54 protein-coding genes (2 of these 54 cut by a window edge) are annotated in these 57671 nt (G+C 55.2%); 27 read left to right on the forward strand and 27 right to left on the reverse strand.

The window, feature by feature from the left end; genetic code table 11:
* Both rfbB and KF784_11880 read right to left on the reverse strand, forming a co-directional pair.
* A protein-coding gene (gene rfbB / locus KF784_11875) for a dTDP-glucose 4,6-dehydratase (protein MBX3119757.1) crosses the window boundary here: on the reverse strand, window positions 1-240 show its beginning. Its footprint begins 783 nt before the window's first position; only the first 240 of its 1023 coding nucleotides appear in the window; it begins with the start codon at window positions 238-240; its stop codon lies beyond the left edge, outside the window.
* Window positions 237-704, reverse strand: coding sequence for a dTDP-4-dehydrorhamnose 3,5-epimerase family protein (locus KF784_11880; protein ID MBX3119758.1), 468 nt, complete (start codon window positions 702-704; stop codon window positions 237-239). Before KF784_11880 ends, rfbB begins: the two co-directional genes overlap by 4 nt.
* A gap of 62 nt (window positions 705-766) precedes the next feature.
* Here KF784_11880 and KF784_11885 point away from each other — a divergent pair, with 62 nt between their 5' ends.
* Window positions 767-1351, forward strand: coding sequence for an SIS domain-containing protein (locus tag KF784_11885; protein ID MBX3119759.1), 585 nt, complete (start codon window positions 767-769; stop codon window positions 1349-1351).
* Window positions 1352-1375: 24 nt separating this feature from the next.
* On the opposite strand, the gene KF784_11890 is transcribed toward KF784_11885, so the two are convergent.
* From KF784_11890 to KF784_11900, 3 genes are read right to left on the reverse strand one after another with little or no spacing between them, the layout of a single operon-like run.
* Window positions 1376-2026 carry a lysophospholipid acyltransferase family protein gene (locus KF784_11890; protein MBX3119760.1) on the reverse strand — a complete coding sequence of 217 codons (651 nt, stop codon included), beginning with the start codon at window positions 2024-2026 and terminating at the stop codon, window positions 1376-1378.
* Window positions 2023-3117: a rhomboid family intramembrane serine protease gene (locus tag KF784_11895; protein ID MBX3119761.1), complete on the reverse strand. Its 1095-nt coding sequence runs from the start codon at window positions 3115-3117 to the stop codon at window positions 2023-2025. Before KF784_11895 ends, KF784_11890 begins: the two co-directional genes overlap by 4 nt.
* Window positions 3114-3860 (reverse strand): YebC/PmpR family DNA-binding transcriptional regulator, encoded by a 747-nt coding sequence (locus KF784_11900; GenBank protein MBX3119762.1) that lies wholly within the window; start codon window positions 3858-3860, stop codon window positions 3114-3116. The genes KF784_11895 and KF784_11900 overlap by 4 nt, the downstream gene beginning before the upstream one ends.
* A gap of 239 nt (window positions 3861-4099) precedes the next feature.
* Between KF784_11900 and KF784_11905 the strand changes: the two genes are divergently transcribed.
* Genes KF784_11905 through polA form a run of 3 tightly spaced genes read left to right on the forward strand, consistent with a single transcriptional unit; the run spans window position 4100 to window position 8233 of the window.
* Window positions 4100-4972 (forward strand): site-specific DNA-methyltransferase, encoded by an 873-nt coding sequence (locus KF784_11905; protein MBX3119763.1) that lies wholly within the window; start codon window positions 4100-4102, stop codon window positions 4970-4972.
* Window positions 4972-5583, forward strand: coding sequence for a hypothetical protein (locus KF784_11910; GenBank protein ID MBX3119764.1), 612 nt, complete (start codon window positions 4972-4974; stop codon window positions 5581-5583). The genes KF784_11905 and KF784_11910 overlap by 1 nt, the downstream gene beginning before the upstream one ends.
* A 34-nt stretch (window positions 5584-5617) precedes the next feature.
* On the forward strand, window positions 5618-8233 hold the full coding sequence (polA, locus tag KF784_11915; protein ID MBX3119765.1) for a DNA polymerase I: 2616 nt from the start codon (window positions 5618-5620) through the stop codon (window positions 8231-8233).
* 146 nt (window positions 8234-8379) lie between these two features.
* Here the strand turns inward: polA and KF784_11920 are convergent, their stop codons facing one another.
* Both KF784_11920 and KF784_11925 read right to left on the reverse strand, forming a co-directional pair.
* Complete coding sequence (locus KF784_11920; protein MBX3119766.1) at window positions 8380-11544, reverse strand: PD40 domain-containing protein; 3165 nt, start codon at window positions 11542-11544, stop codon at window positions 8380-8382.
* Between the two features lie 47 nt (window positions 11545-11591).
* Window positions 11592-12521 carry a hypothetical protein gene (locus tag KF784_11925; GenBank protein ID MBX3119767.1) on the reverse strand — a complete coding sequence of 310 codons (930 nt, stop codon included), beginning with the start codon at window positions 12519-12521 and terminating at the stop codon, window positions 11592-11594.
* 71 nt (window positions 12522-12592) lie between these two features.
* Here KF784_11925 and rfbA point away from each other — a divergent pair, with 71 nt between their 5' ends.
* Both rfbA and pheS read left to right on the forward strand, forming a co-directional pair.
* Window positions 12593-13471, forward strand: a complete 879-nt coding sequence (gene rfbA / locus KF784_11930) for a glucose-1-phosphate thymidylyltransferase RfbA (protein ID MBX3119768.1) — start codon at window positions 12593-12595, stop codon at window positions 13469-13471.
* Between the two features lie 62 nt (window positions 13472-13533).
* Window positions 13534-14532 (forward strand): phenylalanine--tRNA ligase subunit alpha, encoded by a 999-nt coding sequence (gene pheS / locus KF784_11935; protein MBX3119769.1) that lies wholly within the window; start codon window positions 13534-13536, stop codon window positions 14530-14532.
* Window positions 14533-14572: 40 nt separating this feature from the next.
* Here the strand turns inward: pheS and KF784_11940 are convergent, their stop codons facing one another.
* A complete protein-coding gene (locus tag KF784_11940) occupies window positions 14573-15583 on the reverse strand; it encodes a D-cysteine desulfhydrase family protein (protein MBX3119770.1) in 1011 nt (336 codons plus the stop codon).
* Window positions 15584-15672: 89 nt separating this feature from the next.
* Here KF784_11940 and KF784_11945 point away from each other — a divergent pair, with 89 nt between their 5' ends.
* From KF784_11945 to KF784_11955, 3 genes are all read left to right on the forward strand, one after another.
* Window positions 15673-16206, forward strand: coding sequence for a hypothetical protein (locus KF784_11945; GenBank protein MBX3119771.1), 534 nt, complete (start codon window positions 15673-15675; stop codon window positions 16204-16206).
* Complete coding sequence (locus KF784_11950) at window positions 16203-16613, forward strand: hypothetical protein (GenBank protein ID MBX3119772.1); 411 nt, start codon at window positions 16203-16205, stop codon at window positions 16611-16613. The genes KF784_11945 and KF784_11950 overlap by 4 nt, the downstream gene beginning before the upstream one ends.
* A 62-nt stretch (window positions 16614-16675) precedes the next feature.
* A complete protein-coding gene (locus KF784_11955) occupies window positions 16676-18643 on the forward strand; it encodes a hypothetical protein (GenBank protein MBX3119773.1) in 1968 nt (655 codons plus the stop codon).
* 84 nt (window positions 18644-18727) lie between these two features.
* Here KF784_11955 and KF784_11960 read toward each other — a convergent pair whose 3' ends face one another.
* From KF784_11960 to pyrR, 5 genes are all read right to left on the reverse strand, one after another.
* Window positions 18728-20230 carry an AAA family ATPase gene (locus tag KF784_11960; GenBank protein ID MBX3119774.1) on the reverse strand — a complete coding sequence of 501 codons (1503 nt, stop codon included), beginning with the start codon at window positions 20228-20230 and terminating at the stop codon, window positions 18728-18730.
* A 74-nt stretch (window positions 20231-20304) separates the two neighbouring features.
* Window positions 20305-21069, reverse strand: a complete 765-nt coding sequence (locus KF784_11965) for a hypothetical protein (GenBank protein ID MBX3119775.1) — start codon at window positions 21067-21069, stop codon at window positions 20305-20307.
* Entirely contained in the window at window positions 21069-22391 is a 1323-nt protein-coding gene (locus tag KF784_11970) for a dihydroorotase (protein MBX3119776.1), read from the reverse strand. The genes KF784_11965 and KF784_11970 overlap by 1 nt, the downstream gene beginning before the upstream one ends.
* Window positions 22388-23386: an aspartate carbamoyltransferase catalytic subunit gene (locus tag KF784_11975; protein MBX3119777.1), complete on the reverse strand. Its 999-nt coding sequence runs from the start codon at window positions 23384-23386 to the stop codon at window positions 22388-22390. The genes KF784_11970 and KF784_11975 overlap by 4 nt, the downstream gene beginning before the upstream one ends.
* On the reverse strand, window positions 23383-23919 hold the full coding sequence (gene pyrR / locus KF784_11980) for a bifunctional pyr operon transcriptional regulator/uracil phosphoribosyltransferase PyrR (GenBank protein ID MBX3119778.1): 537 nt from the start codon (window positions 23917-23919) through the stop codon (window positions 23383-23385). Before pyrR ends, KF784_11975 begins: the two co-directional genes overlap by 4 nt.
* A gap of 287 nt (window positions 23920-24206) precedes the next feature.
* Here pyrR and KF784_11985 point away from each other — a divergent pair, with 287 nt between their 5' ends.
* From KF784_11985 to KF784_12015, 7 genes are read left to right on the forward strand one after another with little or no spacing between them, the layout of a single operon-like run.
* Window positions 24207-25028, forward strand: a complete 822-nt coding sequence (locus KF784_11985) for an AAA family ATPase (protein ID MBX3119779.1) — start codon at window positions 24207-24209, stop codon at window positions 25026-25028.
* Window positions 25025-25531 carry a helix-turn-helix domain-containing protein gene (locus tag KF784_11990; protein ID MBX3119780.1) on the forward strand — a complete coding sequence of 169 codons (507 nt, stop codon included), beginning with the start codon at window positions 25025-25027 and terminating at the stop codon, window positions 25529-25531. Before KF784_11985 ends, KF784_11990 begins: the two co-directional genes overlap by 4 nt.
* Window positions 25521-26621, forward strand: a complete 1101-nt coding sequence (gene pilM / locus KF784_11995; protein MBX3119781.1) for a type IV pilus assembly protein PilM — start codon at window positions 25521-25523, stop codon at window positions 26619-26621. The genes KF784_11990 and pilM overlap by 11 nt, the downstream gene beginning before the upstream one ends.
* A gap of 11 nt (window positions 26622-26632) precedes the next feature.
* A complete protein-coding gene (locus tag KF784_12000; GenBank protein ID MBX3119782.1) occupies window positions 26633-27235 on the forward strand; it encodes a hypothetical protein in 603 nt (200 codons plus the stop codon).
* On the forward strand, window positions 27235-27855 hold the full coding sequence (gene pilO, locus KF784_12005) for a type 4a pilus biogenesis protein PilO (protein ID MBX3119783.1): 621 nt from the start codon (window positions 27235-27237) through the stop codon (window positions 27853-27855). Before KF784_12000 ends, pilO begins: the two co-directional genes overlap by 1 nt.
* 12 nt (window positions 27856-27867) lie before the next feature.
* Complete coding sequence (locus KF784_12010) at window positions 27868-28632, forward strand: hypothetical protein (GenBank protein ID MBX3119784.1); 765 nt, start codon at window positions 27868-27870, stop codon at window positions 28630-28632.
* On the forward strand, window positions 28622-31153 hold the full coding sequence (locus KF784_12015) for a hypothetical protein (protein MBX3119785.1): 2532 nt from the start codon (window positions 28622-28624) through the stop codon (window positions 31151-31153). The genes KF784_12010 and KF784_12015 overlap by 11 nt, the downstream gene beginning before the upstream one ends.
* Before the next feature lie 55 nt (window positions 31154-31208).
* Here KF784_12015 and KF784_12020 read toward each other — a convergent pair whose 3' ends face one another.
* Entirely contained in the window at window positions 31209-31730 is a 522-nt protein-coding gene (locus tag KF784_12020; GenBank protein MBX3119786.1) for a hypothetical protein, read from the reverse strand.
* Between the two features lie 125 nt (window positions 31731-31855).
* On the opposite strand from KF784_12020, the gene hisI reads away from it, so the two are divergent.
* Window positions 31856-32227, forward strand: a complete 372-nt coding sequence (hisI, locus tag KF784_12025; protein MBX3119787.1) for a phosphoribosyl-AMP cyclohydrolase — start codon at window positions 31856-31858, stop codon at window positions 32225-32227.
* A 34-nt stretch (window positions 32228-32261) separates the two neighbouring features.
* Here the strand turns inward: hisI and prfA are convergent, their stop codons facing one another.
* From prfA to fabZ, 6 genes are all read right to left on the reverse strand, one after another.
* Window positions 32262-33335 (reverse strand): peptide chain release factor 1, encoded by a 1074-nt coding sequence (prfA, locus tag KF784_12030; GenBank protein ID MBX3119788.1) that lies wholly within the window; start codon window positions 33333-33335, stop codon window positions 32262-32264.
* Window positions 33336-33393: 58 nt separating this feature from the next.
* Complete coding sequence (locus tag KF784_12035) at window positions 33394-33741, reverse strand: type II toxin-antitoxin system RelE/ParE family toxin (GenBank protein MBX3119789.1); 348 nt, start codon at window positions 33739-33741, stop codon at window positions 33394-33396.
* Window positions 33714-33893, reverse strand: coding sequence for a hypothetical protein (locus KF784_12040; protein ID MBX3119790.1), 180 nt, complete (start codon window positions 33891-33893; stop codon window positions 33714-33716). Before KF784_12040 ends, KF784_12035 begins: the two co-directional genes overlap by 28 nt.
* A 63-nt stretch (window positions 33894-33956) precedes the next feature.
* Window positions 33957-35369, reverse strand: a complete 1413-nt coding sequence (locus tag KF784_12045) for a hypothetical protein (GenBank protein ID MBX3119791.1) — start codon at window positions 35367-35369, stop codon at window positions 33957-33959.
* A complete protein-coding gene (gene lpxA / locus KF784_12050; protein ID MBX3119792.1) occupies window positions 35366-36154 on the reverse strand; it encodes an acyl-ACP--UDP-N-acetylglucosamine O-acyltransferase in 789 nt (262 codons plus the stop codon). The genes KF784_12045 and lpxA overlap by 4 nt, the downstream gene beginning before the upstream one ends.
* On the reverse strand, window positions 36155-36700 hold the full coding sequence (gene fabZ, locus KF784_12055; protein MBX3119793.1) for a 3-hydroxyacyl-ACP dehydratase FabZ: 546 nt from the start codon (window positions 36698-36700) through the stop codon (window positions 36155-36157). It abuts the gene before it with no gap.
* Window positions 36701-36730: 30 nt separating this feature from the next.
* On the opposite strand from fabZ, the gene KF784_12060 reads away from it, so the two are divergent.
* Together KF784_12060 and KF784_12065 are read left to right on the forward strand one after the other, a co-directional pair.
* Window positions 36731-39154 (forward strand): extracellular solute-binding protein, encoded by a 2424-nt coding sequence (locus KF784_12060; protein ID MBX3119794.1) that lies wholly within the window; start codon window positions 36731-36733, stop codon window positions 39152-39154.
* 117 nt (window positions 39155-39271) lie between these two features.
* A complete protein-coding gene (locus tag KF784_12065; GenBank protein MBX3119795.1) occupies window positions 39272-40648 on the forward strand; it encodes a hypothetical protein in 1377 nt (458 codons plus the stop codon).
* On the opposite strand, the gene pheT is transcribed toward KF784_12065, so the two are convergent.
* The 5 genes from pheT to KF784_12090 form a co-directional block, all read right to left on the reverse strand.
* Entirely contained in the window at window positions 40572-42629 is a 2058-nt protein-coding gene (gene pheT / locus KF784_12070; GenBank protein ID MBX3119796.1) for a phenylalanine--tRNA ligase subunit beta, read from the reverse strand. The genes KF784_12065 and pheT overlap by 77 nt on opposite strands.
* Window positions 42630-42745: 116 nt before the next feature.
* Complete coding sequence (locus KF784_12075) at window positions 42746-43924, reverse strand: diguanylate cyclase (protein MBX3119797.1); 1179 nt, start codon at window positions 43922-43924, stop codon at window positions 42746-42748.
* 259 nt (window positions 43925-44183) lie between these two features.
* Window positions 44184-45191, reverse strand: coding sequence for a hypothetical protein (locus KF784_12080; GenBank protein ID MBX3119798.1), 1008 nt, complete (start codon window positions 45189-45191; stop codon window positions 44184-44186).
* Between the two features lie 218 nt (window positions 45192-45409).
* Window positions 45410-46654 carry a cytochrome c family protein gene (locus tag KF784_12085; GenBank protein ID MBX3119799.1) on the reverse strand — a complete coding sequence of 415 codons (1245 nt, stop codon included), beginning with the start codon at window positions 46652-46654 and terminating at the stop codon, window positions 45410-45412.
* 11 nt (window positions 46655-46665) lie between these two features.
* Window positions 46666-48267: a DUF1573 domain-containing protein gene (locus KF784_12090; GenBank protein ID MBX3119800.1), complete on the reverse strand. Its 1602-nt coding sequence runs from the start codon at window positions 48265-48267 to the stop codon at window positions 46666-46668.
* Between the two features lie 59 nt (window positions 48268-48326).
* On the opposite strand from KF784_12090, the gene KF784_12095 reads away from it, so the two are divergent.
* Entirely contained in the window at window positions 48327-48746 is a 420-nt protein-coding gene (locus KF784_12095; GenBank protein ID MBX3119801.1) for a hypothetical protein, read from the forward strand.
* A gap of 53 nt (window positions 48747-48799) precedes the next feature.
* Here KF784_12095 and KF784_12100 read toward each other — a convergent pair whose 3' ends face one another.
* Window positions 48800-49501, reverse strand: a complete 702-nt coding sequence (locus KF784_12100; protein MBX3119802.1) for a PEP-CTERM sorting domain-containing protein — start codon at window positions 49499-49501, stop codon at window positions 48800-48802.
* A 293-nt stretch (window positions 49502-49794) separates the two neighbouring features.
* Between KF784_12100 and rpsF the strand changes: the two genes are divergently transcribed.
* The 5 genes from rpsF (at window position 49795) to KF784_12125 (ending at window position 54596) form a co-directional block, all read left to right on the forward strand.
* Complete coding sequence (gene rpsF / locus KF784_12105) at window positions 49795-50088, forward strand: 30S ribosomal protein S6 (protein ID MBX3119803.1); 294 nt, start codon at window positions 49795-49797, stop codon at window positions 50086-50088.
* Between the two features lie 17 nt (window positions 50089-50105).
* Window positions 50106-50534: a single-stranded DNA-binding protein gene (locus tag KF784_12110; GenBank protein ID MBX3119804.1), complete on the forward strand. Its 429-nt coding sequence runs from the start codon at window positions 50106-50108 to the stop codon at window positions 50532-50534.
* A complete protein-coding gene (locus tag KF784_12115) occupies window positions 50534-51601 on the forward strand; it encodes a bifunctional phosphoglucose/phosphomannose isomerase (protein ID MBX3119805.1) in 1068 nt (355 codons plus the stop codon). The genes KF784_12110 and KF784_12115 overlap by 1 nt, the downstream gene beginning before the upstream one ends.
* A 46-nt stretch (window positions 51602-51647) precedes the next feature.
* The gene (gene hslU / locus KF784_12120; GenBank protein MBX3119806.1) at window positions 51648-53105 is read left to right on the forward strand and encodes an ATP-dependent protease ATPase subunit HslU; all 1458 of its coding nucleotides are present in this window, start codon (window positions 51648-51650) and stop codon (window positions 53103-53105) included.
* Between the two features lie 84 nt (window positions 53106-53189).
* The gene (locus tag KF784_12125) at window positions 53190-54596 is read left to right on the forward strand and encodes a hypothetical protein (GenBank protein ID MBX3119807.1); all 1407 of its coding nucleotides are present in this window, start codon (window positions 53190-53192) and stop codon (window positions 54594-54596) included.
* On the opposite strand, the gene KF784_12130 is transcribed toward KF784_12125, so the two are convergent.
* Entirely contained in the window at window positions 54549-55226 is a 678-nt protein-coding gene (locus tag KF784_12130; protein ID MBX3119808.1) for a DNA-3-methyladenine glycosylase, read from the reverse strand. The genes KF784_12125 and KF784_12130 overlap by 48 nt on opposite strands.
* A 50-nt stretch (window positions 55227-55276) precedes the next feature.
* Between KF784_12130 and asnS the strand changes: the two genes are divergently transcribed.
* Both asnS and KF784_12140 read left to right on the forward strand, forming a co-directional pair.
* Window positions 55277-56683: an asparagine--tRNA ligase gene (gene asnS / locus KF784_12135; GenBank protein ID MBX3119809.1), complete on the forward strand. Its 1407-nt coding sequence runs from the start codon at window positions 55277-55279 to the stop codon at window positions 56681-56683.
* A 160-nt stretch (window positions 56684-56843) separates the two neighbouring features.
* Window positions 56844-57671, forward strand: the 5' portion of a protein-coding gene (locus tag KF784_12140; GenBank protein MBX3119810.1) for an ABC transporter ATP-binding protein. The gene runs 1065 nt beyond the window's last position; the window shows 828 of its 1893 coding nt (coding positions 1-828); the start codon lies at window positions 56844-56846; its stop codon lies off the right edge, out of view.

Below are 57671 nucleotides of genomic sequence, written 5' to 3' on the forward strand. Positions count from 1 at the left end.
GGCGAAGTTGACGATGTGGGTGATGCTTTCGGCCTTGATTATCCCTTCAACTACGGTCGGGTCTTGAATCTTGCCGGGATAGAACGCGATCTTGTCGCGGACATCGGCAAGTGTGCTCAGGTTTCCGGCGTAGGTGAGCGCGTCAATCACAACGAGCTTTGCGTCAGGCAAACGTTGCAAGGCGAGGCGAACAAAATTCGAACCAATAAATCCGGCTGCGCCGGTAACCAATATCCTCATGGCAATCTAAATCTGGACTCCGTTTCTTCTTCGTGACGGATTTCATCCACCGGCTCTTTCTTTCCTCGTCCGGCGTAGAGCTGATTTGGAAAGTTCAGAACGAAGGCCTCCCCAGTTCCAACATTTCGATAGGCATGAACCACTCCCGGCGGGACTAAAACCAGCAATGGATTCTCTTCTCCAACCGCTAATGTAAGCATCTGATCTGGCTTGCCTTCCCGATTCTCCCAAAGGTAGAGCTCATAAGCGCCTGATATGAACGCAAAGCCGTCGGTCTGATCCACATGTTCGTGGGGGCCGCGGGCGATCCCAGGATGTGTGACGCTCAAGTAGCACATCGCGGGCTTGAACCACTCAGGCAATTCGTCTTCGCGGAAGAGTTCGGTCAACCAGCCGCGCTGATCGACGTACTTGCTGAGTTCGTTGACCCAAACGCCGGGAATAGTGAGCTCTTGGAACGGCATCGGCGTGAAGGGTACCTCAGGCCCTGTGGACCTGCCCGCCCTGGGTCATGCAGAATACAGATATGTCTGCAGACATGAAGTCGTCGATCATCTCCGCCGCGTTTGAAACCCATTTGATCGTTGCCCAAAAAATGCACACGATCGCTCAAGACGTTGAACGCGCGGGTGAGATCATTTCCGAGTGCCTCAATAAGCATGGTGGGGCCGTGCTTGTGTGTGGAAACGGTGGCTCGGCAGCCGATGCTCAGCACATTGCTGGTGAACTCACGGGCCGTTTTCTGCGAGAGCGCAGGGCCATGCCTGCACTGGCTCTCAATACGAACTCCACGACGATCACGGCTATCGGCAACGACTATGGCTACGATTTTATTTTTTCGCGTCAAGTGGAGGCGCACGGAAGGCCCGAAAGTGTCTTAATCGCGATCACGACCAGTGGCAACTCCGGGAACGTCGTTCAAGCAGCGAAGGCGGCAAAAGCAAGCGGGATGAAGGTTATCGGCATGACGGGGTCGAACGCGGGAATGCTGGGGCAATACTGCGATGTCTGCATTAAAGCGCCGTCTTCGGAGACGCCAAGAATTCAAGAGATGCACATCCTGATCGGGCACATTTTGTGTGAGATCGCAGAATCGGAGATAGGAGAGTAGGAACGGGGGTCTTGAGGCTATACGCTATAACCCCACGGCTTCATCCGCGATCCTTTCGACTTCTTTGATCGCTTCTTCCAGCTTCACACGGCATGCCTCGACCTCTTCTTCGGTCGGTCCCTCATGCAGATAGATCGGCTCCCCGAAAACGATAGCGGCTTTTGAGAAAAGCCAAGGGATCATATAACGGTCCCACGAACCCACCCGTAGGCACGGCTTTGCCGAGGAGCCGACAGGGATCAGCGCGGCTCCAGACTTGTGCGCCATCAAGAGGACTCCTCCTTGAACCACCTCGGAGGGACCGCGCGGTCCGTCGGGAGTCACCGCCATCTTGGCCCCGGTCTTGAGGACTTTGATTGCTTCCAGCGCAGCCCGTACGCCTCCCCTGCCTGTTGATCCGCGAATGGTCTCGAACCCGAATCTCCTAAAAATGCGCGTTTGCATTTCACCATCGTTCGAGAGACTGAAGAGCGCCCATACGCCCTGTCCCTTGAAGAAGTTGGCAGGGATCATGGACTTCCCGTGCCAGCCCGTAAAGATCATTCCGCAAGTGAGACTTTCGTAGTTCTCCTTGCCAATAACCTTGAGGCGCAAGCTCCTCGCGAATGTTCTCGCGATGGCGTAGATGAGAGAGCCAAGCAGGGCAGGACGAACTCTTCGCCACCACTTTTTCATGGGAGCAGACCTCGTGCCTTTGCAAGCTCGGTTGCAGGATGAAGCTCGAAGCGCTCCGTCAACTCTTTAATGAGGCTCTCGAACGGTTCTTCTCGAGTTCGCCTAATCTCGGCAAGGGCCAACAGGGCCTCTGGCCGCTGTGGGTCTTGGGGGTCGCCTTCAAGGACCGTTGATAAGATGAGCTCAGCAGTTTCAGGATGAGAGTTCTTGAGTCTGTCAGCGAGCAACGTCCGGCGAAGACTCGGGACGTTCTTCATTTCGTCCAGTTCGGTCAGTCTATTTAGGAGGGGCGCTTGTTCCGACTCTGGTGTACGCTCAAGCAGCTTCCACAAACCCTCGGCTTCTTTTGCATGGTCGGAAAGGTCGCGGGCAGCTTCAATGACCTTTTCAAGGGCAACCGTATCTTCGGGATGCTCTCGCAGGTGGCTTTCCGCTGCTGCCAGCGCTGCCGCTGGGCCACGTTCGTTCATCTGGTCGAGCACTTGATGACCGAACTGCATGTTCGCCTCTTTGCCTGCCCGGAAGAGACCTGCCCAAACAAGACCTGCCGCGAAGCCTCCGATATGTGCCCACCAGGCAATTCCACCCTCGAACTCCCCACCAAGTTTGATCACGGCTCCAAGCACTTGGAGAAACACCCAGATACCGGTAATGGCAGGCACGGGGACAGCGATTTTTGGGGCGATGGGGACGCGTACCCGAAAGAATCGGATTGTGAAGAACGCAGCGCAGGCCGAGATAGCGCCGCTCGCACCGATCAGCGGTGGCTCGCCGACAGCTTTCGCGGCAAGAAGCCAATGCAGGCCAACCCCCGCCAAACCTCCTGTCAAGTAGATGAACAGGAAGCGCCATGTCTTAGCCGCAAACTCAACGGCAGGCCCGACAGCAGCCAAGAAAAGCATATTGCCAAGGAGATGAAACAGATTGACATGCAGGAACAGACACGTCACGGCGGCGAAGACGCTTGGGCGGTCGATACTAAAGCCAAAATCGCCTAGCAGGTCAGGCTGCCAGACTAAAGCGAACGCGGCCCCTATGTTGGCCGCGATCAAAAGAAGCGTTGCTATCGGGACGCGTTGTTTGGGGCTCAATCTTCGCTCATCATCTCTTCAGGGATGTCCACATTGATATACGTCTCTTTGACGTCGTCAAGCTCGTCTAACATGTCCAGCAGCTTCAGCAGTTTAGGCCAATCGTCATCGGCAGGTGTTGCTTTGTTTGTTGCGATGTAGGTTAGCCCAACTTCGTTGGTCTTAATGCCTGCATTTTCAAGCGCATCGTTGGTGGAGTGCAGATTCTCAATGGCAGTGCGGACCAGAAAATTGCCTTCGTCGTCCTTTTCAACGTCGTCGGCTCCCGCATCGATGGCGGTCAGAGTGAACTCCTCTTCATCCAATCCTTCTGCGGCTACGCTGATTTCGCCGACGTGGTTAAACTGCCAACTCACCGACCCATTCTCAGCCAGGTTTCCACCGTGTTTGCTAAATGCGTGGCGCAGTTCGGGGACGGTGCGGTTCTTGTTTTCGGTATAGCATTCGATCATGATTGCTACGCCGCCGGGCCCATAGCCCTCATATGTCATCTCTTCGTAGTTCTCGCCCTCGACCGCACCGGTGCCCTTGTCGATCGCCCGTTGAATGTTGTCATTGGGGACTGCGTTCTCTCGTGCCTTTTGGATCGCGACTCGGAGTCGGGGATTCGTGCCCGGGTCACCTCCGCCCATTCGTGCAGCAACAATGATCTCTCGCCCCAGCTTCGTGAACATCTTGCCGCGAATTGCGTCCTGCTTGCCCTTGCGAAGTCGGATGTTTTTCCATTTGGAATGTCCGGCCATGCGGCTATTTTGGCATGAAGAAGTTCAATGAGAGGCATCGAAGGCATGTTGGACTCACAGCAAACTCTTGAACTTCAAATCTTAGGCCATGGGGATTATTTGGGGGAAACTGAATCATACTTAATATGTTGTCATGTGTATACTAAATCCAAATCCATTTCTGGTTCGTCAGTAAGTTCATGCAGGTCAGCCCATTTTTCGATTCCGAAGCATCCGTCTCCCTATTCAAGGGTGATTGTTTGGACCTGCTGAAAGACATTCCTGACGAGGCTGCCCAGCTCATTGTCACCTCTCCTCCTTACAACCTGGGCAAGCCTTATGAAAGCCGCCTTGATTTGTCGGAATATGTGAGTCAACAGAAGAAGGTGATTACAGAGTGCGTTCGCACGCTGCATCGTTCGGGGAGTATCTGCTGGCAAGTGGGGAATTACGTTGACAAAGGCGAAATCGTTCCACTCGACATTGCCCTGTATCCTGTTTTTGAATCACTTGGGCTCCAGCTTCGCAACAGGATTGTCTGGCATTTTGGGCATGGGTTGCATGCAACAAAACGCTTTTCAGGCCGTTATGAGGTCATTCTTTGGTTCACACGCAGCCCAGACTACTACTTCGATCTGGATCCTATCCGTGTGCCCCAGAAGTATCCAAACAAGAAGGCGTTCAAAGGTGACAAAGCTGGACAATTATCCTGCAATCCTCTTGGTAAGAATCCATCAGATGTTTGGGATGTTCCCAATGTAAAGTCGAACCATATTGAAAAGACGATCCACCCTTGTCAGTTTCCAGTTGAGTTGATTGAGCGACTGGTTCTATCCATGACTCGCCCTGGCGATCTCGTCATCGATCCGTTCATGGGCGTGGCATCAACAGCTATTGCTGCGTTGATTCACGGTAGGCGTGCTGCAGGAGCAGAGATCATGGATGACTATTACCAAGAGGCGCTGGATAGGCTAAAACAAGCTCATAACGGACTCCTGAAAATTCGCCCCATGGAACGCCCGGTTCATAACCCTAATGGAACGACTAGCTATGTCCCACCGAAGCTTGTCCAGATTGCAGATAGTCCACAGTCTCGATTGTTTGAACGTGTTAAACCGTATGGGGTTGACTGATGCGCGTCGTTCAATACTATTCGCATCTGAATGGGTATGAGCACATAGTTGTTCACAAGCCGCATCTCTGGGAGGAGATTGAGAGAGTCATTTCTCTTGTTGATGCTCATTCATTACGGACGAAGATAAGCAACGAAAAAGGAATGGTTGGCAAGGCTCTTTTTGACCCTAAGGCAATGAATTCTGAATTCAAGAGGTTGCTTGTCGAACGTCAGTGGCGTGAGTCTAGGACTAGCTATTTTGTGACGTCCGATCATGTTCTGATTCGGCAGACAATGACGATGTCAAAAGAAGAACAGAAGCGGGAGATTGAGAGAGCCGGCCTTAATCCAATCTATTCATACAATCAGACTGACTTCGTGAAAGAGCGTGTTGAGATTGAGGTTCAGTTTGGAAAGTATTTTTCGGTTGCCTATGACCTCTTTGTAAAGCACATGGCGTTTTTCATTGGAGACGTGATTGATGTTGGCGTAGAAATTGTCCCAATGAAAGAGTTGCAAGTCGAGATGTCTTCTGGTGTTCCCTATTACGAGGGCGAGCTTTACAACCTCCTACGGCAAGGACGATCCACGCCAGCCGTCCCTCTGGTCATGATCGGCATTGCCCCGTGACGGTGCTTGTGCGATACGTGGTACCTTCACTCGCATGAGCCGACACAGGCTGATCATCATCGACGGCTATAGCCTGCTCTTCCGGGCGTTCTATTCCACCCGTTTCATGAGCACGACCGACGGGCGCCCCACAAACGCGCTCTACGGCTTCACGGGAATGATCTTTTCGATCCTGGAGCGCGAGAAGCCCGACGCGCTTGTTCTTGCGTTGGACGGCCCTGGAAAGACATTCCGGCACGCCGAATACGCCGAGTACAAAGGCACCCGCAAAGAGCCCGAACCCGAGCTTGTGCAGCAATTTCCGTGGGCACGTGATCTGTTGGACGCCCTTGGCATACCCGCGATCGAAGTCCCGGGCTACGAGGCGGATGACATCGTCGGCACGATAAGCAAAGAGGCCGAATCGAAGGGTTACGACACATACATCGTGACGGGCGACAACGATCAACTGCAGCTTGTGGATGAATATGTAAACGTGCTCACGACGAAGGTGGGTGTCTCCGACCTGCTCGTTTACACGCCGGAGAAGGTCCTCGAAAAGTTTGGCGTTCCCCCGATCAATGTGCCCGACTGGAAGGCGATTGTGGGTGACAGCTCCGACAACATCCCAGGCGTTCCAGGAATTGGCGAGAAGGGCGCGACCTACCTATTGCAAAAGTATCAGACCATCGAGAACCTGCTCGAAAATCTCGATGAGGTCGAAGAGAAATACCGCAAGAAGATTTTGCCTGTGATTGAGCAAGTGCCAAAGTCGAAATGGCTTGCGACGATCTGCCGAGAGGTTCCGCTAGAGTATGACTTTGAGCCGTTCCGAGTGTCTGCCGAGCAGCTTGAAACCGCGAAGTCGATGCTGGAATCGTTTGAGTTCAAGTCGCATCATAAGCGATTGCCAGCGGTGATGTCGCGTTACATGGAGGGGGGGCAGGCGATGGATGCTCCGGTGGTGGAGGTTGCACAAGAGTCGCTTGCTGTCACCTCTTCGGAGATTCAAGACCCCGACGCGCTGATTGCGTTCGTTGGCAACTCTCCCTTTGCCGTTCTGCTCGACTCCGGTCCTGCGCAGATGAGCATGTTCGACGAATCTGGCCGTGCTGCCTATGTCGCCGTCGGCTCGAAGGTTGCCAAGACTACCGACAAGGCCGTTCTGAACCTCGTCCACAAGGACCCCTCCAAGCTGATCGGGCATGACGTCAAGCCACTTTTCAAGGCGATCCCCGCGACACAAACTGCGCCTCGATTTGATACGATGCTCGCGGCGTATGTGCTTTATCCAGGCCGTTCCAGCTATTCCCTTCGAGATCAAGTTTCGGCGTATTTGGATATCGCCATGCCGGAGACCCAAGAGGGGATGGCCTCGGCGATTTTCCTTTTGGACGCAGCGATGAGCGAGCGGTTGGAGAAGGAGGGGCAGACGAAGGTCATGCGGGAGATCGAACTCCCACTCCTGCCCGTGCTTGCCGAGATGGAGAATTACGGCATCAAAACCAGCGCCGATTACCTTCGTGAATTCTCGAAGTCGCTCGATGTGACCATTCAAGAAACTCAGAAGAAGGTTTATGAAATGGCGGGGCAGGAGTTCAATATAGGTTCTCCTAAGCAGCTTGGTGAAGTGCTCTTCGACAAGATGGGCATTCCCGGCGAGAAGAAGACGAAAACGGGTTACGCTACGGGTGCAGAGATTCTGCAAGTGCTCGCTCCCGAGCATCCCATCGCCACTGAGGTCTTGAACTGGCGCGAGTTAACCAAGCTCAAATCGACTTACGCCGATGCCCTGCCGCGCATGATCCGGGAAGACGGACGCATCCACACAACGTATGCCCAAGCTGTTGCCGCAACCGGACGCCTCAGCTCGAACGATCCGAACCTGCAAAATATCCCCACACGCACAGAGTTGGGTCGGCAAATTCGTAAGGCGTTCACCGCCGATGAGGGCTTCATACTCGCCTCATTTGACTACTCTCAGATTGAGCTGCGGCTGCTGGCGCACATGTGCAAGGACCAAGCGCTGGTGGACGCTTTCGCCAATCACGAGGACGTTCACAAGGCGACGGCTGTGCTTATGTTTGGGGCGGCGGGTGATGACGTCACGAAGGAGCAGCGTGGGTTTGCGAAGCTGCTGAACTTCGCCGTCTTGTACGGGGTCACTGACTTTGGTCTTGCGAACCAGCTCGGCGGCAACTTCTCGGTGTCTGAGGCAAAAGCGCTGATCACCCAATACTACGAGCGATTCCCGAAGGTGAAGGGCTTTACCGACTCGGTGATCGCCGATGCCAAGGCGAAGGGCTTTACGACGACGCTCTACGGCAGGCGAAGATACTTCCCCGACATTCATGCCCAAAACCGAAATGAACGCCTGTACGCAGAACGTCAGGCGATGAACGCACCGATCCAGGGTTCCGCCGCCGACATGATCAAGCTCGCGATGCTTGAAGTTCGCAAAAAGCTGGACGGAAAGAAGACACGAATGTTGCTGCAAGTTCACGACGAGCTTGTGTTTGAGCTTGCGAAGGGTGAAGAAACCGGGCTGATAGAGCCGATCCGCAAAGCGATGGAAGAGGCCATGCCGCTTGATGTCCCCATCGAAGTGGATTCAAAGTTCGGCCCCAACTGGAATGAGATGGGGCCGCTGGAAGCTTTGGCAAAGGGGTAAGGATTGTCAGAGTGGTAAAGAGGTAAGGAGGTAAAGGGGGGGAGGCGGAAAATCGGGAAAAAGCGCAACTTCCTGGACCACAGCAAAGTGGCTCGTTCCCAATCTCGACGTCCTTACACCTGACTCGTTACCTCCTTACCAACCGCTCAATCCATCTTCCCGAGAAGGATCTCAATCGCCTTATCGAGCTGAGGATCACGTCCCGCGAGATAGTCCTCGTAGGTGAGTGGGACGTTAACGTCCGGCATCTGTCCGAGGTTCTCCATTGGCGAGCCGTCCATCCGGTACGAGCCCGAGTTTGGCATTCGTGCGCTGGTTCCGTCGATCAATCGCAAGCCGTACGTCCAGATCACGTATCCCGGCGTTTGGACGCCAACCAGCGTGGCCAGCTTCCTTGCCTTCATTGCGGCGGGGAACATCTCGGCATTTGAGAAGCTAGTCTCGGCATGCATCACGACCGTTGGGATGTTCCAACTATTCGCGGGAGCAAGGCCTGCTTCCTGATCTCGAGCTTGATAGTAGCTATGGGGCACTCGCTCGAGCATGTCCACAAGCGAGTCGGCGATATTGCCGCCTCCGTTGTTGCGAACGTCGATGATGGCGGCCTTCTTGCCGTCGATAAACTCCCAAGCCTCGCGGTTGAAGGTCGTGAAGTTGTTTCCACCCATGCCGGAGATGTGGAAGTAAGCGATCCTTCCGCCTGACTTCTCCTCGACATACTTTTGCCGATCTTCGATACGGTTGCGATATTGGATGCCGTTCCAGGCTCCACCAGACAGCGCACGGTACTTCACCTCACGCGCGCCCGATTTGGTGGGGGTCTTGTTCACGAGGAGCGTAATGTCTCGTCCATCTTGGGCGTTGAGCACGTCTCGGAACAGCGCTTCGTTTGCTGAAACGTCGGTTCCATTGATCGCCATCACATACTCCCCTGCGCCGAGCTTTGTCTTCGCGTAGCTTCCAGGAGCGTAGCGGGGGACCTCGGCAATCTTGATTCCGGGGCCACTGTAGGAGTAGTCAATCGTGAACCCTGGGTGCGCCGAATTCTCCCCTTGAGGGTTGCCCGGCGCGGGACCGACTTCAGAGTGCGAAGATTCTAGTTCGCCGACCATCATGTTCAGGACCGTCGCGAACTCATTTCGGTGTCCCACCGAGGACAGCATCGGTTCGTACCGCTTACGTAAAGCCATCCAATCGCGCCCGTGCATGTTCGGGTCGTAGAATCGGCTGTTGAAGTTGCGCCAGAACTGCGAGAATGCGGCTTGGCGCTCTTTGCGTACGTCGCGAGACCAGTCGGCACGAAACTCGACCTGTGACACTTGGAACTGCGGCGGCTTTGGGTTCAACAAAGAGATGTTTCCACCCTTGACCAGCAGGAACTGCGAGTAGTCCGCATTGGGCTCGAAAGATTGAAGCCCTCCGCCCTGGCTGATGCGTCGAACTTCACTGCCATCGTAGCTTGCCATCCACACATCGCCCTCACTTCGGAAGTAGAGAGTTCCGTTCTCCGGGTTCATTCGCAGGTTGCCCTGGGGTGATTGCGAAATCACTCGACGCATACGGCGATGGATGTCATCAAAGTCGATGTCCACCTTGACGGCTTCCTTCGGCTTTTCATATTTGAGCTCCAGTTCGGTCTCACGAGCATCTTCGGCTTTGAGTGGAAGCGCGTAAATCGCGGACCCTCCGTCTCGATTTGAACTGAAGAAGAGGTATCGACCATCGGGCGACCAAAGAGGATCGCCGTGTTGGGCGTTGAGCCGAGTTACGTTGATCTCTTTTCCAGTCGTGCTGTCAAAAATCCAGATGTTGACGGGCGGCGCCATGTTAATGACGGTTCCGCCTGTTTGCCGCGAGTACGCAAGATAGCGTCCATCGGGCGACCAAGCGTAAGGTGTTCCGACGCTCGATTGACTTCCGGTGATCTTCTTGGGGGCTCCGCCAGCGACAAGCGCTCCGTAAAGGCCGCCATTCGTGCCGGTTTGCCACCAATAGACCGATTTCTTGTCGGGCGAGAGTGTGACCACGGATACGTCAGAGCCAGGAGCGCTCACAGCGGTGACGGCCTTGGTCGCGACGTCCATTCGATAAAGTCGGTCGCTGTCCTCTCTGTCTGAAGTGAAGAAAATGCTCTTACCATCGGGAGTCCAGAGGGGCTCTTGATCGGAGCCTGCCCAGTCCGTAAGCTGGGTCGCATCATTGGCGTTTGGCCCCTTGCCCTTCTTCACGGGGACGGTCCAAATCTCTCCCCGCACCGTAAACGCGACTTTGTCGCTGGCTGGGTTCAGTGCGGCGTCGGAGACGCCATCGGTGAGGATCAATCGCTCTTGGTAGTTGACCTTATCGTCGGTCGAGGCGATGATATCAATTTTCTTGGGCTCACCACCTGGCGTCATTGTATACACGTAGCCCTCGTATTCGAAGGCAGCAGTTCCGGCGTTGCGGGCGACACTGAGATAGCGCACTCCCCCGCCAACGAAGTTTGTCATGCGTACCGTGCGTCCGTTAAGGTCGATCTTGTAAACGTTCGGTGTTCGGTTGACGTTATCGACGTTCTTCGGAATCGGCTTGTCCAGGAAGCTAGCGCTGGGCGTCTTCTCGCTGACCGTAACTGTCATGAGAGACTTGCCGTCGGGGTTGAAACCAGCCCAAAGATGTTGAAACTGATTGTCGCGGAGGGCCCTTGCCTTTTTGCTCGTCGTATCAAAGAGCCAGAGCGCTGAAGCTCCTGTTCCTTGGTAGCGCGCTCGGTACCAGGGGAAACCGTTTCGGTTATAAGCGACCATCGTGCCGTCATTTGACATGATGGGGTTACGCACCGTCGTCTGGTCGATCAGGAACCTTGCAAAGGCTCCCGTTCGCACATCTAAAGAGAAGAGGCCGTTGTCTTGAGCATCACGAGTGGAGCGGAAAAGCAACTGCTTTCCGTCTGGAGTCCAATCGCTGGCGACATCGCTTCCCGCAAACCAGGTGAGGCGTCGGCTCTCGCCACCATCTGCTGGCACCACGTAGATATCGTCTGCGCCGTTGCGGTTCGTTGAAAACGCGATCCACTTGCCATCCGGCGACCAGATAGGGTTGTCGTCCATCTCGATATGGGTGGTTACGGGGACCGCTCTGCCGCCTTCGCTTGAAACGACCCACACGTCGCCGAGGTAGGAGAATGCAACGCGTGTGCCGTCGGGGCTGATCGAGATCGACCGTGCGCCAAGAATATTTTTCGGCTTGGGATCGCCAAGCTGTCGTGCATCACTCGACGCCGATAGGGCAAGTGCGGGCACGAGGATAAGGCTTAAATACTTCGGTTTCATAGGCTGACCGCCGCTATATACGGAGATGAGCCTGTAGATTACTTCATCTATTTGGCGATGCGGATCGAGTTCAAAACCCAGTCGGCGATATTCGCACCCGCCGCATCGGCCTTCTTTCGCGCGATGAGGACGCGCCAAGTCTCATCGCCTCTAACCAAAAGCAGAGCCGAGAAAGCGCCTTCGCTAGAGGCGAGACGAAACTCGTAGTCGATGCGGACTCCATCAATTCCAGACATTTTGACTGGCTGAATCGCTTTTCGGAAGATGTCGGCATCTGTAGGGATTCCCAAATCGGCATCGACGCCCGCGATCTGCTTGGCCAAGTCCGGGCCTTGACCCTTCACGGTCTCAATTTCGGTGACTGTGACAATGGCAGCATCGGTGACGGATGTGAATGTCGACAAGCGATAGGCGTTCGGAACGCTTCCAAACGAGATGTCGGGTTCGTTGGGTAGGGATACGGTTACTTTCGAGTTCTTGAGCTGTTGGCTACGCCAGCTTGCAGGAGAAGTAAGCGCGACTGTGGCAGAGTCCAAGATCGCATCGCGGGCCTTTGCCGCGGTCAAGGCCTTTACTCGGGCAAGGATGCGCCAGGATTTTTCGCCTGCCTGAATGTAAAGACCCGAAGCAAGCTGCCCCCGAGAAAACCGTCGTGCTTGGAGTCCGCTCACGCTCACAGGTCTGAACGTCGGTTTAAGGTCAGCCGCGCCCGGAAGAAGGTCGGCAGCGGCCCGCGATGAAAACTCGATATCGGTAAGAACGCCTGCCGGAGCTTCGCGGTAAGTGACAATCACGTCCACCCCTTGAACCGAGAAGTTGTAAGTTTGGTTGTTATCGGAAGAGCCTTCTGCAAGTTTAAGCTCAACCGTGGGCAGGCTCAGCGTGAGTCCAGTCGTTCCGACCTTCTTCGCGCTCATCGCGGTTCCTGCCTGACCCATGCCAAGCACAACCGTTGCAACCATCCAAGAAACAGCCATAGTCGTATTTTATTGACGTTCGAGACCCCTAAGTGTTCGGGATCGGGACTTTGCGAGCCAAAATGATGCTCATGGCTGCAAACAGAAAGGGGATCATTCTTGCCGGTGGATCGGGCACGAGGCTGTATCCGCTCACGATGGGGGTGAGCAAGCAGCTCATGCCGATTTACAACAAGCCGATGATCTACTTTCCGCTGACAACGCTCATGCTGGCGGGCTTGCGAGAGGTTCTGATCATCACGACACCGCACGATCAGGCCGCTTTTCAAGCCGTTTTGGGCGACGGCTCGCAGTGGGGAATCCAGATTGAATATGCCGTCCAGCCCAACCCAGGAGGCTTGGCTCAAGCCTTCTTGATTGGAAAGGAGTTCGTTGGAGATGGCTCCGCGACGTTGATTCTTGGAGACAATATCTTTTATGGGCATGGGTTGGTGGAGATGGTTCAGCGGGCCAACGCACAACCTTCGGGGGCAACTGTCTTTGCTTATTGGGTAAACAATCCGTCCGAGTATGGAGTGGTTGCGTTCGACGAGTCGATGAAGGCGACGAGTATTGAGGAGAAGCCTGCCGAGCCGAAGTCGAACTATGCGGTGACGGGGCTCTATTTCTATGATAATTCCGTGCTCGACGTCGCCGCTAACTTAAGACCGTCGCCGCGTGGTGAGCTTGAAATCACCGACGTCAACCGTGAGTTTCTGACGCGCGGGCAGCTTCAGGTTGAGATCATGGGCCGGGGGTTTGCCTGGCTCGATACGGGCACCCACGAGTCGCTCCTTGAGGCCGCAAACTTCGTGCAGACGATCGAGAAGCGTCAGGGGTTGATGATGGCCTGCCCTGAGGAGATTGCCTATCGGCAAGGCTACATTTCGCTTGACGACGTAGCTAAGCTCGCAGAACCGATGCGCAAAAATCCTTACGGGCAGTATTTGATGGGCTTGATCAAGCGTTGATGCGCAGGTTGTGGGACCCGGTTGCAATCTGACCCTTCAGTGGGCTTAAACTTAGCCCGCGCATGCAATCGATTGAATCCCTCGAAAAGGAAGCAGCCTCTGCAATAGAGGCGGCAACGACGACCTCTGAACTCCGCGATGCGGAGATCAAATATCTCGGCAAGAGCGGTCTGCTGACCGGCTTGATGCGCAACATTGGCCAATTGCCACCCGAGGAAAAGCCGCTGTTTGGCAAGAAGGTCAACGAGGCTAAAGCACGCCTTGAGGAGATTTTGGAAGGCCGGATGTCGGCGCTCAAACGAGCTGAGCAGAGTCAAGCGTTTGAGTCGGAGAGAATCGACATCACCATGCCGAGCCGCAAAGCAAATGGGGGCATGGAGCACATTCTTCGGCGGACCGAAGAGCGCATTCGCGAGGTTTTTGTTGGGCTTGGGTTCGAGTGTTACGACGGTCCTGAGCTTGAGGAGTTTCGATACAACTTCGACGCGCTGAACTATCCGCCCGATCATCCAGCGATGGATGAGCAGGACACCTTTTATGTGACCGATCGTAAGGTTCTCCGCACCCAATGCACCGCCATTCAGGGTCGCGTCTTCGAGAAGAAGAAGCCGCCACTCCGCTACTTCACGGTAGGCCGCACCTATCGGAACGAAGCGGTAGACCGCACACATTCACACACCTTCCACCAAGTTGACGCATTTATGGTTGACGAGGGGATTTCCATGGCGCACCTCAAGGGCACGCTTGGGGCATTTGCGCGGGCGATGTTTGGCGACGATGTGAACATCCGCTTTCGGCCCGACTTTTTCCCGTTCGTGGAGCCGGGCGTGGATTATGCGATCTCAACTCCCAAGCTTTTTAACGGCCGATGGGTCGAGCTTGGCGGCGCGGGCTTGATCCATCCGAACATCCTTGAGGCTTACGGGATCGACTCTGAGAAGTACAGTGGGTTTGCTTTTGGGCTTGGCGTTGAGCGCATCCCGATGATGCAGTACGGGATCGACGATCTGCGGCACTTTATGGAGAACGATCTGCGGTTCTTGGAGCAGTTTCAAGCGTGAGGGCCGAGGTCCGTGATCCGTAATCAGTGATCGGCGATCATCAATCTACAATCAACAGATTCTTGGGTGTGGCGAACAGCGTCACGGCCCCGCCGGTATGCCAAAAGAGCACACGCCCCTTCAATTCGCCCTTGCCAACCATATCCATGAGCCCGGCAAAGGCTTTGCCGCTATAGGTCGGGTCCAACAAAATTCCTTCTGATCTCGCCACTTTCAGGATCGCCCGATTGCCTTCGGGGCTTGGGATCGAATATCCCTCGCCGAAGTAGTCCATGCGGAGGTCAAGGTCTTCGTAGCGGAGATTCTTGGGCTGTCCAGTGAGTTCGCCTAGCCCGATGGTAAGTTCGTGGACGTCGTGCTGGAGAACTTCATCGGGGTCGGGGTCGGCAGAGATGCCGATGACCTTCGTTGAGGAACCGGCAAAGGCAAAGGCGAGGCCCGCGTGGGTGCTTCCACTGCTGCTAGCAGTGACGATGGTATCGAACGGCTCTGCGCTTTGGGCCATGACCTCCTGAGCGGCAAGATAGAACGAGTAGGCCCCGAGAACGGAGCTGCCGCCGATCGGGATCTCAAATGTCTTCAACCCTATAGCTTGGTACTCGTGAGCGATGGCTTCCGCATAAGCTTCGAGCTGATCCCAGTCGCCATCGGGGAAGAGGCGCACATCCATGCCAAAAATCTCATCGGCAAGCACGTTGCCGCCAGAGGAGTCGGGTACGTAGTCAATGGCAGGTCGACCAGCCGCTGCATAGTAAGGCAGCCCCATTACAGCGGCTGCGGAGCGAAGTCCGTATTTGGCGCATGCGGCGGCAAGCTGGCGAAGGAAGTTCGACTGTGATGCTCCCATCCCGACCACGACCTCCGCGCCTTGTCGAAGAGCTTCGGCGATCAAGAATTCGAGCTTGCGCCCTTTATTGCCGCCAAGTGCAAACCCGGTGAGATCATCGCGCTTGATCCACAGATCGATCCCCAGCTCTTTCGAAAGATTGGGAAGTGCGTGCAAAGGCGTTGGGGTGACGATCAGATCGACTTTTTCAGGGACCGTTGGCACATCTTGATTATGACTTTCAGCCTGGGTGCTTGTGGGGGGACGGACCGGTGGTGAGCTACGGGCGTCATAATCTGATAGGTATGGCAAAGATGAGTCGAGGAAAAAAATGGGGGATCGCGCTGGTTGCACTTGTCGCGATTGGAGTTTTGGTCGACCAGTTCACGCCAGCACGCGAAGCGTTCATCCTTTGGCGAGCAGGTTCCTTCGACAAAGCGGACAAGGTCAAATACAGGGGCGATCTCGAAGACAGTCTTAAGAAACTGCGGGCCGCTTTAATGCTCTATCACGACAGCGAGGGCCAGTTCCCAGATGCGGCAGGCTGGATGGATGCCATTCGCAATCGGGTGCGCACTGGAAACATGGCGGATTCGGAGGCGATGAAGAAGTTTATGGACCCCTCAGCCCAAACGGGCGCGGAGGGTGTTTATGGAATCGCGATGAACGACGCTTTCAGCGGTCAGTACATCGACGATGTAAAAGACCTCGACAAGACCCCCCTTCTTTTTGTGAGCTCAGATACAAAGTGGAATGCCCACGGAACGCCGGAAAAACTCCTGCCTAAGCCAGCCCGCGAAGCTGGCAACTGGGCGATCATGGTGGATGGGAAGATACTGGAGTTATGATTCAGCGAAGCGGTATCCAACGTGCGCGGGCCTTCGCTGTTCTCATGGCGTCTGCTTTGACGTTTATGATTGAGAAAAAGACGCCGCAGTTGGGGAGCGCATCGCTAACCGTAGGCGGGGTGATTTCGGCGGTTCTGTTTGGGGTAGGGCTGTTGATTCTCCGATCTGATATGAAGACCTTTCGAGGCGCATTGCGGCTCAAGAGTGGCTTTATGATGGTGGGATTCTCGTGGTTGATTGCCGCGCTCACAACGGCGATGGTTGTCCCTCTCGTATGGGCGGGGGCTCCAGCGATCTTTGCGGGCTGCGGTCTGGCAGCGATTGGATTCGCGGTCCAACTCACAACCTTGTATCTTCAAATCCGTCGTGGGACCCCTTCTCGGAAAGATGCGCCGGATCAGCTATAATTCAGCCAAGATTTAGCGGCCCGTCCGCGATCCTTTTTCAGCGCCGAAAAAGAGGTTTTCTCATGTCCACCGTACCTGCTTCAGCAACCTTCAAAAAGCTCGATTTTCTACGCCTCATGATGCTTAGTCGTGAAGGCGACCGACGAGAGGGCATTCTTCTTCGCCAGAGCAAAGGCTGGTTCCAGGTCGGTGGCTTGGGCCACGAAGCGCTTGCGGCATTTGCCTATTGTCTTCGCTCAGACGACTATATTTTTCCGTACTACCGAAGCCGAGCGCTGATGCTCGCACGGGGCATGAAAAATTCCGACTTGGCGACGGCTTACTTTGCCAAGAGGGATTCCAGCTCGGGCGGACGCCAGATGCCGGGCCACTATAGCTCGCGCAAGCTAAATGTTTTTAGCGTCCCGACTCCTACCGGCGCGAACCTGCTACCGGCTTGCGGAACTGCTTGGGCAATGAAGCTGAGTGGGACGGACTCGGTCTGCTTTGCTAGCATCGGCGATGCTGCCTCCCGGCAAGGCGAATTCTACGAAGCGATCGCTTTTGCCGTACAAGAAAAGCTCCCGGTGATCTTTGTCATTGAGGACAACAAGTACGGTATCTCGACTCCGACAGAAAAGTTTATGCCGTTGAACCTCGGGGTCATCAATCCCGACCTTGTGGTTCACGTCAACGCTCGTTACGCCGAGAACGTATTGCAGGCTGGGCAAGCCGCAGTTGACAAGGCCCGCCGAGGCGATGGCCCAACGATTCTGTGGTGCGACCTCGACCGGCTGGGCAGCCACACCTCCTCCGACGACCACCGTGTGTACCGCGATCTCGACGACATCGACGAGATGATGAAGCGAGACCCGATTCTCATCCTCAAGCAGGAGTTGGTGGACGCGGGCGAACTCAGTGAAGATGAGTTTGACAAGATTCAAGAGGAGTTAGCGGCGGCGGTTGATGCCGACTACCAGAAGGCGGAGACGCTGGAAGATCCACGCGCCGACGAAGTTCTTCTCCACAACTTTGGCTCAGAGACAGCGGCGACCATGCCCCCGATTCAAGCGGGCGAACGCCAGACGATGGTCAACACCATCAACCAAACCTTCCGTAAAGCGCTCGAAGAGGACCCGAAAGTTATCTTCTTCGGTGAGGACATCGAGGACCCCAAGGGCGGCGTGTTTGGCATCACCAAGGGGCTTAGCCAAAGTTTCCCGAAGCAAGTCTTCAACAGTCCGCTTGCTGAGGCCACCATCGTCGGGGTCGCCGTCGGCATGTCGATCTTCGGCATGCGTCCCATTTTCGAGATTCAATTCATCGACTTTATGTCTCCAGGATGGAATCAGTTCGTCACCAACGTTTCGACACTGCGATGGCGCACGTATGGCGATTGGAAGTGCCCGATGGTTCTTTACGCCCCGTGCGGCGCGTATCTGCCGGGCGGATCCTTGTGGCACTCGATGTCGAATGAGGCCTATCTGGCTCACACGACCGGTGTACAGGTGGCGATGCCATCAACACCCGAAGACGCCGCCGGAATCTTCTGGACGGCGATCCACGCCGACGATCCGACTGTTGTCCTGGTACCGAAGCACATTTTCCGAAAGCCGATCAATGTGACGAGCGTGAACCCGGTTCCGCTTGGCAAGGCCCGTGTTGTCAAAGCTGGGGCAGATGTCACCGTCGTCAGTTACGGCAACTGTTTGGAGCTTGCAGAAGAGGCTCAAAAGAAGCTGGAGGGCGAGGTTGATCTTGAGATCGTCGATCTTCGGTCGATTGTGCCTTGTGACTATGAGACGATCAGCAAGTCGGTGGAGAAGACCGGACGACTTGTGGTGATCTACGAAGATAATCGAACGGCCGGATTTGGACAAACGGTCGTAGCGGAGATGACGTCGAAGCCAGAGCGCTGGAATCTGTTCTTGTCACCCCCGCAGATCGTCGCCCGCGAAGATGTTCCGATTGGCTTCCATCCGACGTACGAATATGCGGCATTGCCTGACGTCGATCAAGTGATCAGCGCAATCCGGGTAACAATGGAATAGTCCAACTTACGATTGACGACTTAAGATTTAAGATTAGGAATTAACAATCATAATTCTTAAATCGTCAATCGTATTCCAAATTAGTTAGTCTCCGTCTTGCTTGCTCGCAGGGCGGGTTCTCATTTGAGCCCACTCTCGCAGGTCTTCAATCTCTTCCCGCATCATCACACTGAGGGGAACAATGGTTTTGCTTTCCTTCAATAGATCGTCCTGTGTGAGGTCTCTCCCCGCTTCAAATGCTGGATAAAGAGAGCCGGAGACGATCTGCTCGATCTCGGCGCCGCTATAGCCCTTAGTTACTTTGGCAAGCTCTTCCAGATCAAACTTAGCAGGGTCGCGCTTTCGTTTAGAAATATGAATCGAAAAGATCTCTTTGCGCTCTTGCTTGTCGGGGAGATCAACGAAGAAAATGTCGTCAAATCGTCCCTTGCGTAGCATCTCTGGTGGGAGTTTTGAAACGTCGTTCGCGGTGGCGATAAGGAAGACCGGTTTGGTCTTTTCTTGCATCCAAGTAAGGAAGGTAGCGAAGACGCGCGCGGTAGTCCCACTATCGCTCACACCGCTTCCCGACATCCCGGCAAAACCCTTCTCTATCTCGTCCATCCAGAGGACGCAAGGCGCGACGGATTCCGCGATTCGGACAGCCCGGCGCATATTGTCTTCGCTCTGCCCGACCAAGGAGCCGAAGATCCGCCCGACATCCATCTTGAGCATCGGGAGGCTCCAGTGGGCGGCGACGGCTTTCGCGAGCAACGACTTTCCGCAACCCTGCACACCAAGAATAAGGATGCCTTTGGGAACGGGAATGCCGAACTCCTTGGCCTTGTCGGTGAAGCTGGCCTTGCGCTCTTCAAGCCACTCCTTGAGGATTTCCATTCCACCAACGTCCTTCAGGCGGTTCTCTGCAGGGTAGTACTCCAAGAGGCCCGACTTGCGGACAATCTGCTTCTTTTCTTCAAGGATGACGCTGACGTCGAACTTCCGTTTTTCGACAAAGCTTCGGGCAAAGACGTTTTCAATCTCGTCAAGCGTGAGCCCCTGTGCCGATTTTATGAGCAGTTCTCGATCCTCGGGCTCCATCTTCGTGTCGATCTTTCCATCGCCCACCACCGCCGCAATGACCTTATCCAGCGACTCTTCGATCTGCTCGCGGGAAGGAAGTCCAAACTCAACGACGTTGACGTCCTTTTCAAGCTCGGTAGGGAGGTTTATGACTGGGCTGAGCAAAATGATGGTGATCGTGCGATCCCTGAGCCTGAGGGCAAGATCACGCAAGAGACGGATGACCCGCGAATCCTTCATGTAGGGGTGAAAATCCCGAAGTAGGAAGACGCTGCGCTCGGGCGCTTCATGGATGAGCGCCAGCGATTCTAGTTCAGCTGGAAGCTGCGAGGGCGCTTTGGGGCCGCTCGTTCGTGGAACGTTGGGCTTGGTGCCCGATGTAATCGACCAGGTGTAGAGCGTTCGATCTAGCTTCTGGCACATCGCGCGAAGGGACTCTTCGACGCGGCGTTCCTCCCACGACACGAGGTACAAAATGGGGTACTTGGCGCGCACCAAAACGTCGATTTCGGCGATGGGGTCCATCCCAGCCATATTAGCATGGGGTTGAGCGTATTGAGGGGTATTCAGGCTCTTTGGCTTGTTCGTGCGGTGTTGCTCTAGAGCCTCTGCTGGTTGGTCATCGTGCCCGCTGCCTTTTCTTGAGCTTGTTTGGCAAGGTCATCTTTTCCGGCGGCACGATAAAGCTCAATCACTTTTGTCCACGCTCTGGCTTCGTGGTAGCCCTTGGCAGATAGGAAAGTCACTCCCGATTCGGTTTGTGGGTCAACGATGACTTCGTTGTGCTGGGCGATCGCCTCTTCGAGTAGTTCCGCGAGATCGGCATCCCTCTTGTTTCCCTGGGCAGCTGGCACAAGTTCATAGAGAACCCCGTAAAGAATTGGAGCTTTGCCCGAGGCGGGAGTTGTAAAAGTCTTACGTGTGAATTCAAAAGCTTTGTCGTAGTTGTCCAGCTTGGCCTCAACCTGCGCGAGTCGGAGCAGATCGTTTACACGCCGGTCTTCGTTCTTGGTTTTTTCCGCGTGTTCGACGGCCACCGTGAGCAGCTTTTGAGCCTCTTCCCACTTTCTCGCCAGTCTGAACACATCCCCGTACTTCCAGGCGGTCTGTGGGATTATTTTCGTGACGTCGATGTTCGCGGTGAGCTTATCGGCGTACTTGGCGAGGATGTCTTTGCCCTCTTCGTCCGTAATCTCCTTTTTTGCAACCCGTTCGTTGACGACAATCGATGCCGTCTTGAGGTTTCGCATGAGGACCTCGGGGTCCATCACGCCAACATCGGCAGGATCGTTGGGATCGGGGGGCGGTTTGCATCCTGCGATGGCAATCAAGGCCACAAGCAGGATTCCAAAAAATCTAAGCATCACATCACCGAGCGGTAACGGCTCCCTTCAAACTGTGAATCGCGATAAATCTCGCCTCCACAGAAGGTTAGCATCGCTTTGCCCTTCATCTTATGCCCATCGAACGGGGTGTTTTTACTCTTGCTGAACGTCTTGTTGACGTCGAAGGTCCATTCGAGATCGGGGTTGATGACGGTCACTTGCGCGATAGGAGTCTCCCCTGGCTTCAGGGTTCCCGCATCTAGTCTTAAGATACGCGCCGGGTTCGTGCTTAGTTTCTCAATCGTATTCAGGGGGCTTAGCAGTCCCTTGTGTGTGAGATGGGTGAGTGTGAGCCCAACAACCGTTTCTAAACCCACAATTCCAAACGGCGCTTCGTCGAAAGGCGCCTGGACCTCATAGCTGGCATGAGGGGAATGGTCGGTAGCGATGCAGTCGATAGTGCCGTCTTGGAGGGCTTGGATGATGATGTCGACGTCAATCTGGGTCCGTAGTGGGGGCGTGATCTTGTAGTGGGGATCAAACTCTTTGACCATCTCATCGGTGAGGATGAAGTGGTGCGGAGAGACTTCGCACGTCACCGGTGTACCGAGGTGCTTGGCAAGCCGGATGAGTTCAACCGTCCCCCATGTGCTCACACGCATGATGTGAAGTTGACAGCCGGTTTGCATCGCCAGAATGCAGTTGCGCATGACGGCAATGTCCTCGGCGCTTCGCGGGATGCCCTTCACACCCAGCATCGCGCTCATGGAGCCTTCATTCATGTGCCCGTCTTTGGAGAGGGATGCGTCTTCGCAGTGGGCCATGATCGGCATGTCCAACTGGAGACACATCTCCATCGCCTTCATCATGAGCGCGCTGTTCTGGACGGGCGCTCCTTCGTCGCTGGCGGCGACGACTCCCGCTCGTTTAAGCGCAGCCAGGTCAGAGAGCTGTTCGGCTTTGTTTCCCCGGGTTAAGGCGCCGACCGGGGCGACAAACACGCCTCCGGCTTCGGGAGATGCGGCTTTGTCGAGGATAAAGTCGATGAGTGCGGGGTTGTCGAGCGGCGGATCGGTGTTCGGCATCGTGCAGATGGTGGTGAATCCGCCTGCTGCCGCGGCTTGCGTTCCGCTGACGATGGTCTCCTTGTGCTCTTGTCCAGGTTCGCGAAGATGGACATGGGGGTCAACCAGGCCCGGGCAAATCCACATCCCGGTACAGTCATAAACCTCGTCCGCCAGATCGTCCATAGCTTCGGGGCCCATGTCCACGACTTGGTCCATGTCGATCAGCACATTGCCGATGATGTCGAGGTTTTGCGCAGGGTCGAGAATTCGCCCATTTTTAAGTAGGATGCTCATGCCTTTGCTTTCCCCTTCGGCTTGGCCTTAGTTGTTCGCGTGGATTTGGCTGTTGATGTGCTTGCCTCAGAGCTGTTTTTCTTGCGTCCCCCACCAAAGCACCAATAGAGCGCTGCCATACGAACGAAGACTCCGTTTTCAACTTGGCTGGTGATGACAGATTGCTCGCCATCGGCGGCATGATCGTCGAGTTCGATACCCCGGTTAAGCGGTCCTGGGTGCATCACCAAGCAGCCAGGGGCAGCCCAGCGCAAGGTCTGCTTATTGATTTGGTACATCTTTGCGTATTCGCCGATGCTGCTGATCATGGTGCCGTTCATGCGCTCTTTTTGCAGCCGCAGGCACATCACCACATCCGCGTCTTCGATGCCATCCTCAAGCTCAAAGAAAACGTCGCCGGGGAGCATGCCACTATGGGCGGGCATCAGTGTTCGCGGCCCTACGAAGTTGACCTTTGCGCCCAGCTTGTGGAGGAGCCATGCGTTTGATCTTGCGACGCGCGAATGAAGAACATCGCCGACGATCGCAACCTTTAGGCCTTTGATCTGCCCCTTGCGTTCCAAAATGGTCACGGCATCGCCAAGCGCTTGTGTGGGGTGTTCGTGCTGTCCATCTCCAGCGTTCAGCACTGGTCCACCGAAGTATTCGGCAGCAAGCATAGGCGCTCCCGACGCGCTGTGTCGAATGACCAGACCGTTCAAGCGTTCATAACGGAGAGTTAGGATTGTATCTTTGAGCGTTTCCCCCTTGCTCATCGAGCTCCCGGCTTGTCCGAAGTTTGCGCTTTTCATGCGCAGGTAGTGAGCCGCTTGTTCGAACGAAACGCGCGTTCGTGTGGAATTCTCAAAGAACAGCATGCCCATCACGAGACCGCTCATATCGGGCAGGGCTTTGCTTTCGTTGACACGTTTCTTGAGCTCTTGGCCTAGATCGATCAGCTCTTCGATCTGGTCGACTTCAAGGTGTCTGATCGCCAACAAGTTTCTCTGTGTCACCCCGTCACTCCTTGCGGCGAGGGTTCCAGCACCACCGCATCTTCACCGTCGTATTCATTGAACTTGACAACCACGGTTTCCCCTTTTTCCGTGGTCACGATTCTGCCGCAATAATTGGGCTGGATCGGGAGTTCACGGTGTCCTCTGTCGATCAGGACGGCTAATTCAACCTTTGAAGGCCTGCCGAAGTGGAAAAGCGCTTCAAGAGCGGCCCGAGTGGACCGGCCCGTATAGATGACCTCATCGACGATGACGACGCGCTTTCCGGTGACCTCGAATGGGATGTCCGATTCGTCAGTTTCCGACTGCGGGCGATCATCACGGTATGGGCCGATACTCAGCTTCCCACACGGGACCTGGACCCCTTCAATCTGGCTCATCGCGAATGCGAGGCGTTTTGCCAGGGGCCAACCACGACGAAGGACTCCGATGACGACTAGCTCCTCACCGCCCTGGTTGGCTTCCAGTATCTCGTGAGCCATACGCCCAAGCGTTCGCCGCATATCGGCTGCGTCGAGGAGAACGTTGCTCATGTAACCCCGATTATGGCGGGTTAGGGAGAGGCCCCGCCACCGCAAACCCCGTACTTTAGGCGTGATGTCTGGACCAAGGATGCTGGAAGGTCTCTAAACAGAGCGCGTTGAAACTGCACGCTACCTTCGGCAAGGATGCCTTACTGCCACCTCACCCGACATGTGCTCCCCATCACTCCCGGACTGCTTTGTTCCGGGGCCCCTTCTTACACAAAAGTTCATGTAGGGCCTGAGGTTTCGCGAATATCACCCGACAAATTTACTGGGATCGAAACGGAGATCGAACGATGCATGAGTCTTATTGGGGTTTACAGGAACCGCCCTTCAGCCTGACACCAGACCCGCGCTTTCTCTTCATGAGCCGAGGCCATGAAGATGCGCTGATGATGTTGCACTACGCCATCACGCGCAATAAAGGTGCGGCGATGCTTAGTGGAGATATCGGATTAGGCAAGACCACCATCAGCCGCAAGCTGTTGGAGGTTCTCGACCCGGTCAAGCACCGCCTGGTGCTGATCGTGAATCCGATCTTGACACCGACGCAGATTTTACAAGAGATATTGAGCCAGCTCGATGTTGAGATATTGAGCCGAAACCGTCAGGTTTTGGTTCAGCAGCTCCACGACACGCTCATTCAGAACTATGATCGAGGACAGCAGGTCGTGCTCCTGATCGACGAAGCACACCTCATTCGCTCCACCAGCACGCTGGAAGAGCTGAGGCTGTTGCTGAATTGTCAGATGAACGATCAGTTCTTGATCAATCTGATCCTTTTGGGCCAGGTTGAACTCCGACCCAAGATAGCGAAGGTTCCTGCATTGGAGCAGCGTATGGCGGTGCGCTATACCCTGCAGCCCCTCGACGTCCACGACGTTGGAAATCTTGTGAATCACCGACTTCAAGTCGCTGGATACTCGCAAGAGCAGAGCCCATTCAGCCCCGATGCGATCTTTGAGATTCATAAGTACACCAAGGGTGTGCCGCGGTTGATCTGTCAGGTCGCCGATACAGCTCTTCTTATGGGCATGGCTCAGCGAGTGAAGATGATTGACGGCTTCCTCATGCACAGCGTCATTGCAGAATTCAGCGGAGAGGAGCGTGCAGCGTGAACCTCGCCGATGCCATTCGACAAGCTGCCGCTCGGAATGTTGACGATCCGATGATTCCGGCGGTTGAGCCCACACAGCAGCAGTTCGTTCCTGCCGAAACACCGGCAGTGAAGGAGCCGAAGCCAAAGGCAGTCGTCGCTGAAGACGATGAGCCCGAAACCGATTTGTTGATTGAAGCGGTCGCCGGAGATATGTCCGACGCCCCACAAGCGCCTCATGCGGCAATCAAAGCCGGCAACGCGGTGCGCATTGAGCTATTCCTTTCACCGGAGCAGATGACCACGATGCTTCGCTCGATTATCTCGAGCCAGCACACGATGATGACACTCCGCGAGGCAGCTAGCTACCTGCGTATCAACTCGTCGACTCTTGAGGAGATGGCGCAAACGGGCGAAGTCCCGGCAATCCATATCGACGGACGTTGGCGCTTCTCGCGCAACGTGGTCGATGAGTGGTTAACCGCGAAGTCGTTCGAGGAGGAGAGACAGTCTGATGTCGCTTAGTATTTTTAAACGCCAAAATGTTGTCGGCCTTGATCTTGGCCACCATACTTTTCAAGCCGTCGAGATGGAACGCTCGGGCGATGTATGGAAGGTTGTCAAGGCGGGTAGCGTTCAAACCCCTCCCGACTCTGTTCGGGATGGTGTGATCATCGATCCAGAGAGCGCCGCCTTTGCGATCAAACAGCTTTTGCGGGATACGCACATCGGAGCTTCCGGTGTGCATATCGCCGTTGCTGGCGGAACCGTTGTCGTTCGTAACGTAAAGATGCCGGCGATGACCGAGCAAACGCTTCGCAAATCGATCCAGTTCGAAGCGAGCCGGTATGTGCCGTCATCGGTCGAGGACAGCTACATCGAGTTCGAGATTCTTGGCAAGGCCGAGGATAACCAGATGGACGTTCTCATCGTTGCTGCTCCGAAGGACATCGTCCAGTCGCGAGTCTTGGCGTGTGAGAAAGCTGGCTTACGGGTCGAAAGCGTTGACGTCGAAGTCTTTGCTGCCTATCGCGCCCTCATTGAGGCGGGTGATATTGAAGCATGGCAAGACAAGACGGTCGCGCTTGTAGACATCGGCGCCTCCACTACGAACGTCAGCGTGATTCAGCGGGGAACGTTCGCAATGACGCGAACCATGCCTCAAGGCGGACAGATCCTCACCGACGCCCTCAAGAGCTACTTCAAGCTGGGCGACGAAGAGGCTGAAGCTGGCAAGGCATCTCTCGACTTTAAGGAGCTTTTGGACGATTCGACGCCTAAAGAGAATCCGCCCCTTCGAGTATTGCAGCCGCACGTCGACGATCTCGTTCGTGAAGTGCGCCGCTCGCTCAACTACTACCAGTCCCAGCAGCAAGAAGCAAATCAATCGAAGCAGATCGACGCGCTAATCATCACCGGTGGTGGGGCAATGCTCAACGGTTTGTCCCAATACATGGGCCACAAACTCGGCTTGGCAACAGAGTCCTTGGGTGTCTTCGTGAACCCACGCTTTGTTCTGCCGGAGCCGACCGAAGACGCTGGACTTGCGTGGAGTGTGGTCATGGGGCTGGCGATGCGTTCGCACGCAAAGTCTGCCAAGGCTAAGGCCGCTTAAGGAGAAGTCACATGCCCTTTATTAATCTTATTGAAGAAGAAAGGCTCGCCCGTAAGCGCGCCGAGCAAAAGACGCGATTTGCGTTTCTTGGATTTTCTGCAAGCCTTGGGCTTTCAGTCTTTGGGGTTGGAGTGCTTCTCTTTATGAACGAGGCGCTCGGCTCCGAGGTGAGCAAACTGCGAAGCGAGTCCCAAAAACAAGCTCCTTTGCTGAGCGAGATTGAGGCGAACTCGAAAGCGCTCTCGAACCTCACTCCCAGGCTGAGCACGCTTGAGGATGCTCAAGAAGCCACCAACCGCTGGAGCGACATTCTCAACCATTTGACCAATCACACACCGATAGGCGTGACGCTTACCGGTCTGCGATGTGTCTCCTCCGATCCTACTAAGCCGATTGAAGCCAACTTCACCGGTATTAGCAATCGGCTGGACATCATCGGAGAGTCGATTTTGCGATTGCAGGGCTGTGAGCGGCTTGAGAATGTGAACTTGAGATTTGCACAAGAGCGGACAACCGGCGAAGTACGAAATATCGAGTTTGAGATCAACTCTCAATTAGCAGGCACTGCAGAGCAGAAGCCGAAGGACGAAAGCAAGAACGAGGGGTCGAACTGATGAAAAAGACACCAAAACCCACCGGCTACATCGTGATGATGATAGCAACGCTAGTGCTTGGCGGAGGCGGCATGTTCTACCTTTGGGGAGAGGTTAGCGGACGAGCCGGCGAAGTTGCACAAATGCGTTCATCGGTCCGATCAGGCGACGACCTCCAGAAAGAAGTCTGGGAGTCGAGCGCAAAGCTGGTCGACAGTGAGGCAAAGCTGAACCACCTCGAAAAGGGTGTACCCGACTTTGCTTACATCCCGACCATGCTCAAGGAGTTGGAGACCACCGGCAAGCTTCAAGGGATCGATGTTTTTGGCGTGAGGCCAATCACGATCGCCGAGCCGCCGAAGAAGTCGGACGGTACAAAGCCACAGCGCAAGGCTTACGACGAGCTTGCGATTGAGGTCAAAGGCCGTGGCTCTTACCGCTCAGTATTGAATTTTGTTGATGCGCTGAAGACGTTTCCAAAGATCGTGGCGGCACGAACTGTCTCGCTTCAGCCGATCCGCACCGGAAAACCCGACGATGTCAAAGGCCAACTCGACGTAACCATCGAGCTGCGCGCTTATGTGTTCGCCGTAAAGGAAGACACGAAGCCGAAGGCCAAGGCCGAGGGTTCCAGCAATTAAGGAGAGCAAAGGATGGCAATCAAAGGTGATGCGGACAAGAAAAAGATGATCGTCCTGGGCGTGCTCGTAGTCGTGATTGGCTGCGTTGGTGCGTTTCAGTTCATCTCTGGATCGTCGGATACCGCTCCGACCGCGAAAAAAGAAAAGAAGGATCCTGCGGCTGCAGGGCCGATCAAGAACGACATTAACGCCGCCAACAACGTCGCCGCCAGCGGGAATGCTGCCACAGGCACAGCGAATGCAGCTATGCCTGAGGGCAATCCCAACGGGCAGACTACAGACGTCACAGCGGCAGTGGCTTCGAATTTCCCAGAGGACAGCCCCTTGAGGACGCTTTACACTTACAAGCTTCCGACGCGGGACCCCTTTGCGGATACCACGAACCCCGCGATCACGGTCCCGACGGCACAGCAGACACCGCCTCCGGCCGATACAAAGCCGCCGAGATCTAATGGCCGACCGCCATATAACGAACTCGGCCCGCTCGATCCGAGCGCGTTCCAGCTTCCTGGAGCCTCCGGTGGCAACATCAACATCGAGCAGGGTGCAGGGCTTCCGAATGCCGGCGCGTTTAACTATCACGTCACAGGCGTGATCGAAGGTGCTCGACCCGCAGCAGTTTTCTCTGACGACCAAGGCAACCAGAGACTCCTCACCGAAGGAGAAAAGATCGATGGTGACAGCCGAGTGATCTCGGTGACAAAGGGGAAGGTCGTCGTCAGCCACAAAGGCAAAAAAATAACGCTCACTATGGGAGGACAACCCGATGCAAAGTAATGCTAAAGGCCTCTGGGTGATCGGCCTATCGGCGGCGCTCATTGGAGGAGCGTTTGCCCAAGGCCAGATCTCAGGGATCAAACTCGACAAGGAAGCCGACGGCGTTTCCATTCATATCCAGGGGAGTGAACTTGCTAAGCCTAAGATGACCTCATCTAACGGCGGCAAGAACGTCAAACTTGTGTTTGACGCCAAGCTTCTCGGTAAACACGGCTACACAAGCGTCCGCAAAAACGGTGTTCGCTACGTTAGCTGGGGATGGCTTGCCAGCAAGCCCCCGAAGATTCATGTGAATTTTGTCTTCGATGATCCGTCGACGATGAAGCTCGTGGAGACAGAGAAGGGTTGGGCTGCCGTTTTCGGCAACGCAACCGTTGAAGCCAAGGCCGCTCCGGCACCCAAGCAGACTGTCGCACAGAAGTTTCCTGACAAGGTTCCGCCTCTCGACATGCTGAAGCCAGCCTATGCGAAGGACAACTATACGCCCAAGACCTCCGAGATGCTTGTCGCAACCGGATCGGGCGAATCGGTGCCTTCCGTATTGAATTGGCAGGAATCGAGAGTCAGCCTGAACTTCGTCAACACCGACGTTGTGCAGATCATCAAGGCGCTTGCGCTTCAAGCGAATGTCAACATCGTCACGTCTCCGGACGTGTCCGGCAAGCTCACGGTTGCTCTTGACCGGGTTGCCTTGAGCGAAGCCCTCGATTTTGTCACGACGCTCTCTGGCCTCAAGTACGCCAAGATTGGTCGAACTTTTGTGGTCACAACCGCAGCTAAGTTCGCTGAGACCGTTCGCCAAATCTCGAATAAGAACGAGTTGTCGAGCGAGACTCGTGTTGTTCCGATCTTCAGCGGTCAGGGCACACAGATCAAAGCTGCTGTTCTTAAGGCAGTCTCGATTGACACCGTGAAGGGTCAGTTTGAGATTCTTCTTCCTTCGGATCAGCTCAAAGTTAGCAAGACCGAAGATGTTGGCGCGGCAAAGGGAACCGGCGCAGATGCCGGACAGGCAGGTCAAGCCGCAGGAACCGGCACTATCGTTGAAGCAACGACCGGAACAGGCGAGCAGAAGGACCAGTATGTCGTTCTGATCGGTACATCCGACCGTCTTCAGGAAGTCGAACTTTATGTTCGCGCTATCGACCGCCAAATCGCTTCAGCGATGGGCGTGGACTATCCGTCCAGCAATGCTGTCGTTCGCGAGACTTACTTCGTACGCGGCGGACTTGCTGCTGACCTTGCCGAATCGCTTGGCGCAAAGAGCAACAAGCTTGGCAACGTAGAAATCGCAGCAACGCCGAAGACCAGCACGAGCCGACAGTCGATCGTTTTGACGGGTCGAGAAGATGAAGTGAAGCGCATGGTCGCATCGCTTCAGCAGCTTGATTCGGAAGACACAACCGAAAGCTCTTTCATCGCTTATGACGTGAAGTACGCCGACCCGCGAGCTTTGCGCGAAGAGTTGCTTGCTCAGGTCCCCGGAATTCGAGCTTCGATCCCGCCCGCTTCGGCTGGCAACCCGAAACTCTATGTTGCGGGTGATACCAAAGCGAAGGCGACTGAAGTTGTTGATCCGAACGCGACATCTACACAGAACGCTCCTGGCAACAAGCAAGCGATCAGCATCAAGAGCGACCAGGGCAAGGACCAAGGCCTCGGGCAGCCTTACAGCAGCCTTGAGGATGTGGCCTACCCGATGCGTTTAATCTTGCGCGGCAGCCCAAATCAGCTGAGCCGTGCGAAGGAGATGTTGTCGGTTCTCGACATCGCTCCGCGACAGATTGCGCTTGAGCTTCGAATCATGGAGCTTACGAAGACCGACGCTCAGCGGCTCGGTATCGACTGGAATCTTCTTACCGGAGGAACCCTACAATCGATCCGCATTAACCAAGGCACAGGCGATACATCTGCTACTCCTGGCAACGTGGGCGGCAGCTTAGGCCACCATGGAGCCTCGATCTCGGCTCTTGCAACTCTTGATCAGATTGCCAATAATCGTAACCTGATCGCACGCCCGAATCTGTTCGCCATGGACGGACGCGAGACTGAGTTGTTTGTCGGTGATGTGGTTCGCTACATCGAGTCGTTGCAGACGACACAGAACGGTACTACCGTTGTCACTGGTGAAGTGCCGGTCGGCATCCGGTTTGCTGTCCTGCCGAGAATCGGCGGCGAAGGCAAGATCACGATGGACATCCGTCCGGTTGTGGCAAGTCTGACAGGGTTCACCCCAGTGCCTGGTGGTGGAAACCTTCCGCAGACAAGCGTTCGCGTTGCTCAGAGCAGCGTGGCGATCAACAGTGGTGAAACGATTGCCCTAGGCGGTCTCATTCAGGAGACCGAGCGACGAAACGTCTCGGGGATTCCGATCCTCAAGGACCTTCCGTTGATCGGCGCTCTGTTCCGCCGGTCGGATATTTCAAAGGATCGCACGGAGATTGTGTTCTTCATCACGGCGCGAGTTGTGAACCCTGAAGACCGCGAGAATGCTGCGAATCCTAAGAAAGGCGGCAACTAAGTCATCTCATAAACAAACAGAAACGAGGCGCATATCGCGCCTCGTTTTCTTTGCGTCAGACCTTCTTCGTAAAGGTGCCTTCACCGACTTTGACCCACTTGTCGCCCTCTTTGAACTCAAGCAAGAAGTGAATCTCGGTGGCGCTTTTCTTGGTCATCGTTCCTCGCCCGATGGTTGGCGCGCCATCTCCAACGTTCCAGGGCTCGCTGACCATGACCATTTTGTCGCCTGTCAGTGTTCCGTGCTCAATTCGAGGATCGGGGCTGAAGTTTGTGAAAGCCCATGAGTCGTACTGCTTCTTTGTCGAATTCCAACCGATGTACATCGATTCGGTCATCTTGGCGCCCATCATGTCCATGAGTGTTGTTGACTTCAAGAACTGTCCATCAAACTCATTTTTCATCGTGTACTTGGTCTCGAAGTCCATGCCTTGCATGCTCATCTTGACCGTGGCTGACCAATCTCCGATTAACCAGTCCAGTTTCTTCACCTCGGCTGGGGCTTCAAGGTTCGGAACTTGGGCGATGCAGAGCGCTGCAAGGACAATCGTCGAAAATATAAGTGTCAATCGCTTCATTGTAGATATCACCATTCGTGCCGGAATTCATCCGACGGATTGCCCTCAACATAGCACACCCTTCGAGGATTGTGAAGTCGGGACGGACCTTGAGCCTGCGCTCGAACTTCCCGTAAACTCTGCTTATGTCCAGCGCTCTCACCGACGTAATCAACCAAATTAAGTTCAATTCCGATGGCCTCGTCCCCGCTATCGTGCAAGACCATGAGAACGGGCAGGTGTTGATGATGGCTTGGATGAATCGTGAGGCGGTGGTGGCAACGGTCGAGACCAAACGATGTACGTTTTGGAGTCGGTCGAGGGAGAAATTCTGGATCAAAGGCGAGACCAGTGGGCACTTCCAGTTTGTAAAGCGGATTGCCGTGGACTGTGACATGGATACGCTGCTCGTCTGGGTTGAGCAAGTGGGCGCGGCGTGCCACGAAAATTACCGGTCTTGCTTCTTTAGAGATTTGGATGAGGAAGGCTTAAAAGTCAACGCTGAACGAGTGCGTTAACTCAGGGGGATGCGATAATCAAGCTCAGCACCGTTTACTCTGCGCTTTCTTCCTCTGCCAATCTCCGTGCTTGCTCGTCTTGTGAAAGCGCGTCCAGCATCGCCTGAATATCTCCGTCCATAAAGGTTACGGTGTTATGAACATCAAATCCGATCCGGTGGTCGGTGATGCGGGATTGTGGGAAGTTATAGGTTCGGATTTTCTCGGAGCGGTCTCCTGAGCCGATCTGCCCTTTGCGCAGTTCGCCGCGCTCCTTTGCAAGGCGCTCTTGTTCCGCCTGATAAATCTTGGCGCGAAGAACCGACATGCCCTGAAGCTTGTTTTGCTGTTGGCTACGCTGGTCTTGGCAAGTAACGACCGTTCCGGTGGGCTTATGGACGATTCGAATTGCGGTTTCGTTCTTTTGCATGTGCTGCCCGCCCGCAGAGCTTGAACGAAACGTAGAGATCTCAAGGTCATCGTCTTTGATCTCGATATCGACATCATCCGCTTCGGGAAGAACAGCAACGGTCACTGTCGAAGTGTGGATGCGGCCGCCGCTTTCGGTCTTGGGGACGCGCTGAACCCGGTGCACACCGCTTTCGTGCTTGAGCTGGCTGTAGGCGCCCTTGGCGTCGATGCTGAACGTGACACGGTCTAAGCCACCGATCCCAGACTCCAAAATATCGCTGACTTCGTACTTCCACTTTCGGCGTTCGGCATAGCGCGTATACATCCTGAAGAGGTCACCGGCGAAAAGCGCGGCTTCGTCTCCTCCGGCAGCGGGCCGGATTTCGATGATAACTGGCTTGTCGTCCATCGGGTCTTTGGGGACGAGCATCAGCTTGAGCTGATCTTCAAGCTGTGAGACTTTCTCTTTGGTCGGCTCTAGCTCGACCTGGGCAAACTCGCGTGTTTCGGGGTCGGAGTCGTTGAGCAGGTCTTCGATCTCTTTGAGGTCATCAAGAGCTTTTTTGTATTGGCGAATAAGCCCAACAATCTCTTGGAGGTCGGAGCTTTCTTTGCCGAGGCGTTGGAGTTCGGAAATGTTGGAGGTGATCGAAGGATTTTGAAGATCCGCTTCGACCTGTTCAAAGCGTTTTTCAATCCCTTCGAGCTTAGCGAGCATGGGGTTGAGTTTACCAGTGAGGCTGGATCAGCCTTAGGACAGACTGTCATGGATTGAACTAGTTTGATTGAGTTGAGGCGATGTGATCTTCCCATTGCATCGCTGTATGAAGGATTCGTATGATACGAATGCCGCCGCTGATCTGTCTGTAGACAATTCTGTGACCGTGCGCAGAGCGCCTGTTTCGGATCTTCGCGAGGTACATCATCAATTCGGGATATTGTTGAATTGTACGACCAATCGACGGGTTGGTAGCAAGGCTCTGAAGCGTCTCTTGCAAGAAGGCGGTGTACCGGTTTGCCTGTTCATCGCCCCAGTTTGAGGCTGTAGCATTGTCGATAGAGGCGAGATCAAGCATCGCTGCCTCTGTGAGCAGAACTAAGCGCTCTGGTTGGACTTCATCCATTTTTTGCGGCGCTCTTTCGCAAATTTGACCGCTTCGTCGAGAGTGACGAAGTTGCCCTGTTCCTCGGATTCGATGCCTTCTTTGATCGCGGCGACCGTGGCTGCGTCAAGAACTTCGGGGCTCTCAGCCTTTTCTTTTTCATTCGGTTTCATCGGGTTGTCTTATTCTACGATACGCTGCTCTTAACTGATTCAATTCATGGGCTGGCGGAGAGCTTAACGAGACGCCTTCTCCCCGAACTCAATCAGAAACTCCGCCGATTGTGTAATCGCGTCGCTTGGCCCGAGCATGGCATCAATCTCGGCAAACGCCTCTAGCTGATTCGTGCGAGTTTCACTATCTTTCAAGACAGCCAATAGCTTTTCGCGGATCGCAGCCCCGGTAGCGGCATATTGGATCAGTTCTGGCACAACTTCTCGGTCGAGGAGAATGTTGGGTTGAGAGATGTGCTTCACCTTGAAGCCGACCAGGCGGGCCTCTATCTCGGTGGTCTTTGAGATGCGATAAATGACGACGTGTGGGCATCCACAAAGGGCTGCTTCAAGGGTTGCCGTACCGCTGCAGACGATCCCTGCCCTTGCCTTCAGGAGGACCTGCGCGGTTTTGCCGACGATAAACTCGTCGTTTCTTCCGGGCGATAGCTTTGACCACCGACTTTGAAGGTCAACAAGGTCCAGGTTTGGAGATACGGCAAAGGCGGCTGTTTCGGGCAGGTCCTTGAGCGCGTCGGAGATGGCTGGGAGGTTCTGCTCAATCTCGGCAACTCGGCTGCCGGGGAGAATGGCGATGCCCTCCCGTTGATCTGTCGAGGGAGAGGAATGATGATCCGGCATCGACGGAGCGATGCCCTCCCGCTGCTCTCGCACGAGCTGTTTGAGCGGGTGCCCAAGGAAGTGGGCGTCCACGCCCATCTCCTTCAAAATCTCGGCAGACCAAGGAAACGGGGTAATTACTGCGTCGCAAAGATTCGGCAGGTCTTTGCCTTGCCGATCTTTGCGCCAGCTGCCTGGGGGAATAAAATAGATCACCTTCCATCCAGCTGCCTTCGCCTGCCGGGAGAGTCTTAGGTTGGCAAAGCCGAAGTCGATGGGGATGAAGATGCCGGGCGGGCCTTCGTTCAGAGCGCGTACCGCCTTTCGGTATCCGGCAAGAACTCTGAAATACACACGGACGGCCTGCGTGATTCCAATCGCTCCCCATTTGCGGGAGTCGGCGACGATCTGGACGCCTTCGTCGCGCATCTTGGCTCCTCCGATGCCTTCAAATCTTGCTGATATTGGGTTGCTCTTCGTTCGTCCGTCGGGAGGAAGTGCGCGGTTCTCAGCCTGGGCGACGAGGCGGTAAAGATCGCCGAAGGTGCGCAAGCCTGCTGCTTCCTTATCCGGGGCTTCAAAGCCGAGAACATTCTCGGCTTGCATGACCATCTCCATGGTATCGAGCGAATCGAGACCCTCAGCAATGAGCAACTCTTGGTCAGTTGGGGTTTGGCTCAAGCCCAACGCTTGGGCAACGCGGGTCCGGAAAGGATCGGCTTCTTCCATCGGCTGATTCAGCCGCTTCATCTCCCGCACAAGCGCGGCCCCGTATGCATCGCCGGAAGCCTCGCCTGCAGAAAGGAAGTACCTCATCTCTGGTCGCCGCGACCGTTCTTACCCTTGAACAGCCGTTCAAGAAATGCCAGGAGGTACTCAAGCTCCACGCTGGAATCAACCTCCTTGCGAACGATCTCCAGCGCATGGGATAGGCCAAGCTCTGACTTAAAGAGAAGCTTGCAGGCTTTATGCAGACCCATTCGCACAGGCTGGGTGACACCAATCCGGCGAAGACCGACGGCGTTGATGTCGGCAACCTGCTCGTCTCCGGAGCTATACAGCATAAACGGGGGGATGTCTCGAACGATCTTTCCGAAGCCGCCCACCATCGCGATCTTTCCAATGCGCACAAACTGGTGGATGCCGACCATTCCTCCGATGTTGGCCATCTCTTCGACGGTGACGTGTCCAGAAAGTCCGACATTGTTTGCCATGGTCACATGGTCGTGCAAGACGACGTTATGGCCAAGATGGCAATAGGCCATCAAAAAGCAATCATTACCCACCACCGTGGTGTTGCCTTCGCCCGAGGCACGGTGGATGGTCACATATTCGCGGAAAATGTTGTCGTTGCCGATGGTGAGAAACGTGGGTTCGCCTTTGTATTTGCGGTCCTGCGGAGGGCCGCCGATGACCGAACCTTGCCCAAAGAAGTTGCGCTCGCCGATCGTGGTGCCGCTTTTGATGGTCACGTGGGAATCGAGTTTGCAATCCGACCCAATGGTGACACCACCCTCAATGTAGCAAAACGGGCCGATCTCGACATTAGCCGCGATCTGCGCCGAGGGGTCTACGTGAGCAAGGGCGTGTATGGTTGGCAACTACTCTTCCCTCGGTACCAGCTTGCAGATGATCTCAGCCTCTGCGACACGCTGGTCGTCGACGGTCGCCGAGACGATGACTTTACCGATGACGCCTTTGATCCAAGCAATCTCGGCGACACTGACCAAGCGGTCACCAGGAATGACGGGTCTTCGGAGCTTCACATTGTCGATAGAACCGATGAGTGGGACGAGTCCACCAAGTTTGGGGTCGCTCAACAAAAGCACCGCACCGACTTGGGCCATTGCTTCGATGATGAGAACGCCGGGCATGACTGGCATCCCTGGATAATGGCCTTGAAAAAACTGCTCGTTAAACGTAACGCATTTAAGGCCTTTGATCGACTTCCCAGGTTCAATCTCAAGAATCCGGTCGACGAGAAGCATCGGGTAGCGATGCGGCAGGTACGCCAGGATTCTCTCGATATTCATGGGCATCGTGAGGTCGTCCGCTTGCACGGGGTGAAGAATACCCGGCAGTCGGCGGTTGCCCCCGATCTTTGGGCGTGTTGATCGCCTGCATGAAACTCCCCGAATGAAATCCATCGGCGACAGTTGTAGAATAGGCCGTACACCATGAAATCCTTACGGGTCCTCGCTGCCTTCTTGTGCCTGTTCTCAGGCTTTGCGATGGCCCAAGAACGTCAGAAGGTGATCGTGTGGGGAGTGAAGCTTGGCCCGACTACGAAGGGGCTTGAAGCAGTTGTCCGCGAGTTTGAGCGTCGAAATCCCGACGTCAAGCTGGTCGTAACCACGATGGGCGCGGGCGGAATGAACCCGCAAAAGCTGATGACTGCCATCGTTGGAAAGGTGCCCCCCGACGTCATCGCCCAAGACCGCTTTACGCTTGCCGATTGGGCTAGCCGTGGCGCCTTCCAGCCGCTTGACGAACTCATCGCTCGCGATGCTGGCAAAGACCCTCTCACCCCCACGCCAGACCAGTTCTACACGCCCGCCTGGGATGAGGCGAAGTACGACGGCAAAATCTATGGCATTCCCACGGAAGCCGACAACCGGATTCTCTACTACAACAAAGAGATCTTTCGCAAGAAAGCGAAGGAGCTCCGTGCGGCTGGGCTCGATCCCGACCGTGCGCCGAGAACGTGGTCGGAGATTCTGGCTTACTCCAAAGTTCTGACCGAATACAACAAAGACGGCTCGATCAAGATCGCCGGTTTTTTGCCCAACTACGGCAACGTTTGGCTCTACATGTACGCGTTCCAGAACAACGCAAACTTCATGAGCGCAGACGGTTCCACTTGCACCATGGCGACCCCCGAAGCTGCGGAGGCTTTGGCCTTTATGGTCAAAGGCTACGATGCAGTGGGCGGATATCAGAACGCGCTGAACTTTCAGAGCGGCTTCTTGAGCGACCTCAACGACTCTTTCGTCATCGGCAAAGTTGCGATGAAGATCGACGGTGAGTGGATTATCCGCAACCTCGCTCGGTACGGACCGAAGTTGGATTTTGGCGCGGCACCACCGCCCGTACCGGATGACCGCTTTCACAAGCGCGGAAGATTCGCCGACGAGCCCGATCAATTTGTGACCTGGATGGGCGGCTTTTCTTACGCCATCCCGACGGGAGCGCGCAACCGCGACGGCGCATGGCGATTCATCAAATGGGCTACGAGCTTGGAGGGAAGGCTTGTCGATATGCGCGAGCAGAAAGCGTGGGAGACTCGGCTGGGCCGAGAGTACGTACCGCCGCTCTCAGCTCATATTCAGGCATCGGAGATCGGCGCAACGGAGTTCACACCAACCGACCCTCGAATTCAGTCTGCAAAGAAACTGTCGGTTGAGCTTCAACCTTTCGCACGATACCGACCCAAGACAGTTGTTGCTCAGATGCTGTGGGATGAGCACGTGCGCGCTGTCGAGAACGCATGCCTCAAGAAGATGACGCCGATGGAGGCTCTTCAAAAGGGGCAGGACACCGTGAATCGCGAGCTAAAGGAGATTAACTCGCAAAAGGATTACCCGGTGGTGAGCAGCAATCTGCCGGTTTGGATCGCCTCAACCGTGATCGCGCTAGCGATCATGGCAGGAGTTATCGCTTTCATGAGAAAGCGAATCGGACGTCTTGAGCGAACCGAGGCAAAGTGGGCGTATTTCTTCATTTCTCCCTGGATTATCGGATTTCTGGTCCTGACAATCGGGCCGATGATCGCCTCGCTGTTCTACAGCTTCACGATGTGGAATGTCCTTGGAGAGGCTCACTGGGTGGGGGTCAAGAACTACGCGGACCTTGCTGGATACGACCGCGACAACGTAACGAAGTCGCTCGCTAACGTCTTCTACCTGGGTGGGATTGGAGTTCCACTCAGCTTGATGACGGGCCTTGCTGTGGCGATGCTCCTCAACGCAGCGGTGCGGGGCATGCGGTTCTACCGGACGCTCTTTTACATGCCCTCCATCGTTCCAATTGTGGCCTCGGCAGTGTTGTGGGCATGGATCCTTGCAAGTGATCCAACCAAGGGGCTGATGAACTCGTGGTGGCAATCGACCATTGGGGAATGGTTTGGAACGACACCGCCCGGCTGGCTGAACGCCGAGACTTGGGCTAAGCCAGCCCTCATCGTTCAGGGGCTATGGGGAGCAGGCGGTGGCATGATTCTGTGGCTTGCTGGGCTGAAGGGCATCTCGAACACGCTCTATGAAGCCTCAAGCCTGGACGGGGCTTCACCCACGAAACAGTTCTTCTTCGTAACACTCCCCCAACTTAGTCCGGTCATCTTTTTTAACACCGTGATGGGTTTTATTGGAGCCTTGCAAGAGTTCGACCGGGTTTACATCATGAAGCCAGCCGACTCTACTGGCGCGGGTCCTGCCGATTCACTGTTGGTGCCTGTGTATCTGCTTTTCACCAACGGCTTTAGCTACTTCAAGATGGGTTATGCCTCGGCAATCGCCTGGGGCATTTTTGCGGTGATTCTGATCTTGACGGGCATCCAGTTCAAGCTCGCTCCGAAGTGGGTTCACTATGAGGTGGAGAAGTAGGCGGAGGGCACGGGGCGTTTGGCGTTGGGTAGGGAAAGTGTCAGGCCCTGAACAGCTTCACAGCCCCGAACGCCTAACACCTTAACGCCCTGTGCCCAAAATGGCTATACTCTCCCCGTGCGGCGATGGCTTCTTGCTCTTGGATTGGTCATCCTGAGTTGTATCCCCATCTATACGATGCGGGCGTCGAGCCCCGCCCTCCTGCAAGATAGCGATACCGCTGTTCTTCTTTCCGCGATTCGTGAACGACAAGCCCCTTTGAGCTGGTTTGTTGGCGATTGGCCCCTTCAGAATCACTTTTACCGGCCCTTCTCAACCCTTAGTTTTGAGCTGGACAACCGCTTGTTTGGCGATAACGCAGCCGGGTACGGACAAACGCAGGCGCTGCTCTGCATTGCTTGCGTTCTAGCTTTGTTTTGGTTTGTTCGAGAGCTCACCGACAAGGCTTGGATGGCGACCGCATCGGGGATGCTTTTTGCTCTGTGGCACTTTGCGTCCGTTGCATGGCTTCAAACTTTGGTCGTGGCAATGGGTGTCTTGTGCCTGTTCACTGTTCTCTTGCCAAAACGGAAACCCTTGCTGTCAGTGGTCGGGTTTCTCGTCAGTTGGACAGTCGCGGCCTTGGTCTCACCGATGGCAGATATTCCCGCTCGTGTTGTCGGCTGGCTACCTGGGCGGACGGCCTCAATCATGGCTTTGTTTGGTCTCATCGCCCTCGCCGCGTATGTCCGGTTCGAACGAACGTCTGCCCTTCGCGTGGCAGCTCCCGAGCCATCGCCGCTTGATCCTCCTGCAACGAGGAGTACGACTTTGAAAAGCGACCCATCTCGCCGAGCTTGGCTTTGGCTGATCGTGTCAGCCATAAGCCTCTGGTTTGCACTGGGTTCTTACGAACAAGCGATTATGCTCCCCGCTTGTCTCTTGATTGTTGCCGTTGCGCTGCGGCTACGGCGCTATCGCGTGCGTTGGGCTTGGCAAAGTATCGCTTGGGGGATGTTGGTGGCTTATCTAGCCCTGCGGCAGATCATGCTCCCCAGCGACGTTTCCGGCTATCAGGCTCAACAGTTCCGGTCTGGCCCTGGCGTCTGGCTTTCGATCGGAGAATATATTTTGCCGTCAGCGATGAGCCTTTACTCCGGATTGAGGGCGGTAGGCAAAGATGTCCTCGATACGGGAGGCTTTGTCGGGGTGCTGATGGTGCTCCCTTATGCAGCGCTTCTGGGCTTGCTTTCGAATATTGCAACGATGTGGGAGGCGCGCAAAGATTGGCTCATACCAGCGACGGCCCTGTTGCTTGCTTTCTTTTCCTTCTTGCCAATGGCGTGGCTGAAGCACTTTGACCACTATCACTATTGGCCGATGGCGTTCCGGGCACTTCTCGCGGTGTCTCTGATGGAATTTGCGTTGAGCTCGCTTGTTAGCGCGGCGTCGCTCCCAGCGAAGCGAGCGCCTGAACGGCCCGATCCCGCACCTGGTTCGCTTCCTCGTCCGTAAAGTTTTCGCCGAGTTTGCGAAGCTGCAATGCTACAGATAGGCTATGCTGGCCTTCCGGGATTCCCGGCCCCTCATACCGATCGAAAAGCCAAAGCTTCTCCAGCACATCTCCACAAGCCTCGCGAATGACTGTCTCAACCGACGAGAAGCCCACGGACTTGGCGATTCCAAACGACATGTCTCGACGCACTGCCGGATTGCGGCTGAACTGTTTGAGCTGGGGATCGGTGGGTTTCTCGGTCGCCAGAACGCTAAGGTCAAGCTCGCCCATGATCGTATTCGTCGGTAAGCCTACTTCGGCGGCAACATCAGGGTGGATCTGCCCGATTGTGCCAACCCACAGCTTGCCGTCGTTGACGAGCACTCCAGATTGGCGAGTCGGATGGAAACGTCGGTCAGGGTTCTTTGGCGGTCGGAACCCGATTTCGATGCCCAGAGACTGCGCTATATAGTCGATGACGCCTTTGGCGCTATAAAAATCGGCCTCGGCGGGCTTGCTGCCGTGCCAGTGCCTTGCAGTGAGGGCACCGATGGAGAGGAAGCCCAACTCGGGGCTCTCATCGACTTGGACTTCTCCTTTGATGAAAACCTGCCCGATCTCGAAAAGATGGATATCCTTCGCTCCATTGCGCTTGGCTGCGTCGGCAAGACACGGCAACACGCTATCGCGGAGGTAAGCCATTTCCGGAGAGTGGGGATTGCGGACAGCCAGCCTATACTCGTCGCTAAAATCAAGCGGGCTGACATCGCGAAGAGCATGGCTGACAATTTCGTGGTAGCCACACCGCAAAACAAGCTCTCGCAGTCTCATCTTGAGCTTCGTGATGCCTACCACACCGCCTTGAGTCGTGGTCCCCACCGGGAGAACGTCAGGAATTTTGTCGAAGCCGTGAACCCGTCCAATCTCTTCGACGACGTCGATTTCGCGTACGACGTCCGGCCTCCATGTCGGAATGACCACGTCGAACGGTTCGCCATCCCCGGAGATTCCAAAGCCAAGACGCTCCAAGTACCTTTTTGCGTCTTCGGCGGAGATCGGCATCCCCAGTAACTTCGTTGCCCGGCTGACCCTCACCGTTGTAGATCGCGGCTCGGGCTTACCCGGATACTCGTCGACGACACCCGGGATGATTTTTGCCGATGGCTGAATCTGCTCCAAGAGCTGAGCAAAGCGATTGAGCGCGGCAACGACGGATTCAGGATCGACGCTTCGTTCGAAGCGATACGATGCTTCCGTATTTAGATTCATCAGCTTGCGTGTTTTACGGACCGACGTGTTCAAGAAATTCGCCGACTCCAGTAGCACCACTTTCGTACTGTCTGAGACCTCAGTTTCCAAGCCACCCATCACTCCTCCCACGCCGACGGGCTTCTCCGCGTCGCAGATCATGAGCTGATTCGGTAGGAGTTCGTGTTCGACTTCATCCAAAGTGACGAGCTTCTCTCCAGGCGTTGCTTGACGGACAATTATTCGATGCCCCGCGAGTTTGTCGAAGTCGAACGCATGAAGTGGCTGTCCGAGTTCAATCATCACGTAGTTTGTGAGGTCGACGAGAAGGCTTATGGGGCGCTGTCCGCACTGACGAATGCGTTTCTGGAGCCATTCGGGCGAATCGCCGTTGTCGATACTCTCAAACAGTCGGCAGCCATAGCGGAGGCAATCGCTCGATTCAATCTTCACCGAAGCTCTTTGAGCCGTTTCGGTTGCCGACTCGTCCACCATTTTGAAGCGGTTTTGGGCTGACTTGTAAAGGTCTGTGGCTTGGGCACTTGCGTCCTTGGCAAGGACTTCGCGAGCGAGCCCGAAGACAGAAAGGCCGTCCCCACGGTTGGAGACGACCTTGATATCCAGAACCGGATCGCCCTCAACATCCTCAATCCCTTCCAGTTCAAAGGTCGCCATGGTCAGCAGATCGCCTACCTGCTCAGCAGAAAGCGAGGTCTGCACGTAATCGTAAAGCATCGAGATCGGGAACTTCATGGGCTTGGCTGCGAGGCGTCTGCCAGTGTGGACCTAGCGTCGGCTATCTCGGGCTTATATTACTCAGGGCATTCCCAAGCAGACGGGGCATTTTGGTCATCCCTGAGAGTGAGGACTTAAACGCGCGAAGATTCTATCGCCAAAATCGCGGTTTGAGCTGCGCTAAGGCTGAGGTTGTTGTCAACGGGTTTGATGGCCGAGATCGGCATTTGTCCGCCATCGCTGACAAGGCGTCCGGTTACCGCAATGTACTTGGTGCCGTTCTCGCGCTCGGAGAGGTGTACGTCGTCGATGAGCAGTTGTATTCCTGGCGTGAGCCGTTCGATGGCTTTGGCAGTCGCGTGAACCACCGATTCGACGACCGATCCGCCTGCCCTTGAGTGGACGCCGGAAGCGACGTCCGGGCCGCGGCTAAGCAAAACAGTTGTCAACCCTGCGGGGTTCGCCTCGTCGGCGAACACTTCATCAACTCGAATTCCAACCTCTGGAGTTTCGACGATTGCTTCTTCTGGAGCGGCAGCTACGGCAAATCGTGGCTCTTCGGGGACGAATCCGTTCTTGAGCTTCTTGCGGTTTAGCTTGTCAACCTGACAGTCTTGGCTGGCGAGGTTGATGAGGTTGTCCAGTGTAGCAGCGTAGTGAATGCTTTCTCGCTCTTTGCTCCTACGTCCACCCGAGACACCCATCGAGAGTGAGATGGGTTCTTCGGCGTCGCTGATGTTGATAACGCGCACACGTTCGCGCACGGCTTCGGCGAACTCTTTTGCGGTGACTTGATAGCGGACTGTCGCAAGTACGAATTCGTCGCCACCGTAACGTACGAGCAGGTCTCGGTCTTCGTCGATGAGTTCCCGAAGGCATTCGGCAACAACTTGAAGAACGCGGTCGCCTACGATGTGTCCGAACTTCTTGTTATACAGACCGAAGTCGTCGATATCGAGGAAGATGATGGTCAGCTCTTCGCTTTCTTTGAGGCGATCAATTCCCCAGTCACGGAGCCGGTCGCTCCAGGACAGGCCGGTAATCGGGTCCCACGTCCGGAGCAGTTCCTTGAGGAGCATTGTGGCAGTTGCTATACCAAGGTACTTTTCGCCAGCGACAACAGGGGCAGAATCGAGATTCTGGGTATGGAATTCTTCGGCGAGACGCCGGATAGTCATCTCGCTATGTACGACGAAACCCGTGGGTCGCATGTAGTCGCTTACCTTTGCAAGTTCTGGGACATCTGCAGGTATATCATACAGCGAAAGAGCCCCGACGAGACGAACTCCGTCGAGGACAGCAATGGTACGCATATTGTGCCCTTGCAGCAGCAGCCTAGCGCTCGATATTAGGCTATCTGGATTGACCCAGACTGGCAAGAGCTTGAGCTCAGAAACGAGTTTCAATGCCGCACTTTTTTCTGTACTAAACCCAGATGAGCCCACAAAGAAGGTACCTCGAGAAGTCGTACAAACCGCCCAAAGAACGACCCTCTCAGACTCAAATAATAAACTACGCTTGCGTTATAACACGAAAATCGCGACCATACGAACGTTAGAATTGCCGGGTTTGCTATCTTTCAAGCTGAACGACTAACTCTCTGCTGGCCCGTTCGAGCCACTTTTGCTCAGCAGGATCGACGAGTAAACGACCAGAAAAGGCCTTCGCCCCAGCATAGGCGGCCGAAGGTTCGATTCGCATGGAACGCGCGGCATCCTCTTCGTTGAGGCAGGCAATTTTTAGCATCAAATACAGCGCAAGTTGGTCCGCCTCACGCTCCGAATCCATTTGGGACTTAGCGGATGAAACGATCGCATCGGCGAGATCCCAGTTCGGACAATCCGAGAAATAGGGGTTGAGCAGACCGCACGCGCGTATGACCTCGGCGTCGGAGAGCCAACGATTGCCGCTTAGCTTGAGGCGATTCAACGCTCCTTCGTAGGATCTGCCGTTGACGTCAAGCTTGCCGGCAAGTATGTTGCGCAGCGTGTCAGAAAGGACAAGCCCCTCCCGCTTTGCCATTGCATCGACGATAACCTGTCGCTCGGCCTTCTCCGGTTGACGAATGGAGGCAACTTGCCACTCTCGTAGGTTAGGGATCACTTGGGAGAAGTTGGCGGGGAGGCGCTCGCCGGTCAAACTAAGGAGAGTTGGCCACCCTGCCCTCAAGCGCCGCTCCAGCGCAAGCCGCAATTGCAAGCGCTGCCGAGTAAGGGATAGGCAATCCTGAACGTGATCGAGAATCAACGGCGTGGATTGCATTCTCGACCAAAAGCCGGTGACCCACTCTGACGCGGAGAGAACGTGTACGTTCGAACCTGGGAAGAGTTTGCGGTGGTGCATTGCCGCCGATTCGAGAAGGTGCGTCTTTCCCCACCCGCTTTGCCCGTGAAGAACGACAAAAGGGTTGAGTCCGTTTGCAAAAAGCAGAGCGGCCTCCACGGCGTCGACGTTCGAGGGCAGGACCGAGAAAGTTCTGAAGCCGTTCCGATCTGCGTTAAAGAGCACTTCGGACAGTCGCAACGGGGAAACATCTTGTTTTTTGGGACGCTCTTGAATCGTGGAATATGCGGTCATCATACTGCTCTGCCATCCCGAGGGTCGGCTAGTCAAGAGGTCTCAGCGCGTGCTTTCCTCTCCCCAGATAGTGATATTACAAAACAGCCGGGGGAATCAAGAGCAGATTATCCTGAAATAGAATCCCTTTTCTGAGTGGATAGGGCAATATTCGCTCGTTTTCTACGGTTTTTATAATAATTTGAACTATGGAAGTGTGGAAAAAGACGGTCTTTTCCACATCAGTGCTTGATCTTCTTCCAGTAGCTCTCAAAATCAAAATTCGGGCTGTGCTCCGGAACATGACACTTGGCGCATGATTTCTCGCCAACCTTGCCCATCTTAAAGAACTCTGGCTTAAGCGAGTGTTTATCGCCAGGACCGTGGCAGCTCTCACAGCCCACGTTTGCAAGCTGGGGGGTCTCTTTGAGCGATCGGAAGCCAAGTGTGCTCTCCAGGCCAACCACGTGGCAAGAAACACAATCTGGGTCACGGCCATGGTTTTCGTCTTCGAGTGTTTTAAGCGCTCCGGCGTGCTTGGACGACTTCCAAACTTTGAGCGCTTCGCCATGACACGATCCGCACTTGGCATTCCCTGAGAATGCGTCTGTCTTGATGCGCGGCAGCTTATCGAGCAGCTTTTCGTCGGCGACGCGGGTCAGGTAGTCGTCATAGATCGACTTCACCTTCTTGTCGTCGTCGTAGTGGGGTTCTAGTTTGACGGCAGCATAGCCCGTCCACTTGCCCCCGGTGTAGAGGAGGCGGATCACGTGTTTGCCTTTTTCTCCAGGGGAGGCTATCGCTGTCGTGCCCACGTATTCGAGCGCTTGGGGAGGGTTGCTGCCACTGCGGTACTGAATCAATCGGAGTTTTGGAAATCGTTTCGCGATATCTACAGCTACATCTCTCCCGGCCTGCAGCATGAGAATAGGCTGCAGACCGGCCCGCTCTGCCTCATTCAGCAGGTTTGTTATTGCGGTGTCTACTCCGATGGCCTTTTCTCGAAGAGCCGATGCCATCGAATCCGCTCGAGGGTCAACAGCCCCTATCAGAAACGGCCCTTTTGGAATGGTCTGAGGGACGTTGAAAGTTGACGATGTAGCGATGGATGACGTGACCAGCCGATCGTCGGAGAGCTGCTGCATTGCAAGGAGCATCCCCGGTCCAAGCTGGCTTTCTGGGAAGGAGTAGTGAATTGCCGTTGCGTTCATCGCTTTGAGCGTTTCGGCGAGAGCTTCTGCCTTGAGCTCATCTTGCCGACTGTGCCCGTGGACAAATGCGCCATTTTCGAGATACATCCCTTGGCGTTCGCCAATGAGTGAGCGTACAGCGGTCGCCCTTCGCGTTATTCCGCCTGACATCGGCTTCGTGCAGCCGCATGGCGAGAGGTAGCCATCGGTATCGCCACCCAACACGACGACAAAGGGCGTGTCCGGCTTTGCCTGAATCGCCCAGCCTCCAGCAATTGTGGTCAGGGCTGCAAGCAACCCCCATAGTTTCATCTCTGGAGGGCTCGCAGGAGGACAGTGACAACCGGCGTTTTGGGATCGTTGGTTTTCACCTTGATCGTGGCTTCAATGCGTACGTCAGGGGCCTTGCCATCGTATTGAATCGTCACTCGGTGCTCCCATTTGCCCCTAACGGGTCTGTGAGTGAAAGTTAGGAAGGGGCTATTCGATTCGATACTTAGGATTTCAAAGTCTTTCTGAGCGCTGTTGACAAGGAAACTCGCCCTTTTTGGACCTCTCGATATCTGACCAAGGTTGATCGTTTCGGGCATCGCAACGATGCCGCTTTGAACGCTGAGCTGCTGTCGCAGCACGGGCAGAGTCTTGCTCTTTGTGCTGACAACCAATGTCGTGGAGTTTCTGCCAACGTAGGTGCCGGGTTCGATGTTTACGGTGAACTTGTAACCTTTTCTCTGCTTTTTTGGCTCGTTGAGCATTGGATCGGCAAGTTCTCCCGACCAAGCTTGTGTTGTGACTGCTGCTGGGAGTCCGTCAAGGCGCACGTCTTCGGGCACGATGTCCGAACCCTCTGGGACAGTCAGGAAGACTTCCCGTGTTCCCCCCTTAGCGTCCACGTTGATGATCTCGCCGTCCGGGACAAGGAACCGATAGGCAGGGTCAACGTAAAACCGAACCTTGATCTCTCGTGTTGGGTTGTCTGGATCGTTTGTGTAAACAAGGATCGCCTTATGTTGCTCACCAATAAAATCTGCGGTCTGAACCGCCAGATGGATCAATCGCGATTGCCCGGCATCAATGGGCTCTACCTTGGGTTGAGCCACACATCCACAGTCCGGGATCATCGAAGTCATCAAAAGGCCATGCCCGATGTTCGTGAGTTGGTAGGAGAATTCGCGAATCTGGCCTTGTGGGATCGTGCCCAGGTCGAACATCATCTTGTCAATCGTTGCTTTCGGCGGATTCCAGGAAAGCTCTTCAGATTTTGCGATGGAGGCTTTGACGAGGTCGCCTATTTCCACAAGCATTCGCGCAAGGTTCATTTCGCCGGGGTGAGGCCGCACCAAGATGGCCGTCGGGACTTCGGCTCGCGTTGTGTAGCTTCCAAAGTTTGGAGTTCGGGCAAGCCCCAAGTACAGCGCAAATCCATAAGCGACTTCGTTATGGATGTCGGTGGCCTCGCTCGGGAGTGGTGGGTCACCTCTTTCAAGTCCAATAACGACCTCTAGCCGGGGGTCCTCCGGCGAGTATCCGAAGAAGTGAACGGCAGCGGGTACCTCTTTGCTGCCTGCGATGGGGGCAAGTTTTGGCTCAAAAGTAAACTTGATATCTGGCTTCGTGCCGATCTTCATCGTGAACTGCGGCATGAACTGTCGCCACTGAGTAAACACGCGGTCTCTAGCCTCGGCAAACTCGTTGCGAAGGTGGGCAGGAACCTTGGAATCGTCCCATTGGATAACGATATTCTCCTTCGGTAAAAGCGCGGAAAGCTTTTTCGCTTCGGCAAAGTTGCGCTCTGAGGTGGCCTGGATAACGCTGCCATAGAGCTGCTGAAATTCGGCGCTTGTTCCGGCAGGAAGGGTTGGCGCAGGATTGGCGATCATCCCGACAAGGCAAAGAAGTGCGCTAAGCATAAGTTTCGATTTTCCTCAAGAGCGTGACTATAGTTCGACGTGCAAACATAGAATACGTCATGCGCGATGATACAAACGGGTCAACGGAAGGGCATCTTGGCAAGTTCCGAGCCTGGTTTTATGCCGCCGCACTTTACAACGTGGCATGGGGAGTCGGTGTGATCCTATTCCCCAACCTCATCTTTGAGCTTGTTGGCATGCCTCCGCCAAACTATCTGAGCCTTTTCCAGTGCATCGGCATGATGGTATTGGTTTATGGACTCGGCTACTATCTGCTCGCCCGCGATCCAATTCGCTACGCTCACTTTGTATGGATCGGTTTGGCGGGCAAAACGTTCGGGCCAGTCGGTTTTTTGTGGGCTGCGCTACAAGGCGATCTGCCGTGGGTCTTTGGCTGGACTGTGCTATTCAACGACATCGTCTGGTGGCCTGCCTTCTGGATGTTTGCGCTAAAACACGCCAGACATCGCTTGAAATAGCAAGAGAGGCCTTGCTTACACAAGACCTCTCTTTGTGATCGTGCTTTAAACGATTACTTGCTTGCCTTTCGGCGTCGGATCAACGCGAGAGCGCCGAGACCGAGAACAGCCATGGTGGCGGGCTCGGGAACGGGGGTTGCGTCGAACGACCAGCTCTCAACTGTGCCGAGGTCCTGGCCAACGCTGTCCCAGACATCGAGTCTCCAATCGCCGTTCATGGCTAAGCCGCTGAAGACGTTGTAGTCGTTGCCGTTGAACTGAGCGATGCCCTGGCTATTGTTGCCAGCGCCTGCGCCGAACGCATGGGTGGAACGAGCATAGTCGCCGTTTGCGATGACAACGCCATCACCAACTGCTGCTGCTGCTGCTGCAAAGCTAGCTGCGCCGCTTGCCGCCGAGAAGAATCGATACCGACCAGCAACGTTGCTCGAGTCGCCAACGCCACCAGCGGTTACCGAACCGACGCGGCTCATCAGATGAACGCTCGTGCCCGTACCGACGTGCGTGAACTTAGCGATCAGGTCGCCAACCCACGTGTGCATCGATGGGTGCGAAGATCCTGTACCTGTCGGCCAGAAGTTAATCTCAACCCAGTTCAGCGTGCCAACTGTGGGAGGCTGACCGCTTACGTTAATTGTCGAGCTGCCAGCGGTTGCGCTAGCGTCAGGAATATCGAATCCAGCACCCGGGCCAAAGGTAACTGCCATCGCGGACGATGCCACGACGCTAAGCCCAAGAATCATTAATTTTTTCAACTCATCTCCTCCAAACCAAAGGACGTCAAAGCGAGACGTGAACAACTCACGCCCGGCTTGGTTCGTTCAATATATGACAATTCGTTCATTTTTGCAACGGTAATCGCATGCTTCCCGCACAATTACCGGTTGAAATGTTTGTCAGTAGCTCCGACAATGCCGAAAGTCAAAAAATGGAACGGTCCGAAGACCCGAAATGACAGGCGCGACAGACCATGCTCGGGTACAATCCGCTCCTCTATACCCCTGCTCGGCTAAGCCTGAGCCGGAAAATCCGTCCACAGGGAAAATCTATGAATTCACGAAAGTACGAAGCAATGGTGATTGTCAAGCCGGCAATCGGCGATGGCGATGTTCAGAAACTTGCCGACCGCTACAAAGGCGTCATCGAGAGCAAGGGAGGCTCCGTCTCCAAAGCTGGAAAGTGGGAGAAGCGAAAGCTTGCTTACGAGATCGAAGGTTTCAAAGAAGGCACCTACATCCTCATGAACTTTGAATCGGCTGCCGACGTGCCCCAAGAGCTCAGCCGCCAGCTTGGCAACAATGACGACGTGATTCGTCATCGCATCTTCAAACTCGAAGGTTGATCGGCTAACATAACGTTATGATTAACAGAGTTGTCCTCGTCGGTCGTTTGACGCATGATCCGCAGTTGCGGACAACGACGTCCGGCAAGAACGTGACCGACTTCCAGATCGCCGTCCAGAAGCGCATCAAGCCGAACGACGGTTCCCCCGACGCCGATTTCTTCCGCGTTACTTGCTGGGGTTCGACAGCCGAGTTCGTCGCCAATTACTTGTCGAAGGGCAGACTCGTTGCTGTGGATGGCCGCCTACAATCGCGTAAATATGTTGCGAGCGACGGCGGACAGCGCGAAGTTGTCGAAGTTGTCGCGGACTCCGTGCAAGGGCTGGATCGACCTCGGGACGACGCGGGTGGAGGTGGTGGTGGAAGCCATGCCGTAGCCGCTGCTCCTGCAGCTGTATCCGCTGCCCCTGGAGAGGACGAGTACGACCCGTTCGCGGACGAGTGATGGCACACATCCTCGACGATCGCGACTACCTGCTGCGCAACGATCCCAAAGGGATGTATCGCCTCACATGCGAATTCCCGGATCAATGCCGCAAAGCCCTTGATATCGCACAAAAGACGACGCTTCAACCGTTAAAGTTTGATCCGTCGTTCGTCGTTCTGTCTGGCTTGGGAGGGTCGGCGATCGGTGGCGATTTTCTGAGCGCGATCATTGAGGACCAGGGGTCGGTGCCGTTTCAAGTGAATCGCGATTATTCGCTCCCCAACTGCGTAGATAGCGGCACGCTCCTCATTGCATCCAGTTATTCGGGCAATACCGAGGAGACTCTTTCTGCGTATGCCATTGCGAAGGCGAAAGGCGCGACTATCCTCGCCACGACGAGCGGCGGCAAGCTCGCCGAATTGGCACGAGCCGATGGTTTTGATGTAATTCAAATTCCTGGCGGACAACCGCCAAGAACGGCACTGGGCTATTCGCTTGTGCCAGCGCTGGTGGCGGCTGAGTCGTTCCGGTTGATCCCTCCGCAACCTTTTGCTGAGACGATTGCCGGGCTTGAAGAGGTTGTAAGATCGTGTGCCGTCGAGGTGCCGTTTGAGCAGAATCAAGCAAAGCAGATTGCAGCCCAACTTCATGGAAAGCTCAGCGTCATTTACGGGCTCGGCTCTTGGCAGGGAGTTGTGGCATACCGGTGGAAGGGCCAGATCAACGAGAACGCCAAGAACATGACGTTCTCGGCACGGTTCCCCGAACTCAACCATAACGAAGTCCTTGGTTGGGTTAAGGCGACAGACCAGGGTGTCGGGCAGTGGGTCGTTGTCGTCTTGAAGGATGGGACGGAGTCGGCAAAGATGCAGGCTAGGGGCAAGATCACGCTTGACCTGATCGGAGATCGAGCGGAGCATATCGTGGTCCAAGCGAAAGGCGACAGCCTGCTCGAAAAGGCATTAACGCTCACCCTTTTGGGTGATTTCGTCTCGCTCTACCTTGCTACACTCAACGATGTCGATCCCGAAAACATCGACTGGCTGAACCACCTAAAAGGCGAACTCGCGAACATTCCGAACTGATGCCCCCTGCCGGGCGTACTGGAAGGGTGGTACCCTGCATCCATCTATGAGCCTCCCTATTGAGGACTTGACTCCACGTCAAATCGTAAGCGAGCTCGACCGCTACATCGTCGGGCAAAATGCCGCCAAAAAGGCGGTGGCTGTGGCGTTGCGCAACCGTTATCGCCGGCAGCAGCTCCCCGCGAAGCAAAGGGAGGAGATTCTCCCTAAGAACATCTTGATGATCGGTCCCACCGGGGTCGGCAAAACCGAAATAGCACGGCGACTGGCTCAGCTTGCGAAGGCGCCTTTTGTCAAAGTTGAGGCCACCAAGTTCACCGAGGTCGGCTATGTTGGGCGAGATGTTGAATCCATGATTCGTGATCTCGTTGCTGCTTCGGTCCGCCTTGTCGAGAAAGAACGCATCGATGCGGTGCAGCAAGAGGCAGAACGTCGAGCCATGGAACGACTGGTTGACATGGTCGACACCGGCCCCAAGCCTACTCGTGTGCGAAAGCGGGCCAGACCGGACTCGCAGATCATGGATAACCCGGTTTTCCGACAGGCTTTTGAGGTCTTTGGTTCAAAGATAGATGACGACTACCCCGACCAAGAAACGGAAGTCGTAGAAGTTGACGAGAAGAAGCTTGCCCAAGAGCGGAAAAAGCTCGTCAAGAAGATTCAAAAGGGTGATTTTGACGATCACATCGTCGAGATTGACATAGAGGAACAATCGAATCCATTCGTCCAGGTTTTCAGCCCGCAAGGCATCGAGGAGATGGGATTCGATATGAACAGCCTGTCGAACCCGTTCGGCTCAAAGCAATCCACATTGAAAGTCACCGTTGGCGAGGCGAAGCAGATCTTGGTTGATGAAGAAGCCCGAAAGATGATTGACCGCAGCACGCTCAATCGCGATGCGATCACACGCGCCGAGCAGACAGGCATCATCTTCCTTGACGAGATTGACAAGGTCGCCGGCAAGCAGGGGGGCTCCGGACCCGACGTGTCCCGCGAGGGCGTTCAGCGAGACCTGCTCCCCATCGTCGAAGGTTCGACGGTACAGAGTAAGTTCGGCCCGATACGAACAGATCACGTTCTGTTTATTGCAGCTGGGGCATTTCACATGTCCAAGCCAAGCGACCTCATTCCTGAGCTTCAAGGCCGACTTCCCATTCGGGTTGAACTGGAACCGCTTACCGAAGAGGACTTCCGTCGCATCTTGCGCGAGCCCGAAAATGCCCTCATCAAGCAGTATCAACTTCTGCTCGGCACCGAGGGTATTAAGCTCACGATTACTGAGGACGGTGTTGATGAAATTGCCAAGCTCGCCGCTGAAGTCAATGGAAAGACTGAGAATATTGGAGCACGGCGACTTCACACAATGATGGAGAAGCTGCTTGAAGAGCTACTTTTTGAGGCTCCTGAGATCGAAGAGAAGAAGATAACACTCGATGCAAAATCCGTTCAATCTCGGCTTAGCGCACTTGTGAAGGATGTCGATTTGAGCCGATATATTCTTTAGAAGCCTCACAAAGGCGTTACAATAGCGTGGAAGGAGACTGCATGATCGGTTCCCTTCTGACCTGAAGCTTTGGAGCAAACAAGGATGTTGCGAATAGCCTCAATCATCTTAGGCACGGGAATAGCTGTCACCGGGTGGGCAGGCGCTTTTTCGGAAAAGGAACGATCGGATGTCGTTGCATATTGGAACAAGCCTGGACGCTACACCGCGACAGCGCCAAATTGGGCCACTCAAACCGGTCCATTCACCGTTAGATTAACCGTTGCCGGTTCGACGTGGCTTTGGAACTACAACAAAGTCAGGGGCATGGGCAAAGTCCCTCCAACTCAAGACGCTGTCCCTCAAAACGCCGAGCAACAGGTCTGGCAGAAATGGATTGAAGCCAAGATAGTTTATGATCGCTGGTCGACCGGAAAGCGAGCGGCTGAGACAAACGCACAGATAATAGGTCGAGGTGTAGAGTTTAACCAGCCCGAACCGGAACATCCCGGCCCGGCGCCGCTTGGTCTGATCCTTCTCGCAGGTAATCCTCCCGACTTTGCTGAGGCGGTCACCCCGGTGGGCTACACCATTCGGTTTGGCGATAACGACGAAGTGCGATACGAAGACAACGTGAATATGCGCGACCGCTATGCGTACTACCGGTTTGAACGGGGGGTGATGTCGGGTGGCAAGAAGGTTCGTGAACTGCCCAAAGAAGAGCTTGACGCGATTTTCAAGCAGGCCGGACTCACGGAGTCAGAGCAGAGAATCATGGCGTCGGTCTCACTTCTTGAGGGCGGTTTCGACAGCGTTAACACCTACGACACGGGGTTCGTTTCCGTTGGATTCATCCAATTTGCATGCCAGCGCGATGGCTCAGGCGCGCTTGGCAGGATGCTGCGCAACTATAAACTGCAGAATGAGTCGGGATTCTCTACTGATTTCCGAGCCTTTGGCATCGACATCGACGCCGATTGCAAGCTGATTGTTCTCGATCCGGCTACTGGTGCGGAGCTTGTGGGGCCTGCGGCTGCGGACAAGATCATTAACGACAAGCGCCTCATCGCTGTATTCCAACGGTCCGGATTGAAGAGCCGGGCTTACCGGGTCGCTCAGATTCTCCACGCCAAGCAAGAGTTTTATCCGGGCAACGACGCAATCAGCTTGAATGTGCGCGGTCGAGCGCTGAACTGCAAAGTCAGCGACGTTATTCGCTCGGAAGCAGGGCTCGCAACTTTGATGGACCGCAAGGTGAACACGGGGAATATTGAACCTTTGACGTCGATCATGGCTTTGGTTGCCGCAGAAAACAGCTTGTCCAGTTTGGATGATTTACGCAAGTTCGAGCGCGATATTGTCGTGGCGATGAAGTACCGAAAGGATTACTTTGAGGATAAGAGTCTGACTCAGCCTGGACCGGCGAAGACACCAAAGCGAGACTATAGAGCTTTGTTGAATCGATCAGGCTCGCGTAGTGGGCGGGGTGGAAAGTCCGGCAGCAAAGGATAGAATCTTTGACCAATCGCCTTCTTTGAGCGCTTCCAGGCCTTGTTTAGGTTCAGAAGCCCAGCCCGACTCCTGCGCGTGGATGAATCGCCAGGGGTAGTCGTCGCCCTTACCCTTAGCGAGCCCGATTCTTCGTCCAAACAGGACGTCCTGCACAGGTTCGCCCGCCTCAATCCTTAACTCGAATTCTGGATCAAGCAGATCAACTCCATTCTCGCTTTTGGCGATGTCGAACGCCGCACACACCTTTGCCGGACCAGACAGCAAGTCCGTTTCCCTCTTTGCTTTTGGTCTTCGCATTTGCATCTCTTCGATCCCCGATAAAGGCCTTGCCGCCCGGATCAGAATCGCCCCAGAGGTCCCTTCGCAGTCGACAACCAAATTCAAGAGCCAGTGCATCCCGTACGTGAAATACACGTAAGCAAAGCCCGGAGGTCCGTGCATGATCGCTGTTCTGGGTGTGATCCCATGCCAAGAGTGGCTTCCAGGGTCGTCCTTCCCGCGATAAGCCTCAACCTCGACGATCATCGCACGCCGGGTTCCGCGAACCAGAGTGCAGCCAAGCAGCCGAGGCGCGGCTTCGACTGCATTGAGTTGCACAAGCGCATTCAGCGGGTGCTCAACATGGGGCATAGGGCGATTTTGGCAGGTCCCCAAGCTCACCGAACGGTAAAATCCGCCCGATGGATTATCGCCGCTCCTATATCCGCGATCTGTTCAACCTCGCGCCCGGCAGCGCAGCTAGCGCTTATGGTTGGGTGAAGACACGCCGCGACAGTAAAGGGATCTCCTTTGTCCAACTGAGCGATGGGTCGTGTTTTAAGGATTTGCAGGTTGTGGTGAATGAGGGAGCGCTGGATGCAGGCGAGTTCAGCAAGGTCACGACAGGAGCTTGTGTGCGCTTTGACGGCAAGATCGTCGAATCCCCCGCCGCAGGACAGCCCGTCGAGCTGGCGGCAGAGGGGCTAGAAGTCTACGGCGAAGCCGATCCCGCGACCTACCCGCTTCAGAAGAAAGGGGCCTCCTTTGAATTCTTACGGGAGATTGGGCACCTTCGAGTGCGGGGCAATACCTTCGGCGCAGTTTTCCGAATGCGCAGCGAAGTGAGTTGGGCGATCCACAAGTTCTATAGAGACAGGGGTTTCCACTACATCCATGCCCCTATCATTACCGCCTCCGACTGCGAAGGCGCAGGCGCGATGTTCGCCGTCACCACACTCTTAGAGCAGCCCCATCCCAACGGCGAAGAGGTGAAGGCCGCCCTTCAAAAGGTCGATTACAAAGAGGATTTCTTTGGTAAACCCGCCTACCTCACTGTTTCGGGCCAGCTCGAAGGCGAGACGATGGCCCTCGGCCTCACCAACATCTACACATTCGGCCCAACCTTCCGCGCCGAACAATCTAACACCGCCCGCCACCTTGCTGAGTTCTGGATGATCGAGCCGGAGATGGCGTTCTGCGACCTCGAAGGCAACATGACCCTCGCCGAAGAATTCCTTCGCGAAGTCATCCAGCACTGTCTCGACAACTGCGGAGCCGACCTCGATTTCTTCAACCAGCGTATCGAGCCGTCGCTTCTGGACACACTAAAGCATGTGGTCGAATCGGGCTTTGAGCGCCTGACTTACACCGAAGCTGTCAAGATGCTCGAAGGCAGCGGCGAGACTTGGGAGAACCCGGTTTACTGGGGCGCCGACCTCCAGAGCGAGCACGAACGTTGGCTCACTGAGAAAAAGGTAGGCCGCCCCGTGATCTTGACCGACTACCCCAAAGAGATCAAGGCTTTTTACATGCGCGAGAATGAGGACGGAAAAACGGTTCGTGCGATGGATGTGCTTGCGCCTCGGATTGGTGAGATCATCGGCGGATCTCAGCGCGAAGAGCGACACGACATTCTCCTCAACCGAATAAGAGAACTTGGGCTCCCGGAAGAGGCGTACTGGTGGTATCTGGACCTGCGCAAGTTTGGCAGCGCGCCCCATGCAGGGTTCGGGCTTGGGCTGGAGAGATTGTTGATGTATGTCACCGGCATGAAGAACATGCGGGATGTCATTCCTTATCATCGCGCCCCCGGCCAAGCCGAATTCTGAGGCTCACAAGGTTGTGAGTTCGTATTAGCAAGAGCAAAGAACGGAGCATCCCCTGGCAATCAACATCTTTAAGAAGCTCGACCGACGGCTCGCTGCCGACCTTAAATCGCAGCGCGCGACGATCTTTGTCGGGCTGGTGTGTGTGCTTTTTGCCTCTCTATTGACAACGGCCCAAATTCCGCTCATTCGCACAGCCGTGCAAGCTATCAGCGATGCGGCGGGCTACACCGAGCAGCGGGTGCTCACCGATGGCGAAGCCGCCGTCTTGGCCGAGAAACTTGGACAAGAAACCGGTGACGTCAAGGTTGCGCTTTCTAAGGTTCAGCAAGCCAGAGATGCCAGTCGCGAAACGCTACGTTCGGATGAAACGGAGCTGCTTGCCAAGGAGCTAAAGGAGGACCCGGAAGAGGTTCGCCAAGCTTTGACGGAGATGAAGGGAGAGCTTGTGCGCGAGCCTCAGACTGCGCGCGGAGCCGTAAGAATTCTCGGTCTGATGGGAATTCTTGTCGTTGTCCTCTATATCTTCAAGTACTGGTTCACGCGTGGGCAGACCTACTATCTCTCAAAAGCCGCTGCCCGACTTGCGAGCAATCTCCGCTTGAAGCTCTTCAAAAAGCTCCAACGACTTCCTATCACCTACTTCAACGAAAAGCGCTCAGGAGGCATCCAGAGCGTGCTTACGAACGACGTGGGTGTGTACCAGACCGCCGTCACCATCATCCGCGACAGCATCGACGGTCCTCTCAAGGCCATCACCGCGTTGGGATATATCATCTACACGCAATGGCAACTCGCTGCACTGACGATGCTTTTCCTGCCGATCATGGCAGTGGCGATCAATCGCAATTCAAGGAAGATGAAATTGGCCCAGTCGCAAGTGCAGGGCGATCTTGCCACGCTGAACGCAATGACGCTGGAGTCATTGCAGGGAACCCGTGTCGTCAAAGCATTCGCCGCCGAGGAGCGCGTTGAGGAGAACTACTCGGAG

The organism is Fimbriimonadaceae bacterium, from assembly GCA_019638775.1.
Classification (GTDB): domain Bacteria; phylum Armatimonadota; class Fimbriimonadia; order Fimbriimonadales; family Fimbriimonadaceae; genus JAHBTD01.

Bases quoted from the DNA above. Each gene is read 5' to 3' on its own strand.
- hslU (MBX3119806.1), top strand. From the start codon at position 51,648: ATGAGCCTCCCTATTGAGGACTTGACTCCACGTCAAATCGTAAGCGAG.
- pheT (MBX3119796.1), bottom strand. From the start codon at position 42,629: ATGAAGTTCCCGATCTCGATGCTTTACGATTACGTGCAGACCTCGCTT.
- prfA (MBX3119788.1), bottom strand. From the start codon at position 33,335: ATGCTCGCTAAGCTCGAAGGGATTGAAAAACGCTTTGAACAGGTCGAA.
- KF784_11960 (MBX3119774.1), bottom strand. From the start codon at position 20,230: ATGGACCCCATCGCCGAAATCGACGTTTTGGTGCGCGCCAAGTACCCC.
- KF784_11890 (MBX3119760.1), bottom strand. From the start codon at position 2,026: ATGAAAAAGTGGTGGCGAAGAGTTCGTCCTGCCCTGCTTGGCTCTCTC.
- KF784_12060 (MBX3119794.1), top strand. From the start codon at position 36,731: ATGAAATCCTTACGGGTCCTCGCTGCCTTCTTGTGCCTGTTCTCAGGC.
- pyrR (MBX3119778.1), bottom strand. From the start codon at position 23,919: ATGAGCAACGTTCTCCTCGACGCAGCCGATATGCGGCGAACGCTTGGG.
- pilM (MBX3119781.1), top strand. From the start codon at position 25,521: ATGTCGCTTAGTATTTTTAAACGCCAAAATGTTGTCGGCCTTGATCTT.
- KF784_12000 (MBX3119782.1), top strand. From the start codon at position 26,633: ATGCCCTTTATTAATCTTATTGAAGAAGAAAGGCTCGCCCGTAAGCGC.
- KF784_12110 (MBX3119804.1), top strand. From the start codon at position 50,106: ATGATTAACAGAGTTGTCCTCGTCGGTCGTTTGACGCATGATCCGCAG.
- KF784_11970 (MBX3119776.1), bottom strand. From the start codon at position 22,391: ATGAGCATCCTACTTAAAAATGGGCGAATTCTCGACCCTGCGCAAAAC.
- KF784_11965 (MBX3119775.1), bottom strand. From the start codon at position 21,069: ATGCTTAGATTTTTTGGAATCCTGCTTGTGGCCTTGATTGCCATCGCA.
- KF784_11985 (MBX3119779.1), top strand. From the start codon at position 24,207: ATGCATGAGTCTTATTGGGGTTTACAGGAACCGCCCTTCAGCCTGACA.
- KF784_12095 (MBX3119801.1), top strand. From the start codon at position 48,327: ATGCGCGATGATACAAACGGGTCAACGGAAGGGCATCTTGGCAAGTTC.
- KF784_11885 (MBX3119759.1), top strand. From the start codon at position 767: ATGTCTGCAGACATGAAGTCGTCGATCATCTCCGCCGCGTTTGAAACC.
- KF784_11950 (MBX3119772.1), top strand. From the start codon at position 16,203: ATGATTCAGCGAAGCGGTATCCAACGTGCGCGGGCCTTCGCTGTTCTC.
- KF784_11900 (MBX3119762.1), bottom strand. From the start codon at position 3,860: ATGGCCGGACATTCCAAATGGAAAAACATCCGACTTCGCAAGGGCAAG.
- KF784_11925 (MBX3119767.1), bottom strand. From the start codon at position 12,521: ATGGCTGTTTCTTGGATGGTTGCAACGGTTGTGCTTGGCATGGGTCAG.
- pheS (MBX3119769.1), top strand. From the start codon at position 13,534: ATGCAATCGATTGAATCCCTCGAAAAGGAAGCAGCCTCTGCAATAGAG.
- KF784_12125 (MBX3119807.1), top strand. From the start codon at position 53,190: ATGTTGCGAATAGCCTCAATCATCTTAGGCACGGGAATAGCTGTCACC.
- hisI (MBX3119787.1), top strand. From the start codon at position 31,856: ATGTCCAGCGCTCTCACCGACGTAATCAACCAAATTAAGTTCAATTCC.
- KF784_12090 (MBX3119800.1), bottom strand. From the start codon at position 48,267: ATGCTTAGCGCACTTCTTTGCCTTGTCGGGATGATCGCCAATCCTGCG.
- KF784_12015 (MBX3119785.1), top strand. From the start codon at position 28,622: ATGCAAAGTAATGCTAAAGGCCTCTGGGTGATCGGCCTATCGGCGGCG.
- KF784_12075 (MBX3119797.1), bottom strand. From the start codon at position 43,924: ATGCGTACCATTGCTGTCCTCGACGGAGTTCGTCTCGTCGGGGCTCTT.
- KF784_11880 (MBX3119758.1), bottom strand. From the start codon at position 704: ATGCCGTTCCAAGAGCTCACTATTCCCGGCGTTTGGGTCAACGAACTC.
- KF784_11955 (MBX3119773.1), top strand. From the start codon at position 16,676: ATGTCCACCGTACCTGCTTCAGCAACCTTCAAAAAGCTCGATTTTCTA.
- KF784_12020 (MBX3119786.1), bottom strand. From the start codon at position 31,730: ATGAAGCGATTGACACTTATATTTTCGACGATTGTCCTTGCAGCGCTC.
- polA (MBX3119765.1), top strand. From the start codon at position 5,618: ATGAGCCGACACAGGCTGATCATCATCGACGGCTATAGCCTGCTCTTC.
- KF784_11920 (MBX3119766.1), bottom strand. From the start codon at position 11,544: ATGAAACCGAAGTATTTAAGCCTTATCCTCGTGCCCGCACTTGCCCTA.
- KF784_12115 (MBX3119805.1), top strand. From the start codon at position 50,534: ATGGCACACATCCTCGACGATCGCGACTACCTGCTGCGCAACGATCCC.
- KF784_12080 (MBX3119798.1), bottom strand. From the start codon at position 45,191: ATGATGACCGCATATTCCACGATTCAAGAGCGTCCCAAAAAACAAGAT.
- KF784_12040 (MBX3119790.1), bottom strand. From the start codon at position 33,893: ATGAAACCGAATGAAAAAGAAAAGGCTGAGAGCCCCGAAGTTCTTGAC.
- KF784_11910 (MBX3119764.1), top strand. From the start codon at position 4,972: ATGCGCGTCGTTCAATACTATTCGCATCTGAATGGGTATGAGCACATA.
- KF784_12130 (MBX3119808.1), bottom strand. From the start codon at position 55,226: ATGCCCCATGTTGAGCACCCGCTGAATGCGCTTGTGCAACTCAATGCA.
- rpsF (MBX3119803.1), top strand. From the start codon at position 49,795: ATGAATTCACGAAAGTACGAAGCAATGGTGATTGTCAAGCCGGCAATC.
- pilO (MBX3119783.1), top strand. From the start codon at position 27,235: ATGAAAAAGACACCAAAACCCACCGGCTACATCGTGATGATGATAGCA.
- KF784_12010 (MBX3119784.1), top strand. From the start codon at position 27,868: ATGGCAATCAAAGGTGATGCGGACAAGAAAAAGATGATCGTCCTGGGC.
- fabZ (MBX3119793.1), bottom strand. From the start codon at position 36,700: ATGGATTTCATTCGGGGAGTTTCATGCAGGCGATCAACACGCCCAAAG.
- KF784_11945 (MBX3119771.1), top strand. From the start codon at position 15,673: ATGAGTCGAGGAAAAAAATGGGGGATCGCGCTGGTTGCACTTGTCGCG.
- KF784_12045 (MBX3119791.1), bottom strand. From the start codon at position 35,369: ATGAGGTACTTCCTTTCTGCAGGCGAGGCTTCCGGCGATGCATACGGG.
- asnS (MBX3119809.1), top strand. From the start codon at position 55,277: ATGGATTATCGCCGCTCCTATATCCGCGATCTGTTCAACCTCGCGCCC.
- rfbA (MBX3119768.1), top strand. From the start codon at position 12,593: ATGGCTGCAAACAGAAAGGGGATCATTCTTGCCGGTGGATCGGGCACG.
- KF784_12035 (MBX3119789.1), bottom strand. From the start codon at position 33,741: ATGGATGAAGTCCAACCAGAGCGCTTAGTTCTGCTCACAGAGGCAGCG.